Source organism: Nocardioides sp. P5_E3, from assembly GCF_054049275.1.
In genome coordinates this window covers 55,631-111,323 of record NZ_JBFUMR010000014.1, presented here as the reverse complement: position 1 = coordinate 111,323, position 55,693 = coordinate 55,631, and the positions used below count along the sequence as shown (strand labels likewise).

Here is a 55,693-nt window from a genome sequence, read left to right as displayed (position 1 = left end):
GAAGTGGGAGGAGGGCCGCAGGATCGTCGCGGCGGAGTTGGCGAGGTGGGTGACGTCCGGGTCGAGCCCGGCCGTCTCGGCCAGGGCGAGCGCCTCGCGGAAGGCCTCCTCCTGGGCGTCGTTGGCCGGGTGGGCCGGCTCGTCGCTGGCGGCGAAGTGGGACCAGATCCCGGTGACGGTGATCCGCCCCTGCCGCTCGAGGTCGCTCGCCACGGCGAAGAGGCGCTGCCACTCCGAGCGGGGCGATCCGCCGCGCGAGAGGCCGGTGTCGACCTTGAGCTGCACCCGGGCGGAGCCCACCGCCGCGATCTCCTCGAGCTCGGTGACCGAGTAGGCGGTGACCTCGATCCCGGCCGCGACCGCGGCGGCGAAGTCGTCGCCGGGAGCGCTGAGCCAGCACAGCAGCGGGCCGTGGTCGCCGGCGGCCCGCAGTGCGAGCGCCTCCTCGATGGTTGCCACCCCGAGCCAGTCGGCGCCGGCGTCGCGGGCGGCGGCCGCGACCTCGACCATGCCGTGGCCGTAGCCGTCGGCCTTGACGACCGCCATCAGCTGCACGGGGCCGTCGACGCTCACCAGGTCCTTGAGGATGCGCACGTTGTGCCGGACGGCGGCGAGGTCCACCACGATCTCGGCGCGATGCGGCACGCGATCGGTCATGCCCTCGATCATCCCAAACCGTCGAGGACGTCGCGCACCAGCCGCGGGATCTGGACCGCGACGCGGCTCGCCGTCAGCGGTCCGCCGGCGGCTGCCTGGGTCGCGGCGGCTCCGTGCAGCCACGAACCGACGGACGCGGCGTCGTACGGCTCCAGTCCCGCCGCGAGGAGCGCACCGACGAGCCCGGCGAGCACGTCGCCGGCGCCGGCGGTGGCGAGCCACGGCACCCCGGTGGTGGTCACCCGGACCCGCCCGGCGGGGCTGGCGACGAGCGTGTGGTGCCCCTTGAGCAGGACCACGCAGTCGAAGCGGGCCGCCGCGGCGCGCGCGTGCTCCAGCGGCGAGGCCTCCACATCCTGGCGCTCGATGCCGAGCATCGCCGCCAGCTCGCCGGCGTGCGGGGTCAGCACGCAGCCGGGCACCGTCCCGTCCACGTGGCGCAGGGCGTCGGCGTCGACGACCACCGGCACGTCGTCGGCACGGGCCTCGGTGAGCATCGTGCCCGCGTCGTCACCACCGCCGGGGCCCACGACCCAGGCCTGGACGCGGCCGTCGCCGACGACCTCGGGGTGCGCGCTGCGGACGGTGTCGGCGATCGCCGCCGTCCCGACGTAGCGGACCATCCCGACCAGCCCGGAGTTCGCTCCGGACACGGCGAGCAACGCGGCACCCGGGTAGGTGCCCGAGCCCGCGCGCACGCCGACCACGCCGCGGGTGTACTTGTGCGCGACGTCGTCGGGCCGCGGCAGCAGGGCGCGCACGTCGTCGGGCTGGAGCGCCTCGACCACGGGCGGGCCGAGCTCCGGGTCGTCGAGGCCGAGGTCGACGAGGTGGACGGCCCCGCTCGCGAGGCAGGCGGGGTCGACGAGGTGGGCGACCTTGTGGGTGCCGAAGGTGACCGTCAGGTCGGCGCGGACGTGCGGGCCGTCGAGGGTGCCGCCGTCGACGTCGACGCCGGACGGCACGTCGACCGCGACGACGGGCACCGCGGGGAAGCGCTCGAGGGCCGCCACCGCGTCGGGGCGGAGCCCCGGGCGACCGCCGATGCCGACGATGCCGTCCACCAGCACGTCGGGCACTGGGTGGAGGGTGTCGAGGTCCCGGGTCGCCCGGCCGCCGGCGGCACGCAGGGCGGCGAGCCCCGCATCGTGCACGCGGTCGGCGAGGAGGAGCGCCTCCACCGCCGCGCCCCGGGCCGCGAGCCGGGCTCCCGCCCACAGCGCGTCGCCACCGTTGTCCCCGGGGCCGACCAGCAGGAGCACGCGCCGGCCGTAGCCGCCGCCGAGCAGGTCGAGGACCGCGGCGGCCAGGCCCGCGGCGGCGCGCTGCATCAGGGCGCCGTCGGGCAGGCGGGCCATCGCGGCCGCCTCCGCGCGGCGTACGTCCTCGACGAGGTGGGCGCTCAGCACTGTCAGCTCTCCAGCACCACGACGGCCGACGCGATGCCGGCGTCGTGGGACAGCGAGACGTGGACGTGGGCGACGCCCATCGCCTCGGCGCGGGCGGCGACGGTGCCGCGGATCTCGAAGCGCGGCCGCCCGGTCTCCTCCGAGACGATCTCGGCGTCGTGCCACGCCATCCCGACGGGCGCACCGAGCGCCTTGGCGATCGCCTCCTTGGCGGCGAACCGCGCGGCCAGCGACGCGGGCGGCCGCGACGCCTCGGCGTCGGTGAACAGCCGCGACCGCAGCGACGGCGTGCGCTCGAGGGACTGCACGAAGCGGTCGATGTCGACCACGTCGATACCGACGCCGATGACCGGCACGCGCTGCTCCTGGCCCTTACTCGACCGTGACGGACTTGGCGAGGTTGCGGGGCTGGTCGACGTCGTGGCCGAGCTGGGTGGCCAGCTCGCACGCGAACAGCTGCAAAGGCACCACGGCGACGAGCGGCTGCAGCAGCACCGGTACCTGCGGCAGCGTGATCAGCACGTCGGCGTAGGGCGTGATGGTGGTGTCGCCCTCCTCGGCCAGGCAGAGGGTGCGGGCGCCGCGCGCTCGCACCTCCTGGATGCCGCTGATCATCTTGTCGTGCAGCTGGTCGCGGCCGCGGGGCGGCACCACGCACAGGATCGGCAGGCCCTCCTCGACCAGGGCGATCGGGCCGTGCTTGAGCTCGCCGGCTGCGAAGCCCTCGGCGTGGAGGTAGGCGATCTCCTTGAGCTTGAGCGCGCCCTCGAGGGCCACCGGGTAGCCGGCGTGGCGGCCCAGGAAGAGCACCGAGCGGCTCTCGACGTGGTCGCGGGCCAGGCCGTAGACCTGCTCGGACTTGTCGAGCACGGTCTGGATGTGGGCCGGCATCTGGTCGAGCTGGTCCATGACCTGCGAGATCTCGTCGCCGTAGCGGGTGCCCTTGACCTGCGCGAGGTAGAGGGCGAGGAGGTAGCAGGCGACGAGCTGGGTGAGGAAGCCCTTGGTCGACGCGACGCCGATCTCCGGGCCGGCGTGGGTGTAGATGACGCCGTCGGACTCGCGCGGGATGGTCGAGCCGTTGGTGTTGCAGATGGCGAGCACCTTCGAGCGCTGCTCGCGTGCGTGGCGGATCGCCTGGAGCGTGTCGGCGGTCTCACCGGACTGGCTGATCGCGACCACGAGCGTGGAGGAGGTGAGGATCGGGTCGCGGTAGCGGAACTCACTGGCCAGCTCGACCTCGACCGGGATCCGGCACCAGTGCTCGACTGCGTACTTGGCCACCATGCCGGCGTAGAACGACGTACCGGCCGCGATGATGATGATCTTGTCGACGTCGCGCAGGTCCTGGTCGGACAGGCGCATCTCGTCGAGCTGCAGCAGGCCGTCGGTGCCGCGGCGCCCGAGCAGCGAGTCGGCGACCGCGCGCGGCTGCTCGAAGATCTCCTTGCGCATGAACCAGTCGTGGCCGTCCTTCTCGGCGGCCGAGAGGTCCCAGTCGACGTGGTAGCGGCGGCCCTCGGCGGGCGTGCCGTCGAAGCCGGACACGCTGACGCCCTCGCGGGTGATGGTGACGACCTGGTCCTGGTCGAGCTCCATCGCCTCGCGGGTGTGCTCGATGAAGGCAGCGACGTCGGAGCCGAGGAAGTTCTCGCCCTCCCCGATGCCGACCACGAGCGGGCTGTTCCGACGGGCCGCGACGACGCGGTCGGGGTCCTGGGCGTCGACGGCGACGAGCGTGAAGGCGCCCGCGAGGCCGCGGCAGACGTTCTGCATGGCGACCGTCAGGTCGACACCCGTCTCGAGCTGCTCCTCCAGCAGGTGGGCCGCCACCTCGGTGTCGGTGTCGGAGGCCATCTCGACGCCCTCGGACTCGAGGCGCTGGCGCAGCTCGGCGAAGTTCTCGATGATCCCGTTGTGCACGAGCGCGACGCGGCGCTCACGCCCGAGGTGCGGGTGGGCGTTGCGGTCGGTCGGCGGGCCGTGGGTCGCCCAGCGGGTGTGGCCGATGCCGGTGGTCACCTGCGGAAGCGGAGCGTCGGCGATGGCCTTCTCGAGGTTGGCCAGCTTGCCGGCGCGCTTGTCGGAGACGATCGTGCCGCCGTCGACGAGGGCGATCCCCGCGGAGTCGTAGCCCCGGTACTCCAGGCGCCTGAGGCCCTCGATCACGACGCCTTCAGCCGGCTTGGCACCTACGTACCCGACGATTCCGCACATGGCCGGGGAGTCTATCTATAGGCCGCTGCACGGCTGCGCCCCCGTGCGGTGCCACAATCGCACCCATGTCCGAGGTCGCACCGCCCTCCAACGGCACGACCTCCAGCAATGAGACCTCCCCCTACGTGGAGCTCGAGCGCGCGGCGTGGGCGCAGCTGGCCGGAACGGCCGAGACGACGCTGACGCGCGAGGAGGTCGCCCGGCTGCGCGGACTCGGCGACCAGCTCGACCTTCGCGAGATCGAGCAGGTCTACCTCCCGCTGTCGCGCCTGCTGAGCCTCTACGTCGCGGCCAACTCCCGGCTCCACCGCGAGCAGGAGGAGTTCCTGCACCGCGTCACCCCGCCGCGTACGCCATTCGTGATCGGGCTCGCGGGATCCGTGGCGGTCGGCAAGTCGACGACCGCCCGCGTCCTGCAGCAGATGCTCGCCCACTGGCCCGAGCACCCCAACGTCGCGCTGGTGACCACCGACGGCTTCCTGCTGCCCAACGCCGAGCTCGAGCGCCGAGGGATCCTGCACCGCAAGGGCTTCCCGGAGTCCTACGACCGCCGGGCACTGCTGAAGTTCGTCATCGACATCAAGTCCGGCCGCGACGAGGTCGAGGCGCCGATCTACTCCCACCTCGTCTACGACGTCCTCCCCGACGAGAAGGTCGTGGTGAAGCGACCCGACATCGTCATCATCGAGGGCCTCAACGTCCTGCAGCCCGCGCGGGGGCGCGACGACGGCCGCACCGGACTGGCCGTGAGCGACTTCTTCGACTTCTCCGTCTACGTCGATGCCGCGCTGACCGACATCAAGCGCTGGTACGTCGACCGCTTCCTCCGCCTGCGCGAGACCGCCTTCCGCGATCCGGCGTCCTACTTCCGCAAGTACGCCGCGCTCTCCCACGACGAGGCCGTCGACCAGGCCACCCGCATCTGGGACTCGATCAACGAGCCCAACCTGGTCCAGAACGTCTCCCCCACCCGCTCCCGCGCCAACCTCGTCCTCCGCAAGGACGCCGACCACTCCGTCCGCTACGTGCGGCTGCGCAAGCTCTGACGCACGACCTGACGTCATGGCCGCTGGTCGTCCGGACAGCCAGCTTCCATGACGTACGAGGGGTACGTCATGGAGAGCGGTCGCCCGCGTGGCCACCGGCCATGACGTACGCCGACGTCAGGCCGCCCGGCACCACCCTCCGGCCGCCAGGCCGCGCTCGACCTGGTCGAAGAAGTCGTCGGCGGCGACCCGGAGACCGAGGAGCGGGAGTCGCAGGACGGTCGACCTGCTGAGGCTGACCTCGTTCTGGCGAAGCGCGTCCGGGACGACTGACGTGGCCCACGAATGGTGGATGCCATCGATCTCGACCACCAGGCCGAAGTCGTCCCAGCACACGTCGAGGTAGTAGCGCCCGTCGCGGCCCCGGCGAACCTGCTGGCGGTCGGGCTCGGGAATCCCTCGGCGGCGACACTCCCGGGCGAAGTCGAGCTCACCCAGCGACCGCACCCCACCGAGCAGGTCGGTGACGACCGCGTGCATCAGCTCGCGGCGCCGGTCGCGGTGGATGGCGAGCAGTGCCCGTCCGACGAGCTCCGGGGTCGTGAGCCCTTGCTGCACCGGCATCGTCAGCAGGAGCGCCGCCTGCTTGTCGCTCCTCGCCCACATCGCGGCCCTCAATGCTGCGACGGGCACTCGCGTACGGGGTACTCCGGTCGTTACGCAGTCGACCGCGCACCAGCGTCGCGTCCGGCGGATGTCGAGCCCGGTCCCCGTCAGCGGCTTCACACCCCGCGGCACGGACACCCGGAGGACCGACACGTCGTAGTTCGACAGACCGGAGGCGACCAGGCTTGCCTCTCCGTCGAGCATCGCGCGGTCGCCGCCTTCGAAGACGGCCGCCCAGCGGCGGCCCACGGGTGAGACGGGGCCCGTGTGCAGGCAGACGGACCGTGTCCACACTCGCTGCCAACGCTGCGCGCTGATCTGTGCCCGCAGCTCACCGCGGGTGAGCCCGGCTGCGTAGGCCTGGGCTCGGGAGACGACGCCGCCCTGCGTGTCGGCAAGCCCCGACAGCTCCGCGCGGATGTGTCGCCGCTCCCGTGGACCGTGCCTTCTCGCGATTGGCTGCATGCCGTTCAGGGTCGATGCACCGGACAGCCTGGACGAGGCCGCGGCCCTCGCGCCTGTGGACAGGACCCTTGGTGAGCGCCCTGTGGATCGACTGCGGCCCACTCGGTCGCCGAGGTACCGCCAGGACGTCATGGCGCACGGTCCTCCGAGCAGCCACCTTCCATGACGCTGTCGTTGGACGTCATGGCCGGCGGTCGTCAGGACAGCCACCCGCCATGACGTCAGGCGGCGAGTGTCGCCGTTCGACTGACGACGCCCGCTGGTCACAGCTTCTTCTGCAGCTCCAGCAGCGTCTCGATGGTGCGGTAGCCCAGCGCCTCGTTGACGGCGTTCATCCGGGTGTTGACCTCGGCGTTGGAGGTGTCGACCGAGAGCAGCCCGGGCCAGCTCGCAACTGCGAGGTCGTGGGTCGCCGTCTTGAGCACCAGCCCGAGGCGCCTGCCCCGGTGCGCGGGGTCGACGATCGTGATGCCGACCTGGCCGTGGGCCGGGTCGCTGTCGTCGACGCGCAGGTCGGACACGCCTGCCACGGAGCCGTCCGGCGCGATGGCCATCGCCGTCAGCAGGTGCCGCCCCACGGACACCTGCCGCTGCTCGGCCTCGCGGATGCGCTCGGGGGTCCACTCGGACGCCTGGAGGTCGAGCTCGCCGAGCGGCACCTCCGACATCAGCATGCCCACCAGGCGCCCGAACGACGCCAGGTGCTCCTCCGGGCACACGGTGTCGAAGTTGATGAGGCGGTAGCCCGCCGGGACCGGGGCCGACGCGGCCAGCGCGTCGCGGCGAGCCACGAAGTCGGCGAGGGTCAGCTCCTTGATCGACTCCCGGCTGGCAACCTCGTAGCCCATGGCCCGCGCGAAGAGCTCGGGCCCCGTGCCGGACCCGCCCGGCGGGAGGTAGGCCTCGCTCTGGATCGTCGTACGACCGTGGCCCGCGGCGATCACCTCGAGCTCCTCCACCAGCCGGCGGCCGATGCCCTCGCGGGTGCGGTCGGGCCGGACGTAGGCGAAGCCCATGGCGGTGTGCAGGTTCTCCTTCAGCGTGCGGGCGACCAGCCCCGCGCCGACCATCTCGCGGCCGTCGATCGCGGCCACCAGGGTGACGCCGCGCTCGGGGTTCGGGGTGGGCAGCGCGACCCGGCTCTGCTCCCACAGCGGCCACGGCTTGCCGGGCCGGTCGGCGGTGGCGGCGTGCCCGACCTCCCACCACGCGCGCAGGGCCGCCTGGTTGTGCGGGTTGAACTGCTCGATGTCGACGCCCACGCCGTGACGGTAGTGGCCCGGCAGGTCGACCTGCACGTCGATAACAGGGTGCGTAGGACGTCGCTGCTGCGGAAGGGTCGGGGCATGACCACCGGCTCACCGCTCCGCACCCGGCTGCGCGCCGCGCTGCTCGAGGCCCGCAAGGCCAGGGACGCCGAGACCGTGTCGACCCTGCGGACGGCGCTGTCCGCGCTCGAGAACGCCGAGGCGGTGCCGACCGCTGCCCGCGCCGGCGCGATCGAGCAGGCGCCGGTCGGGGCGGGCGCCGCCGAGGCGGAGCGCCGGGTGCTCAGCGACGCCGACGAGCTCGCGCTCCTCGACGAGGAGATCGCCTCGCTGCACGAGGCGGGACGGGTGTTCGCGTCCACAGCGCCCGAGCAGGCGACGGCGGTGCGGCGCGCCGCCGGGGTGCTCGCCGACCTCCGGGAGGCCTAGGAGCGCGAGGTCCGCCGTCGGCGGGCTGCTTCGATCCGGTCGGCCTCGCGGATGGACGCTCTCGCCATCACGCGCCCCCGCCAGCGCACGAGGGCGCCGATCACGAGGACGAAGGCGGGCATGCCGATCCCGAGCCAGAGCCAGGTGGAGAGCGGCGAGCTCGCCTCCACCGACGAGCCGTCCGGCGAGACCCACAGCGTCCACGTGTCACCGACCTCGCGCTCCTTCGGGCCCGATCGACGGAACGTCGCGGTCCGCACGTCGTCGCCCTCGGGCCAGCGCAGCTCGTAGGAGGTCAGGGTCCGGTCGTCATCCCCGGGTCGCGGACCCTCGTGCACGGAGACGACCGTCGTCTCCCGCTGGTCGGTGCCGCCCAACAGGTGGGCGCGCGTGCCGGGCGTCAGGACAGCCAGCACGACGGCGAGCGCCAGCCCGATCCCGATCCCGAAGGCCACGTCGCCGAGCGACAGCCACCCGCGTTGCTCCGGCTCGTGCTCCTCGGGGCCCGGCCGTGGATCGGTGGTCACGGAAGTGAGAGCTGGCGGCGTACGACGTCGGCGAGCCGCGACGCGACGCCCTCGGCCTCGTCCTCGGTGGGCGCCTCGACCATCACGCGCACGATCGGCTCGGTGCCGGACGGGCGCAGCAGGATGCGACCGCGCTCCCCGAGCACGGCCTCCTCCTCCGCGACGGCCGCGGCCAGCACGGCGTCCTCGTCGGCGCGCGACTTGTCGACGCCCGAGACGTTGAGCAGGACCTGCGGTAGCCGGGACATCACCGAGGCGAGGTCGGCCAGCGACCGGCCGGTGGTGGCCATCCGCTCCATGACGTGGAGCGTGGTCAGGATGCCGTCGCCGGTGGTGGCGTGGTCGCTGAGGATGACGTGGCCGGACTGCTCGCCGCCGAGGTTGTAGCCGGAGACCTTCATCGCCTCGAGGACGTAGCGGTCGCCGACCTTGGTCTGGCGCACGCCGACACCACCGGCGCGCATGGCCTGCACGAAGCCGAGGTTGCTCATCACGGTGGCGACGACGGTGTCCTTCGCCAACCGGCCCTGCTCGAGCAGCGAGAGCGACAGGATCGCGAGGAGCTGGTCGCCGTCGACGACGTTGCCGTCGGCGTCGACGGCCAGGCAGCGGTCCGCGTCGCCGTCGAGGGCGAAGCCGGCGTGGGCGCCGTGCTCGACGACGGCCTTCTGCAGGTCACCGAGGTGCGTGGACCCGCAGTCGTCGTTGATGTTGAGGCCGTCGGGGTCGGCGTGGATCGCGATCACGGTCGCGCCGGCGTCCTCGAGCGCACGCGGACCGGCGGCGTGCGCGGCGCCCTCGGCGCAGTCGAGGACGACCTTGAGCCCCACCAGCGGGTGGCTGATCGTGCTCTCGAGGTGGGCGGCGTACTCCTCGACCGCGGTCTCGTAGGTGCGCACCCGGCCGACACTGCCACCGGTGGGCCGCTCCCACGGCTCGCCCATCCGCCGCTCGATCGCGATCTCGATCGCGTCGTCGAGCTTGTGCCCGCCGCGGGCGAGGAACTTGATGCCGTTGTCGGGCATGGGGTTGTGGGACGCCGACAGCATCACGCCGAGGTCGGCGCCCAGCCTGTCGGTCATGTAGGCCACACCGGGCGTCGGCAGCACGCCGAGCAGGAGCACGTCGACACCGGCCGACGCGAGGCCCGCGACGACCGCGGCCTCGAGGAACTGGCCCGAGATGCGGGTGTCGCGGCCCACGACGGCGAGGGGTCGGTGCCCGGCGAACTCGCCGCGATCGGCCAGGACGTGGGCGGCGCAGACCGAGAGGTCGAGGGCGAGCTCCGCCGTCAGGTCGGCGTTGGCCAGGCCCCGGACGCCGTCGGTGCCGAAGAGTCGCGTCATGGCCCGGGAGCCTACGGGTCGCCCGCGTCCGGTGCAGAAACGAGGCTGGACGTGCGACGAGGCCCGCACCGTCGGACGACGGTGCGGGCCTCGAGGTGCAGGCTGGATCAGCGCTTGCTGAACTGCGAGGCCTTGCGGGCCTTCTTGAGCCCGGCCTTCTTGCGCTCCACGACGCGGGCGTCGCGGGTCAGCAGACCGGCCTTCTTGAGCGCCGGGCGGTTGGCGTCGGTGTCGATCCCGTTGAGGGAGCGCGCCACGCCGAGGCGCAGGGCGCCGGCCTGGCCGGCGATGCCGCCGCCGTGGATGCGGGCGATCACGTCGAAGCGACCCTCGAGCTGCAGCTCGACGAACGGCTCGTTGGCGATCTGCTGGTGCAGCTTGTTCGGGAAGTAGCTGTCCATCGAGCGGCCGTTGATGGTCCACTCGCCGGTGCCGGGCACGATGCGCACACGGGCGACGGCCTCCTTGCGACGGCCGGTGGCCGCGCCGGGGGCGATGGTGGCCGGACGGGCCGGGGTGTCGGCGGAGGCGTCGCTCTCGGACGTGTAGCTCACGCCGTCGGCGCCGGTCTCGAAGGTCTCCTCGACCTCGCCCGAGTCCAGGGTGGTGTTCTCAGTCATCTGTGCGTCCTCAGTCACTGGGAGATCTGCGAGATCTCGAAGGGAGTGGCCTGCTGGGCCAGGTGCGGGTGGTCGGGGCCGGAGTAGACCTTGAGCTTCTTCAGCACCTGTCGACCGAGCTTGTTCTTCGGGAGCATGCCCCACACGGCGCCCTCGATGGCCTTGCGGGCGTCCTTCTCGAGGAGCTCACCGAAGGGGGTGGCCGAGAGGCCGCCCGGGAAGCCGGAGTGGCGGTAGGCCATCTTGGTGGTCTTCTTCGTCCCGGAGAGCGACACCTTCGACGCGTTCACGATGATCACGAAGTCGCCCATGTCCATGTGGGGGGCGAAGGTCGGCTTGTGCTTGCCGCGGAGGAGGTTGGCGGTCTGGACGGCGAGGCGGCCCAGGACCACGTCGGTGGCGTCGATGACGTGCCACTCACGCTGGATGTCAGCGGGCTTGGGGCTGTACGTGCGCACGGCGGTATCCCGTTCTGGTTCGTTGGTCCCGGCCCTCGGACGAGGGCCGACTGGTGCTGCTGCGGCTTCTGACGAACACGGCCCGGATCGCTCCCACCCCGAGAACTGGCTCAGCGGAGGGATGACGTCCGGATCTGCACCCGTCCCCGAAGGGAGCAGGCGCGGCAGGAGTCGCGACCAGCAAGACTACGGCTCACGCGCGAGGGGGGTCAAAACGGCGAGGGGCTGCCGGAGCGGGGACGCGCGAGCACAATGGCGGCGTGCGGAACGGCGGCGTGTCCTTCTGGTGGCAGCAGGTCGGGCTGCCCTCCCCCACCGACCGGCTCCAGGGTGACACGTCCTGCGACGTCGCGATCGTGGGCGGGGGGCTCACCGGCCTCTGGACGGCGTACTACCTCGCGGAGGCCGACCCGACCCTCGACGTCCGGGTCGTCGAGGCGGAGTTCGCCGGCTTCGGCGCGTCCGGGCGCAACGGCGGCTGGCTGTCGAGCGAGCTCGCCGGGAGCGCGCGGACGTACGCCGCCGTGGCGGGCGAGGACGGCGTCCGGCGCCTCAGGGACGCGCTGCGCGCCACGGTCGACGAGGTCGTCGGGGTGGCCGCCCGGGAGGGCATCGAGGCCGACATCGTGCGCAGCGGCGTCCTCACCGTCGCCCGCTCGGAGGCCCAGCGGCAGCGGCTCGACGGGGAGCTCACCGCCGGGCAGGTGGCCGACCGGGTCCGGGTGGCCGGAGCCGTGTCCGGGCACTTCGACCCCGACTGCGCCCGCGTGCAGCCGGCCCGGCTGGTGTCGGGCGTCGCCCGCGTCGTGCGGGAGCGCGGCGTACGCATCCACGAGGGCACCCGGGTCACGTCGGTCTCCCCCGGCGCGGTGGTGACGGACCGCGGCACGTTGCGGGCGTCCGTGGTGCTGCGCTGCCTGGAGGGCTTCACCGCCGGGCTCGTCGGGCACCGCCGCGACTGGCTGCCGATGAACTCCGCGATCGTCGTGACCGCTCCGCTCACCGACGCGCAGTGGGGCGAGATCGGGTGGGCCGGCGAGGAGCTGCTCGGCGACGAGGCGCACGCCTACTGCTACGCCCAGCGCACCGCCGACGGCCGCATCGCGATGGGCGGGCGGGGCATCCCCTACCGGTTCGGCTCGCGCACCGACGTCGACGGCCGCACCCAGGACCGGACCGTCGCGTCGCTGCGCTCGACGCTGACGAGCCTGTTCCCGTCGCTGGCCGGCATCGGGCTCGACCACGCCTGGTGCGGCGTGCTGGGCGTGCCGCGCGACTGGAGCGCCAGCGTCTCGTACGACCCCGCAACCGGCCTCGGGCACGCCGGCGGCTACGTCGGCTCGGGGCTCACCGCGACCAACCTGGCCGGCCGCACATTGCGCGACCTGGTGCTCGGCCACGACACCGACCTGACCCGCCTTCCGTGGACCGGTCACCGGGTCCGGAGGTGGGAGCCGGAGCCGTTCCGGTGGGCCGGCGTGCACGCGCTGTACGGCCTCTACCGCGCCGCGGACCGCCGCGAGGACGACGGTCTGCGACGCACCAGCCGCATCGCCCGCGTCGCGCACCGCGTCGCGGGACGCTGACCTCCGGGAGCTCCGGCGCCCGTCCCACTGCTGGACACCTGATTCGCGGTCCTCGCAGACGGCGGACTAGGTTGAGGGGACCCCACAGACGTACAAATACGTATGAACAGGAGCCGACGTGACCGACGTTGCGGCCAAGGATTCCCTGACTGTCACCGACAACCGGACTGGTCAGAAGTACGACATCGCGATCACCGACAACACGATCGCAGCCAAGGATCTCGGGCAGATCCGCCTCGATGAGGAGCAGCCCGGTCTCGCGACCTACGACCCCGGGTTCGTCAACACCGCGTCGTGCCGCTCGGCCGTCACCTTCATCGACGGAGACAAGGGCATCCTCGAGTACCGCGGGTACCCGATCGAGCAGCTCGCGGAGAAGTCCAACTTCCTCGAAGTGGCCTATCTCCTGATCCACGGCGAGCTGCCCACCAAGGAGCAGTACGACGCCTGGGTGCACGAGATCACCTACCACACGTTCGTGCACGAGAACGTGAAGACCTTCATGCAGGGCTTCCGCTACGACGCCCACCCGATGGGCATGCTGATGGCCTCGGTCGGCGCGCTGTCGACGTTCTACCCCGACGCCCGCAACATCAGCGACGCGGACAACCGCCACATGCAGATCGTCCGCATGATCGCGAAGATGCCGACCCTCGGCGCCTGGTCGTTCCGGCACGCGCAGGGCAAGCCCTACGTCTACCCCGACAACGACCTCGGCTACACCGCCAACTTCCTCTCCATGCTGTTCAAGATGAGCGAGTCGAAGTTCGAGGCCGACGAGCGCCTGGTCAAGGCCCTCGACGTGCTCTTCATCCTCCACGCCGACCACGAGCAGAACTGCTCGACCAACGCGGTCCGCTCGGTCGGCTCCTCGCAGGTCGACCCCTACTCGGCCGTCTCGGCCGGCGTCGGCGCGCTCTACGGCCCGCTGCACGGCGGCGCCAACGAGGCCGTGCTGCGGATGCTCAAGCGCATCGGCAGCAAGGAGAACATCCCCGCCTTCATCGACGGCGTGAAGGACGGCAACGAGCGCCTGATGGGCTTCGGCCACCGGGTCTACAAGAACTACGACCCGCGCGCCAAGATCATCAAGAAGTCCGCCGAGGACGTCTTCGAGGTCACCGGCACCAACCCGCTGCTCGACATCGCGCTGGAGCTGGAGAAGATCGCGCTGGAGGACGAGTACTTCGTCAAGCGCAAGCTCTACCCCAACGTGGACTTCTACTCGGGCCTGATCTACGAGGCCTTCCAGTTCCCGCCGGAGATGTTCACCGTGCTGTTCGCCATCGGCCGCACCCCGGGCTGGCTGGCGCAGTGGTCGGAGCTGGTGCAGGACAAGGACCAGAAGATCGCCCGTCCCAAGCAGATCTACACCGGCGACCGCGAGCTCACCTTCACCGCGGCATCCGAGCGCTGGAGCTGAGCCTCAGCGCCAACGGGTGTCACCTTGCCCGGCTGCGCCGTGCTGCGGCGCTCACACCACCGAGGGCCATGCGGCTTCGCCGCATGGCCCTCGCGGCGTTCAGGGCGTTCGTGCGTCCCGACCCGCACCACTCTCGATGCTTCATCCGGAGCCGCGGATGTCACTACACTCCCGAGCACTCGGGGGCGTGGGACGACGGGCGGTCACGGAGGTGACGTGGGGACACGTGGGGACGGCACCCTCGGCTCGGTGCTGCGCGGGCTGCGGGAGGGCGCCGGTCTCTCGCAGGAGGAGCTGGCCGAACGCGCGGGGCTGAGCCCGCACGCGATCAGCGCGCTGGAGCGCGGCACCCGGACCCGGCCCTACCCGCACACGCTGCGCTCGCTGGCGACCGCGCTCGACCTGGGCGAGGACCAGCGCACCGCGCTGCTGGCCGCGGTCCCGCCACGGTCACCGCGCCACGCCGCGCCGACCTCGGCGGCGGACGGCACCTCCGGCAGGCGCGACCTGCCGGTCCCGGCCACGCCGCTCATCGGTCGCGACGACGACGTCGGCCGCGTCGCCGACCTCCTGCGCACGAGCCGCCTCGTCACCCTCAGCGGCCCCGGCGGCGTGGGCAAGACCCGCCTGTCCCTGGCCGCAGCGGCGTCGGTCCGCGACCGCTACGCCGACGGCGTACGCCTGGTCGAGCTCGCGCCGCTCCTCGAGCCGGGCCAGCTGCTCCCGGCGGTCGCCGACGCCGTGGCCGCCACCCGCGACCCCGCGCGGTCCGTCACCGACGACATCGTCGACCGGCTGCGCGGCCAGCACCTGCTCCTCGTGCTGGACAACGTCGAGCACCTCCTCGACGCCGCGCCGGACGTCGCCGCGATCGTCGAGGCCGTGCCCGACCTGTCCGTCCTGGCCACCAGCCGCGCGCCGCTGCGCGTGCGCGGCGAGACGGAGTACGCCGTGGAGCCGCTCGAGGTGGACGACCAACCGGACGGGACGCCCTCCCCGGCGGCACGGCTGCTGCTCGATCGCGCGCAGCGGGTCAACCCCGGCTGGGGCGCCGACCCGGCCGACGCCGCGGCCGTCCGCGCCACCTGCGAGCGTCTCGCCGGGCTGCCCCTCGCCCTCGAGCTCGCTGCCGCCCGGGCTCGGTTGCTCGATCCTGCGTCGCTCCTCCAGCGGCTCGACACGGCGCTGCAGGCCGGTCCGCGCGACCTCCCGCCCCGCCAGCGCACCATGCGCGCCACCCTGGACTGGAGCCAGGGACTGCTCGACGCACCGGCACGCAGGCTGCTGCGGCTCATGGGTGTCTTCGTCGGTGGCACCACCCTTGCCGACCTCGAGGCGATCGCCGCCCGGGTCGGGATCGCCGACGCCGAGGTCGTCACCAGCCTCGAGGAGCTGGTCGAGCACTCCCTGGTCCTCGCCGAGGGGTCGGGCCGGCTGCGGATGCTGGAGCCGGTCGCCCAGTACGCCCGCGACCTGCTGCGCGAGGCGGACGAGTGGGACGACGCCGCGCGGGCCCATGCGGCTCACTACCTCACGGTTGCCGAGACCAACCACTCGAGCTATCGCGACGGCGGCCAGGTCGCGGCGCTCCACCGCATCGATCTCGAGCACGCCAACCTCACCGCGGCCGCCGAGCGCTCGCTGGCGGCCGGTGACATCGAGACCCCGGCCCGGATGGCGTGGGAGCTGTGGCTCTACTGGTGGCTGCGCGGTGACCACGACCATGGCCGGCGGTTCGCGGAGAGCGCCCTCCACCACGCCGCGGACCTGCCCGACGACGTGCATGCCCGCGCCGCACTCGCTGCCGCCACGATGGCCTTCGCCATGGACGACGTCCCCGCGGCCGCCGGATGGTGGGCACGCTCCCACGAGCACGCCGGCGACGACCCGGCGATCCTCTCCAACGCCGTTGCGGGAGAGGGCCTGGTGGCACTCGTCGAGGCGACCTCGCCCTGGCCCGCGACCGTTTCGAGGCGGCCAGGCACCATGCCCGGGTCGGCGGCCCCGAGGTCCAGTGGACCTGGGGACTGGCGCACGTCTGGCTGGGCACCGTGGCCCTCCTCGAGGGAGACGCCGACGAGGCGGTGCGGCTGATCGAGGCCGGCCTGGCCTCGGCGCGGAGCCGAGAGGACCGGTTGTCGTCCTACATCGCTCTCTACAACCTCTTCCAGGTCGAGCTCGGGCGCGGCGACCACGACGCCGCCCGCCGCCACCTCGAGGAGAGCACCCGGCTGTCGCTCGAGACCGGCGACCAGGCCAACCTCGCCTACCTGCTCGACGCGGGAGCGGTCCTCGCCGCGGCCTCCGACCAGCACGCGCGGGTGCCGCTGCTGCTCGGGGCCGCCCAGGCGATCCGCGAGGTCCAAGGAGCGCAGGGCTACGGCTACTACCGGCCTGACCCCGCCGCCATCACCGCCGCCGCCCACTACGCCCGGTCGTACCTCGGCGCCGACCGCTACGACGACGCCCTCGACACCGGGCGCGGGTTCACCGGCGCCCAGGCCGCCGCGATGCTGCACGACCCCGGCGCGGCCGCGGGCTGACCCGGCCGGACCCCGTACACCGCTCGTACACCTGCGGCTGTCCGTGGCCGACGACGTCGTACGGCGCCGAGGGTGGAGGCACGGCACGCACCCGTGCCCACACCCTGAGGAGCCGCAGATGAGCACCACGCTCGACCCGTCCACCGCGTCCGGTCCGCACCGCGACGCCAGCACCGGCGCACCGACCCGGCCACCCGGCCGCGGGTGGGTGCTCGCGGGCCTCGGCGCCGGCCTCGCCGGGATCGCCTCCGTCGTCGCCAGCGGCATGGTCGACGCCGTCTACGACCCGGCCACCAGTGGCGACGCCGAGGCGATCACCGAGGCCACCGCGGAGCTCGTGCCGCAGATCCTGACCTTCCACACCGCGACGATGGTCTCCTGCGCCCTGCTTGTCGTCTTCGCGGCAGGCCTGCACCGCCACCTCCAGCGACGTACGCACGCCGACAGCATCGTGCCGGGAGTGGCGGCGATCGGGCTGGTGATGGTCTGCGTCGCCCAGCTGCTGGGGGCCGGCCTCACCACCGAGTTCGCCTTCGGGCTCGCCGACCCGGACAACGTCCTCGTCCCCGAGACGGTCGTCTTCTTCGGCCACTGGATCGGCACCATCCCGTGGCTCTGGGGCGGCATCGGGCTCACCGCCCTCGCCATGGCCAGCGCAGCGTTCAGGCAGGGCGCCTTCGCCCGCTGGCTCGGCTGGACCAGCCTCGTGCTCGGCGGCATCACCACGCTGTTCCTCGTCAGCCCCGTGCAGTACATGGCGGGCATGACCGGACCGATCTGGCTCGTCATCGTCTCCGTCGCGCTCCTGCGCTCGGCGCGCCGCGCCTGACATGGCGCCCGTCGTGCACGACGAGGTGGGGAACGCGACCGACTTCGCGTCGTACGTCGCCTCGCGACGACCCGCGCTGCTCCGCTGGGCGCGCGCCGTCGCCGGCGACCCGCACAGCGCGGAGGACCTGCTCCAGGACTCCCTGGTCCGGGTCCTCCCCCGCTGGGAGGGCCTGCGCGAGCGGGCCGCCGCCGACGCCTACGTCCGGCGCACCATCACCCGCCAGTACGTCAGCTGGCAGCGCCAGCCGTGGCGACGCAGCGAGGTCGCCTCCGACGACCTCCCGGAGACCGTCCGGGACGTCGGTCCTCGTCCGCCCGCCGACCCGTCGGGACGGCTCTGGGACCTGGTCCTGGCACTCCCGCCCCAGCAGCGCGCCGCCGTCGCCCTGCGCTACTACGAGCAGCTCGACGTCGCCGAGACCGCCGCCGTCCTCGGCTGCTCGACCGGCACAGTGAAGTCCAACACCAGCCGCGGCATCGCGGCGCTCCGCCGGCTCGCCGCCGACCAGGCACCGGCACGATGACCACCCGACGACCACATGAGAGGACACCCCATGTCGACACCTCCCACCAGCACGCCCGCCACACCGGCCGAGTCATGGCTACCCGCCGACTTCCGCCACCCGACCCGGGTCGAGGTCCCGTACGGACACCACCTGCGACCGATCCGCGCCGAGGACACCGACCTCGACATGGTCGCCGTCATGGGCTCGCGCGATCGGCTGTGGAGCATCTACGGCGAGGCGTGGGGGTGGCCACCCGCCGACATGACGCACGAGGCCGACCGTGCCGACCTGGCCCGCCACGCGGCGGAGATGGAGACGCACGAGTCGTTCAACTACGCGCTCCTCGACACCGACGAGACGGCGCTGCTCGGCTGCGTCTACATCGACCCGCCGGAGAAGCCGGGCGCCGACGCGGAGATCTCGTGGTGGGTGGTGGACGAGTGCGTGGGCACCGAGCTCGAGGCGGCGCTCGACGAGCTCGTCCCGCGCTGGATCGCCGCGGACTGGCCGCTCGAGCGCCCGCGCTACGTCGGTCGTGACCTCACGTGGGCCGAGTGGTCGGCGCTGCCTGACCTGCCGCGCTGACCTCAGGTCTCTGCACCTTTACAGGACGTTCTCAGGGCATCCACAGGGTCACGGCGCACTGTCGAAGACATGAGCGACGGACAGACCCCCCAGCACGGCGGCCCCCAGAACCCCCAGCACCCGCGGCCCGCCGACGACAACCCGTACCAGCGTGCCTCCTCCGGGTGGACCGGGGCGGACTCGCACCCCACCCAGCCCGTGCAACCCACCTACCCCGGGCTCCCGCTCCAGCAGCCCACCCACGCGCCGCCCCGCGAGCGCAAGGGCCGGGGCCGGACGGGTCTGGCCGCCGCTGTCGTCGCCACCTCCCTGCTGGTCGGCGGAGGGGCCGGTATCGGTGGTGCCGCCTGGTGGGACGCGACCCAGGACGGCTCGGGCGGCTTGTCCCAGGCGAGCCCGCTGTCGACGTCGCAGGTGTCGTCGCAGTCGCAGGCTCCCGCGGCCGACGGGTCCGTGGAGTCGGTGGCCCAGAAGGTGCTGCCCAGCGTCGTCAAGATCGACGTGACCACGGCCCAGGGGGGCGCGTCGGGCTCCGGCATCATCCTCACCGCCGACGGCACGATCCTGACCAACAACCACGTGGTGGAGGGCGCCGAGGCCGGCAGCCTCACCGTGTCCTTCGACGACGGCACGAGCGCCAAGGCCGAGGTCCTCGGCACCGACCCGCTCACCGACACCGCCGTCATCAAGGCCGAGGGGGTCTCCGACCTCACCCCGGCCACGATCGGCAAGTCCGCCAACCTCGGCGTCGGCGAGGGCGTCGTCGCCATCGGGTCGCCGTTCGGGCTCGACGCGACCGTCACCAGCGGCATCGTCAGTGCCCTCGACCGTCCGGTCAACGTCGGCTCCGACGACCAGGGCAACTCCACGACGTACCCCGCGATCCAGACCGACGCCGCCATCAACCCCGGCAACTCCGGCGGTCCGCTGGTCGACCTGACCGGCGCGGTGATCGGCATCAACTCCTCGATCCGCACCGCGGCGTCGCAGTCCCCCGACGGCGGCCAGTCCGCGTCGGGCTCGATCGGCCTCGGCTTCGCGATCCCCATCGACGAGGTGATGCCGATCGTGGACCAGATGGCCTCGGGCGAGACCCCGACGCACGCGCGGCTCGGCATCCAGGTCGGCGACGCGCAGACGGGCGACGCCGCAGGCGCCGTCGTGCGCGAGGTGACCTCCGGCTCGGCGGCCGACGAGGCGGGCCTGGGCTCGGGCAGCGTGATCACCAAGGTCGACGACCACCGGATCACCGGCGCCGACTCCCTCGTCGCGACCATCCGCTCCTACCGCCCCGGTGACTCGGTGAGCCTCACCTGGACGAGCGGCGGCAAGGAGCAGAGCGCGGACCTCGTGCTGGACTCCGACGCGACACAGGGCTGAGTCCCGCCACCGGGTTGGGCCGGCCGCGCCATGATGGTGCGGCCGGCCCTCTGCCGTGCCCGCCCGGATCCCGACCCGAGGAGTCACATGCAGCTCGAGCTCAGCCCCGCGGACGCGGAGTTCCGGGGAAGGATGCGCGACTTCTTCACGACCAAGGTGTCGCCGGAGATCCGCGACACGGTCCTCGAGGGGCGCCACCTCACCCGCGACCAGATCGTCGAGGCCCAGCGGACCCTCAACGCCGAGGGCCTCGCCGTGCCGCACTGGCCCGTCGAGTGGGGCGGCCAGGACTGGACCGACCTCCAGCGGCACCTGTGGCACGAGGAGATGCAGCGCGCCGGCGTGCCCATCCCGTTGGCCTTCAACGCCTCCATGATCGGGCCCGTCATCGCCCACTTCGGCACGCAGGAGCAGAAGGAACGCTTCCTGCCCGCCACGGCCAACCTCGACATCTGGTGGTCGCAGGGCTTCTCCGAGCCCGATGCCGGCTCCGACCTCGCCTCCCTGCGCACGACTGCGGTGCGCGACGGGGACGACTGGGTGGTCAACGGCCAGAAGACGTGGACCACGCTCGGCCAGCACGGCGACTGGATCTTCACGCTCGTCCGCACCGACCCCGAGGTGAAGAAGCAGGCCGGCATCTCGATGCTCCTCATCGACATGACGACCCCGGGCGTCGAGGTCCGGCCGATCGAGCTGATCGACGGTGGCCACGAGGTCAACGAGGTGTGGTTCACCGACGTGCGCGTGCCGGGTGACCTGCTGGTCGGCGAGCTCAACGGCGGTTGGACCATCGCCAAGTTCCTGCTCGGCAACGAGCGGGTCGGCGTGGCACCCGTCGGCGCGACCAAGCGGGCGCTGGCCGCCCTGAAGGCCAACGCCGGTCCCCTGCTGGACGACCCCCTGGTCCGGGCCCGGGTCGCCGAGCTCGAGAACGAGCTGCTCGCCCTCGAGCTCACCGCCCTGCGCGTCGTGGCGCACTCCTCGGACGGGGCTCCGCACCCGGCCTCGTCGGTCCTCAAGCTGCGCGGCACCGAGCTCCAGCAGGCCGTGAGCGAGCTCGCGCTCGACCTCGCCGGGCCGGCCTCGCTCGCCGCCCGTGCCGGGGACGACTCGCCGCAGGAGGGCTGGGCGCGGCGGTCCGGGCCGACCTACCTGAACCTGCGCAAGGCCTCGATCTACGGCGGGTCCAACGAGATCCAGCGCCAGATCATCAGCCGCACGATCCTGGGACTCTGAGGGGACTTCGACATGGACTTCACCTACGACGACGAGCAGCAAGCCCTGCGCGAGGCGGTCCGCGGCCTGCTCGCGACGGCGTACGCCGACCACGACGCGCGGCGCCGCACGGTGGCCGACGACCCGGGGTTCGACCGTGCCCTGTGGGGCCGGCTGGCCGAGATGGGCGTCCTCGGCCTGCCGTTCAGCGAGGCCGACGGCGGCGTCGGCGCCGGGCCCGTCGAGATCGGGATCGTGTGCCAGGAGCTGGGCCGCGTGCTCGCCCCCGAGCCCTACCTCGCGTCGGTCGTGCACGCCGGCGGCCTCGTCGCCGCCGTCGGGACCGCCGAGCAGAAGGCCGACCTGCTGGGCCGGCTCAGCGCCGGCGAGATCGTGCTGGCTGCGGCCGACACCTCGCCCGGCGGTCGCTGGGCCTCGCGCGCGGACGGCGTACGCGCCTCGGTGTCCGACGGCAGCTGGACGCTCGACGGCGTGGCCGACCCCGTCGTGGGCGGTGCGTGCGCCGACCACCTCGTCGTCACCGCCGCCCTGCCCGACGGCGGCACCGGCGTGTTCGTGGTGGACGCCACCGCCGCGTCGGTCACCGGCTACGTCGCAGCCGACCTCACCCGCGCGGCGAGCGTCCGGTTCGAGGCGAGCGCCGCCACACCGCTCGGCGAGCCCGGCCGCGACCTGTCGCCGAGCATCGCCACCATCAGCGACCTGACCCGCATCATGGGCGCCAACCAGGCGCTCGGGGTGATGCAGAGCCAGGTCCGCGCCACGACCGACTACCTCAAGAGCCGCAAGCAGTTCGGCGTCACGCTCAACACCTTCCAGGCGCTCACCTTCCGCGCCGCCGACATGTACGTCTCGCTCGAGCTCGCGCACAGCACCGTCGAATGGGCGACGATGACGATCGCCGGTGGCGACCGCGAGGTCGTTGCCGACGCCGCCGACCGCGTCGGGCTCCAGGTGTCCCGGGCGGCGCGCCACATAGGGGAGGAGGCCATCCAGCTCCACGGCGGCATCGGGATGACCGCGGAGTACGCCGTCGGGGTCGGCACCGCCCACCTCACCGTGCTGGAGCAGTGGCTCGGCAACGCCGGGCACCACCTCACGCGGCTCGCCGCCCGCGTCACCGAGCACGAGATGGTGGACGCGGTCTGATGGACCTCTCGCTGACCGAGGAGCAGCAGGCCTTCCGCGACCTCGCCCGCGACTTCCTCGAGCGCGAGGCCGTGCCCCACCGGATGCGGTGGGACCACGACGAGGCGGTCGACCTGGCGATCGTGCCGAAGATGGCCGAGCTGGGGTTCTTCGGGCTGACCATCCCCGAGGAGTACGGCGGCGTCGGGGGAGACTACGTCACCTACTCCCTCGCCATGGAGGAGCTCGGCCGGGCCGACTCCGCGCTGCGCGGCATCGTGTCGGTGAGCAGCGGACTGGTCGGCAAGTCGATCCTCGACCACGGGACCGAGGAGCAGAAGCAGGAGTGGCTGCCCCGTCTCGCCTCCGCCACCGCGCTCGGCTGCTTCGGGCTGACCGAGCCCGGCACCGGCTCCGACGCGGGCAACCTCACCTCCCGGGCGGTCCGCGACGGGTCGGACTGGGTGCTCGACGGGCAGAAGCTCTTCATCACCAACGGCACCTGGGCGGACGTGGCCCTGGTCTTCGCCCGCACGAGTGATGACGGCCCGCGCGGCGTGACGGCGTTCCTCGTGCCGACCGACTCCCCCGGCTTCGAGGCCCGCGAGGTCACCCACAAGCTCGGGCTGCGCGGCCAGGCGACCGCCGAGCTGTTCCTGACCGGCGTATGTGTCCCCGACTCGGCACGCCTCGGCGAGGTCGGGCGGGGGTTCAAGATCGCGATGGGCACCCTCGACAAGGGCCGGCTCGCCGTCGCCTCGGGTTGTGTCGGGATCGTGCAGGGCTGCCTCGAGGCGTCGGTGGCGTACGCCCGCGAGCGCACGCAGTTCGGCAAGCCGATCGCGTCGTTCCAGCTCGTGCAGGACCTGATCGCCGGCATCTCGCTCGACGCCGACGCCGCCCGCCTGCTGGCGTGGCGGTGCGCCGACCTCATCGACCGCGGCGAGCCCTTCGGCGTCGCGGCCTCCAAGGCGAAGCTGTTCGCGTCGGAGGCCGCGGTGCGCGCGGCCAACAACGCGATCCAGGTGCACGGCGGGGCAGGCTACGTCGACGACTTCCCCGTCGCGAAGTACCTCCGGGACGCGCGGGTGATGACGCTCTACGAGGGCACGTCGCAGATCCAGAAGCTCATCATCGGCCGCGCGGAGACCGGCATCAGCGCCTTCGGCTGACGTCGTACGCCCCTAGACTCCGGGCGTGCACCCGGCAGCCGCAGTGCCCCCCGTCGTCGGCGCGGTCGTCGCCGGGATCGTCGTCGTCCTCACCGGGCTGGGTGGCAGCCCTGCAGCGGTCGCGACACCCGCCGTGCCGGAGGTGATGGCGGGCTACTCCCACCTCACCGGGTCGGTGTCGTCGTCCCCACCAGGACCGGCCGTCGCGCTCTGGCAGCACGGCTACGGCGTCGAGTTCCTGGACTTCCCGCAGGCGGTCGTGCTCGGCGCCGGTGGCGACAGCTACCGACGCGTCGACGTCGCCGAGGAGCGGGCCGGCTCCGAGACCCAGGGCGACCCGGCGCCGATGCTGCTCTCCCCGGACGGCACCCGGGTGGCGGTCGGCGACCACGACGTCGAGCGACCCGACGTGGTCGTCGTCGACCTGACCACCGGGGCGACCTCGAGGCACGCGCTCCCCGCGGGACGCAGCGTCGTGCCGGTGGCGTGGTCGAGCGACGGCGAGGCGCTCGCGAGCCTGGTGTCCGACGAGGCGACGAACCCCTACTCCGGCGGGCGGATCACCGGCTCGATCGCGCTGCTGGACCTCCCTGACGACTCCGCCGAGGTCCTGGAGCTCGACGGCTCCGCCACCGCGGCCGCGTTCTCCCCCGACGGCTCGGAGCTCGCCGTCGAGCAGTCCGGCGGGATCACGGTGGTGGACCTGCAGGACGGCAACCGGCGCAGCCTCGAGGTCGACGGCGTGCTCGCCGGACCCGCCGCGTGGTCCCCCGACGGCCGGCTGCTCGCCGTCACGACCGTCGAGCCGACCAGTGCGCCGCCCGGCGTCGAAGCTCCCGGTGTCCCGAGCGGGCTGTCGTTCGTCGACGCCGATGGTCGGGGCGCCGCCGTGCCCGACCCGCTGCCGCTCGACCTGTCCGGTCCGGGGCGCGTGCTCGGCTGGGCGGGTGACGCGGAGGTGCTGACGGTGCTCGCGAACGGGGCCGACGACCAGACGCTGTCGGTCGTGCCGCTCGACGGCGCCGACCCGCGCCCGCTCATGCGGATGTCCGACCTCGGGTCCTACGGCGTCGGTCGCTTCCAGCTCGCGTCGTCGGTCGCTGGCTCCCTCGAGGTCGTCGATCCCGACGGCGTGGACCGTGGTCCGTGGCCGTGGGCCCTCCGCGGGGTGCTCACGGTCGCGGCGGGTCTGCTGGCGTGGTTCATCGCCCGACGCTTCCCTCGCGGTCGGGTGCGCACGCGGTAGTCGTCCCCGTAGGGCTCCGCACCCGACATGCCGTCAGGCCGGCCGCGGGCCCGCCCGGACGATCCGACGTACCTCGTCGAGGTCGAGGTCGTACGGTCCGATCCGGGTGAGCACCCACGACGCCCCGCGGTCGACCCACACGTCGGGGTCCTGGTCGGGCTGCAGGTCGACGACCACGTCGTACCCGGGCCCCGGCTCGTGCGCGGCGAGATCAGCGGTGACGGTGTCGAGGTCGGCGGGACCGTCCAGCCCGATGACGAAGAAGCCGTCGTACGACGCCGCGCGCCGCAGCGGGGCCCTGTTGCCGTAGCGGCCGGCCAGCCAGACGGGCACCCGCGGCGCCGGGAGGAACCGGACGTCGCGGGCGGCGTGGTGCTCACCCTCGTGGTCGACGGTCTCGCCGCTCAGCAGGCCGGTCAGGACCGCGAGCCCCTCGTCGAGCATCCGGCCGCGCACCTTGGGGTCCGCCTCGTCGCCGAACGCGCTGAACTCCCCCACCCAGTCGTCGCCGAGCCCGAGGCCCAGCACGAAGCGGCCGCCGGACAGGACCGCCAGGCTCGCGGCCTGCCGGGCCAGCACCTGCGGCCGGCGGCGCGGCAGCGGGGTCACCATCGGCCCGAACAGCAGCCGCTCGGTGCGCATCGCGATCGCCGCGCAGCACGTCCACGGGTCGGCGATCGCGGCCACCCTGTCGCCGTACAGCAGGTGGTCCCAGACGAAGAAGCCGTCCCAGCCGGCCGCCTCCGCCTCGGCGGCGAGGTCGCCGACGAGCCTCGGGTCGGCCAGGGCGTCGAAGGGGGCGACGAAGAGGCCGCGGCGCGTGGTCATGACGCCATTCGAGCACGCGGCTCGATCATGCGCCGGCCCAGCCGCCGAGCCACGACGCGAGGGTGACGTCCTCGGTCCAGGGGTGGAGCGAGGTGGCGAGCGACGGCCCCGCCGGCGCCAGGTCGGGTCGACCCCACCGCGCGGCGCGGCGCAGGAGGCGCAGGTCCTGCAGCTCGGCGCGGCCGTCGCCGATCTCGCGGGATCCCGTGCACCCGTCGAGGCCGTCGACGAGCGCGGCCCAGGCGCCGGCGTCACCGACGAGGCCACCGCGCACGTCGAGGTGCAGCCGCGCCGAAGCGGGCAGGTCCGCGTCGGCGGCGACCACCCGCTGGTCGCCGCCGACCAGGTCACGGTGCCGCTCGGAGAGGCGTACGACGGCTCGCGGCAGCGCCGCCAGCAGCGAGTCGACCGTGACGAGCACCTCGGCGTCGGCCAGGGCCGGAGCGCAGGTGACGACGAGGTCGCCCGGGCCGCGGGCGAGTCCCCGCCACGTCGTCATCGGTCCGGACGTGCGGTCCGCGACGGCCACGGTCTCGGCCAGGAGCGCGGCAGGGTCGCGCTCCCGGGAGCCGGCGTCAGGCCCGTCGTGCCAGGCGACGGCGTCGGGCCGGTGCGCCAGCAGGCCGCCGGCGGTCCATGACCGGTGGGCGAAGTCCCAGTCCTCCCCGCCGTAGGCGCGGAAGGTCTCGTCGAAGCCGCCGACCTCGTCGTACCACCACCGGCTGCAGGCCAGGACCGCGCTGATGACGAAGCGGTGGCTGCTGGCGTCGGCGTCCAGCAGGTCACGGCTGTCGGCGTACGCGTCGCGCAGCCAGGCGGGCTCGGCCAGCTCGAGCGCCGGCGCGACCTGCTCGACCGGTTGCTCCGGCGAGGTGCCCGCCAGGTCGGCGTGCCGGCGGCGCCCCACCACCAGGGCCTCCGGGAGCACCTCGGGGAGCGCGACCATGCGCTCCACGAAGGCCGGCTCGGGAGCGGTGTCGGCGTCGAGCAGGACGAGCAGCTCGCCGGTGCTGGCCTGCACGCCGAGGTTGCGCGCGGCGGCTGCCCGGAAGCCGTCGTCGTGCTGCCGCACGAGCCGCACGCCGGCCGGGACCGTGGGCACCCGGTGGGACCCGTCGTCGGCGACGACGACCTCGTCCGGCGGGCGCGTCTGGCGGCGCAGGGCCGCGAGAGTGCGGTCGAGCTGCTCCTGCTGCTCGAAGTGGGTGACCACCACCGACACCCGCCGGCGCCGGTCGGCGTCGGGCGCGAGGTCCCACCGGTTGCCCGGCACCGAGGTGCCGTGGGGCGGGGCGGTCATCCGACCGTCGCCCACCACGCCCGGTAGGCGGCTGCCGTGTCCTCGAGCCGCGGCCCGAGGTCGGCGTCGGGTGAGGTCCAGGTCGAGGTCGGTCGGCGCAGCGCGGCGTCGAGGCAGGGCACCAGGGTGGCGTCGTCGAAGAGGTCGAGGGTGCCGGGGCGGAGCGCCGCCATCTCCCGGGTGTAGGCACCGTCGCGCGCGAGGGGTCGCCGGCCCGCGGCGATCCACGAGTTGAGGCTGCCGGACGCGGAGACGTTGCGGTGCGCCGTCACGCCGACCGCGACGCCGCGCAGCGCGCTGACCAGGTCGTCCTCCGGCACCCGGCCGGTGACCTCCACCGGCACGCCGCGTTCCCGGCCCGTCCGCACCAGCGCCTCGAGCTCGTCGGCGTGGCCGGGCGCGGCGTCACCGAGGACGCGCACGGACGCCATCGTCCCGGCGCGGCGCAGCGCGGCCGCCGCGCGCACCACCTGCCGGTGGCCCTTGCCGGGATAGACGAAACCGAAGACGCCGACCACCGGCTCCGTCGCGACGGCTCCCACCACCGCGCGACCGGGCCGACCGGGCTGGCCGTCGAGGCCCGCCGGGACCGGAACGGGCAGCGGGATGACGGTCCCGCGGGCGCCGGACGCGCTCCAGCGGTCCACGAGGTCGTGCTCGTGCCACGAGTTGGTCGCCCACGCGTGGCTGGCGCGCACGATCCGGCCGTAGGCCGCGGCGCGGGCCGCGAAGACGGGCCCGTCGGTCGGCTGCGGGACGTCGTGCAGCGTGACCGTCAGGCGTACGCGCCGCGCGAGCTGCTCGACCACGGCCGCCGCGTCGAGAGGGTCGCTGCCCAGGAGCCGGTCCGTCAGGTGCAGGTGGACCGCCGCCCCCGGCACCAGCTGGGCGACGTCGCGGACGACCGGTGCCCGAGCAGCGTCCGCCACCTCGCCGGCGTACCTCGTGACGCCGTGCGTGTCGGGCCCGAGCAGTAGGTGGTGGGGCGCGGCAGGGTCGGCGTCGCGGAGGTGGGAGGCCGGCATGAGCACCCGCCCATCCTGTCGAGGTCGGACAGACCCGACCTCCCCCCAAAGCGTGGGGATCGGCGCTCAGGGCCGGTCGAGCAGCTTCTGGAAGTCCCCCAGCCGAGCGACCGGCCGGAAGCCCAGCGCCTCGTTGACGCCGATCATGTGGCTGTTGACCTCAGCGTTGTAGGTCGTCAGCCGGGTGATGTCGGGGCGCTCGCGCTGCAGCAGCTGCAGGTTGGCGACCTTGACCGCGACGCCGAGCCGGTGGCCGCGGTGCTCGCGGCGCACGAGGGTGCCCCACTGGTAGGCGCGCCCGGGCTCGTGGACCGTCGTCGCGAGGTCGGAGTAGGCCACCACCTCGCCCGTGGACGACAGCGCGACGGCGTCGTACTTCGTCCGCCCCTGCCGGGCGGCGGTGTCCTCGCGCTCGCGGACCGCGTCGGTGCTGGCTGCCTCCGGCTCGAGCTCGAGGTCGCCGGTGGGCGCCTCGGTCGCGAGGATCGAGGTAATCCCGGCCCAGCCCTGCAGCAGGTCGTCGGGCACGGGCCCGCTCCAGGCGCGCAGCGTGTACTCCGGGTGCGAGCGGGCCGCGTCGTCGGCGAGCCCGCCTAGCAGGTCGCCGTCGACCGGCAGCCGGAGCTCGCGCTGCACCTCCGACAGGGCCAGGTCGTAGCCGCGCGCCCGGGCGAACTCGGGCCCCGCGGCACCCTCACCGTCGGTCCCGGCGTCGTACGACCACGACGAGAGACCGGTCAGCACCCGGCGCCCGCGCGAGCGGGCCTCGTCCTCGAGCACGGCCAGCAGCGCCGAGCCGGTGCCGGCGCGGCGGTGCGCGGGGAGGACGTGGACGTCGAGCTCGGCGAGCTCGAGGTTGTCCAGCAGCGGCGTCCGCATCCAACCCGCCCCGACCGTCTTCCCGTCCGCGACGGCCGCCCAGGCGCCCGACCAGCTGTGGCTGCCGACCCCCTGCATCGTCACCCGCAGCTCCGCGAGCTGCCACGGCGTCGCCACCTCGCCCAGCTCGTGCTTCGTCGAGGTGTCGTAGACGTGGTGCCAGGCCGCGAAGGCGGTGTCGTCGGTGGGGTCGACCGGGGAGATGCGCAGGCTCATCGGGCGCGCGACACCCGGCCCTCGTCCCACACCGGGGCGTCGGGCTCGTAGACCTCGCCGTCGGCGCCGTAGACGAGGAAGCGGTCGAAGCCGCGGGCGAACCACCGGTCGTGGGTCACCGCGAGCACCGTGCCGTCGAAGGCCTCGAGCCCGGCCTCCAGCGCCTCGGCGGACTGCACGTCGAGGTTGTCGGTGGGCTCGTCGAGGAGCAGCAGCGTCGCTCCGGACAGCTCGAGCAGCAGGATCTGGAACCGCGCCTGCTGCCCACCGCTGAGGGACTCGAACTTCTGCTCGCCTGCGTGCGCCAGCTCGTAGCGGTCCAGCACCCGGCTGGCGGCCTCGCGGCCCATGCCGTCGCGGTGGTCGTCGCCGCGGTGCAGGATCTCCAGAAGGGTGCGACCGACGAGCTCGGGGTGCTCGTGCGTCTGCACGAACCAGCCCGGCCGGACCCGCGCGCCCAGCTTGGCGCTGCCGGTGTGCGGGACCGGTGCGGGAGGTACGCCGACGGGCTGGTGCTCGACGTCGGGGTCGCTTCCGCCGGCCGCGAGGAGCCGCAGGAAGTGGGACTTGCCGGACCCGTTGGAGCCGAGCACGGCCACCCGTTCGCCGTACCAGACCTCGAGGTCGAACGGCTTCATCAGGTTGGTCAGCTCGAGAGCGGTGCACACGACCGCGCGCTTGCCCGTGCGGCCACCCTTCAGCCGCATCTTCACCTGCTGCTCGCGCGGCTGCTCGGTGGGCGGCCCGGCGTCCTCGAACTTCTTCAGCCGCGTCTGGGCCGCGCGGTACTGCGAGGACATGCCGTCGTTGTACTCCGACTTGATCTTGAGCCGGAGCACGAGCGCCTTGATCTTGGCGTGCTCCTCGTCCCAGCGGCGGCGCATCTCCTCGAAGCGCTCGAAGCGGTCGCTCCGCGCCTCGTGGTAGCTCGCGAAGCCGCCCGGGTGCGTCCAGACCAGGTTGCCGGCGCTGCCGAGCTCGACGGTCACGATGCGGGTCGCGGTGTTGTCCAGCAGCTCGCGGTCGTGGCTGATGAAGAGGATCGTCTTCACCGACTCGCGGATCCGGCCCTCGAGCCAGATCTTTCCGGGTACGTCGAGGTAGTTGTCCGGCTCGTCGAGCAGCAGCACCTCGTCGGGGCCGCGCAGGAGGTACTCGAGCACCAGCCGCTTCTGCTCACCACCCGACAGCGTGCTCAGCAGCCGGTGACGGGCGCGTTCGAAGGGCAGCTCCATGGCTGCCGTGGTGCACACGTCCCACGTCACCTCGGTGTCGTAGCCGCCGGCGTCGGCGTACTCCCCCAGGGCCGTGGCGTACGCCATCTGGGTGCGCTCGTCGTCGACGTCCATCAGCGCGAGCTCGGCGGCGTCGACCGCCTCGGCAGCCGTCCGGACCCGGGGCGGGGCCACCGACAGCAGGAGGTCGTGGACGGTCTCGTCCCCGCCACCGTGACCGACGAACTGGCGCATCACGCCCAGCCCTCCCGAGCGGGTGACCACGCCCGCGTGCGGGGTGAGGTCGCCGGTGACGATCCGCAGCAGGGTGGTCTTGCCGGCACCGTTGGCGCCGACCAGCGCGACCTTCTGCCCGTCGCCGACCCGGAAGCTGACGTCGTCGAGCAGCACCCGCCCGTCCGGCAGCTCGTAGCGCACTCCGGCGACATCCACGTGACCCACGCGAGGATTCTCGCAAGCCACCCGGCCCGCCGTCGCGTGGTTATCGCCACCCGGACGAACTTGACCCTTCCCCAACCCCTGGCCGACAGGCGGGTCAGGGGTGTGAAGCACGTCTTGTCCCGAGTGGCCGCGCAATGTGTCACGCCCTTGGTTGCCGTGCAGCACGTCCGCACCGACGCCGATAGGGGCCGTAAGAGGAACGGTCAGGTCTGGTCCACCTCGTTGCGCTGCATGACGAGCCCGACGACGCCTATCGCATCCACCGCGGGAAGCGTACGGTCAAAGTTGCTCCCGGTCCGTGCGACCGTCGTCGAAAACTCGGCTCTTGATGGCTCGGAGGAGACACCCCTCTCGGGTGTTCACCCCCGCCCGCCATCCACAGAAAGAGCACACCATGGCCAAGTACATGATCAAGGCTTCCTACTCGCCGGACGGCATCAAAGGCGTCATGGCGAAGGGTGGCTCCGCCCGTGCGGACGCGATCGCGAAGCTCGCCACCGGCGTGGGCGGCACCGTCGAGAGCGTCTACTTCTCGTTCGGCTCCGATGACCTGTTCGCCATCGTCGATGCGCCGAGCCACGAGGCGATGGCAGCCATCGCCGGCACGGTCGCGCAGACCGGCGCCGTCAGCAGGTACGAAACCGTCATCCTGTTGACGCCGGCCCAGATCGACGATGCAGCAAACATGACGATCGACTACACGCCGCCGGGAGGCTGACCGCCGGGCGCGCGGGCGGGCGAGTCGGCCCACGATCCAGCGCCCGATCACCTCGACCACAAAGGCCCGCAGGCGAGGCCGAGCCCCCTATCCGTCGATGCCAGGACGGCCGCCGGCGGCGTCGATACTGCTCTCATGACCATCACCCGAGACGATGTGTTGGCCGCGGCGCGCCGCATCGAGGGCCGGGTCAGGCGCACCCCTCTGCTGGCTCCCACCTCACAGGACGCGGTGTGGCTCAAGTGCGAGTTCCTCCAGCACTGCGGAGTCTTCAAGACGCGCGGGGCCTTCAACCGTCAGCTCGCGGCGTCGGAGACCGGCGAGCTCAGCGCGGCCGGGATCGTCGTTGCCTCGGGCGGCAACGCCGGTCTCGCGCAGGCGTACGCAGCCAGTCAGCTGGGCATCAAGGCCACGGTCTTCGTTCCCGAGGCGGCACCGCAGGTCAAGGTGGATCGGATCGAGCGCTACGGAGCCGAGGTCGTCCGGATCGGTGTGGAGTACGCCGAGGCTTTCGAGGCGGCTGCCGCGTTCGCCGACTCCACGGGGGCCACGTTCGCCCATGCCTACGACCAACCCGAGGTCGCCGCGGGTGCAGGCACGATCGCCGAGGAGATCCTCGAGGACGAGCCCTCCATCGACACCATCGTCGTCGCCGTCGGAGGTGGCGGCCTGTATGCCGGGGTGGCAGCGTCGGCGTCGGGGCGGGCTCGTGTGGTCGCCGTCGAGCCCGAGACCATCCCCACCTTGCGTCAGGCCATGGCCGCCGACAGGCCCGTCGACGTCAGCGTGTCCGGGGTCGCGGCCGATGCCCTCGGAGCTCGACGGATCGGCTCACTGGCGTTCGCTGCCCAGAAGGCCGAGAGGCCGGTGTCGGTGCTGGTCACCGACGAGCAGATCGTCGTGGCTCGTCAGAGGTTGTGGCACGACTACCGCATCGCGTCCGAGTTCGGCGCTGCTACGGCGTACGCCGCAATGCTGTCCGGTCGGTACGTCCCGAGCGACGGCGAACGCGTCGCAGTGATCGTGTGTGGCGCCAACACCGACCCGACGACGCTGTAGGAGAGCCCCGATCCCGAGACGAGCGGCTGCCGAGGTCGGCGCAGACCACTGGTCCAGACCAGTACTAAGGTGCTGCTCATGGCTGACACCACCACAGGCTCGACCGAGCAGTCCACCGCCCCTCGATGGAAGATCGTCGGCCCCGGCCTGGTGGTCGCCGCCACGGGCGTCGGCGCCGCCGACCTGGTGGCGACCCTCATCGCGGGGCAGAAGTTCGGCTACACCCTGCTGTGGTGCGTGGTCGTCGGCTGCGTCATGAAGATCGTGCTCGTGGAGGGTGCCGGGCGATACTCGCTCGCCACCGGCCGGACGATCTTCGAGGGCTGGCGCACGCTGGGCGCCTGGACCACCTGGTACTTCGCGCCCTACATCGTCGTCTGGGGCTTCGTCTACGGCGCCGCCGCCATGGCCGGCACGGGCCTCGCGCTGCAAGGTCTGGTGGGCGGGCTCTCCACCACGTGGTGGGGCATCCTGTCCGGCGTCCTCGGCCTGGTGCTGGTGTGGAGCGGTCGCTACGGCGTCTTCGAGAAGGTCCTCGCCGCACTCGTCGGCATCATGTTCGTGACGATGGTCGGCGCTGCCCTGCTGACGCTGCCGAACCTCGGCGAGCTGATGACCGGTCTGGCCCCGCGCATCCCCGACGGCGGCCTGGTCAACACCCTCGCGCTCGCCGGCGGCGTGGGCGGCACGATCACCCTCGCGGCGTACGGCTACTGGCTGCGCGAGAAGGGCTGGGACACCCCGCGCTACATGCGCGTCATGCGCATCGACAACACCGTCGCCTACGTCGTCACCGGCCTCTTCGTGCTGGCCACCCTCGTCGTGGGCGCCGAGCTGCTCTACTCCACCAGCGTCGCGATCGAGAGCGGCGACCAGGGCCTGCTCGACCTCGGCGTCGTGCTGCAGGACCGCTACGGCGCGTGGGCCGGGAAGCTCTTCCTGCTGGGCTTCTGGGCCGCGGCCATGTCGTCGTTGGTCGGGGTCTGGAACGGCGTCAGCCTGATGTTCGCCGACTTCATGACCCACGTGACCAACGGCGAGGCGGCCGATGCCCGCGCCGGCGGCAAGTGGTACCGCGTCTACATCCTGTGGCTCACCTTCCCGCCGATGGTGATGCTGTTCCTCGGCAAGCCGGTGTGGCTGATCCTCGCGTACGGCGTGCTCGGCGCGTTCTTCATGCCGTTCCTCGCGGTCACGCTGCTGTGGCTGCTCAACACCGACCGCACGCCGGCGGAGTGGCGCAACAAGCTCCACTCCAACGTGCTGATGGTCATCATCGCGCTGGCCTTCGTCGCACTGTGCGTCAACGAGGTCCGCAAGGCGATCGACGGAGCCTGACCCTCACACGCCGGTGGGGTGCCTGACCCAGACGTTGGGCTCGACGTAGGTCGCCGTGCCGTGCTCGGCGTCGCACATCACCGGCGCCAGGGCACCGGGCACGACGACGGGACCGGTCGTGTCGAACGGCAGCCCGGTCCACTCCCGCCACTCCTCGACGGTGCCGGGGATGACCATCGAGCGCGGCGCCACCCGGTCGATCCGGCCGCCGGCCCGGACGTGGACGCGCAGCCACGGGTCGACGGGCAGCCCGTCGTCGCGGGTGCGGGCGGCGTAGTCCGCCATCGGCTCGTGCACGTCGGTCTTGCCGTTGGGCCGCACCGGCGCCAGGAGCTCGGAGAAGCCGAGCCGACCGGCGTTGTCGCGCAGCGCGGCGACGATCCGCCCCGACAGGCCGGATCCCTGCAGGCCCGGCTCGATCGCGATCTCGACCGCGGTGACGGCGTCGGGCTCCTCGCCCCACAGCTCGGTCAGCAGGCCGCTGCGGATGGCGAAGTCCCAGCCGGCGTCGGGCAGCTCGCCCTCGGGGAGCTGGAACGGCACCGAGTGCGCCTTGGCGACCATCCGGCCCGACTCGTCGAGGCAGACCAGCACGAACTCGCGGAAGTGGTCGAGCGAGGCGTAGTAGCCGTTGCCGATGGGGTCGTGCTTCATGAACTCCGGCCACGACGTCTCCATGTCCCAGAAGGTGTCCATGAGGTCGGGACGCTCGGCGAGGGTGAACAGCTCGAGGTGCATGACCTCATCCTGACCGAGCCGGACCGCGGGCGCCCTCCGTTTTCAAGGGCGGTGTTGCGACGTGACGCAGCACCGCCCCCGGCGGGCGGGCCGGGGGCGGTGCGTCCTGCGAACGGTGGTGCGGCCGGGTTGACTAGCTGCCCGAGATGATGCCCGGGAGGGCGGCGTCGAACATCTCGATCACGGTCGCTGCCGGGAGCACGGCGCTGCGCGGCCGGGCGGCGGCGGCCAGGTCGGCGCCCCAGTCCGCCGCACGCTCGCGCTGCAGCGGGGTCCCGTGGTGGCCGGGGCTGGCGAACGAGCAGTCGCCGACCGTGTAGAAGCTCAGCAGGGCGTCGGCCACCCGCTTGCGGTTGAGCGCGAGCCCCTTCTTGTGGGTGGCGAAGTACGACGCCATGGCGTCGGCCATCAGCTCGGTGCGGCGCGTCGCCGCGGCCGGGTCGGACGGGCCCCCGTCGAACGTGCCGAGCTCGTACTGGACGTGGTGGGCGAACTCGTGCGCCATGATCACCCGCGGACCGACGTCGCCGAGGCCGATGGCGTCGTACGCCGCCAGGATGCCGTCACCCATGATGAGCTTGTCGGGCAGTCCGGCGATGAACGGGTCCGTCTCGTCCTCGCCGGAGAAGGCGAAGGCGTTGAACGTCCAGAGCGGGTTGTCCCGGAACGCCGCGTCCTGCGCCTGCAAGTACGTGGCCACCGTCTGCGCCTCGGCCGCGATCGCTGCGTCGGTCATGGGAGGCAGCTCACCGGTGTCGACCATCGCTTCGAGGGTCCGCGCGATCCGAGTGGCGTCGAGGAGCGAGTCGCTGTGCATCGCCATCAGCTGGATGTCGTCGGACTCGATGTCCCAGAACCGCTGCAGGTCGCGGTAGGTGTGGCTCAGCTGGGCGGCGTGGGAGTCGAGGGCGTAGTCGGGGTCTCCCGCCGTGCCGAAGAACAGGGCGTCGTAGGTCGGCACGTTCAGCAGGACGTCCTGGTGCTGGACGAGGAAGGCAAACTGCGCGTCGGTCATGTCGTCGAACAGGCCGTCGACGTAGTCATCGAGCAGGGTGGTGCTGCACTCGCTGGGGGTGACGGCGTCGCGCAGCGCAGCCTGGGCGGGGATCTCGACCAGGGTCTGCCGGGACTGGGTCGGCGCTGCGGAGGGCGCGGTGGCCGCGGTCGCTGTGGCGACCGGAGCCAGGGCTCCGAGCGGGAGGAGGACCGCGGCGCCCAGCGCCACGGACCAGCTGATTCGTCTGCTCACAAGGTTCTCCTCGGTGCGGTGGGGGGATGTCTCCGTCCGGTGGGGCGGCGCTCCAACGTAAGCCGGGACCGCCCGCCCGACACCACCCCTGGGAGGCGCTCGTCAGAGCCGCTCGGCCACCCGTCGCGCCGCGATCTGCAGCACCTCCCAGGTGGTCGCGAACGGCGGGGCGTAGGACAGGTCCATCCAGGCGAGGTCGTCGACCGAGCCGCCCGCCCACAGCACGGCGGCCGCGGTGTCGATCCGCTTGCCGGCGCCGTGCCCGCCGACGACCTGCACGCCGAGGAGCCGTCGCGTCCCGCGGTCGGCCATCACCCAGATGGCGATCGGCTCGGCCTCGGGCATGTAGCCGGCGGCGGTCGTGCCGTCGGTGACCAGGGCCACCGGGTCGAGCCCGGCGGCCTCCGCGTCGGCGCGGGACAGGCCCGTGCGCGCGATCTCGAGGTGGACCCCACCCGAGGCGAAGCGGGTGATCGACGTGTCGACCATCCCGTCGAACGACAGGTCGCCGCCGGCCAGGCTGTCGCCGAGCGCCCGGCCGTGCTTGGCGGCGTGGGTGCCGAGGGGGCGGAACACCCACTGGTCGTCGATCCGGCGGCGCACCTCGCAGCAGTCCCCCGCGGCCCACACGTGGTCGGCCACCCGTCCGTGCGGGTCGGGCCGCAGTGCGCCGTCGTCGGTCATCTCCAGGCCGCTGCCCACGAGGAAGTCGGTGGCCGGCCGCACGCCGATCGCCACCACGACCAGGTCGGCCTCCCGCGAGCCGCCCTCCCAGTGCACGCCGGTCACCCGGTCGCCGTCGAGCTCGAGCCCCGTGACCTCGGCCCCGAGCACCAGCTCGACACCGGCATCGACGAGGCCGGCGTTGACCCGCTCGGACATCTCGTCCTCGAGCATCCCCATGCCGCGCGTGCGGGTCAGGACGGTGACACCGAAGCCCTGGTCGAGCGCCGCCTCGGCGACCTCGACACCGACGTAGCCGGCGCCCACGACCACCACGTGCGCGCCCGGTCCGACGCGGGCGAAGCTGCGCACCCACGCGGCCCCGTCGTCGAGCGTCTTGACCACGCCCACCCCGTCGTACGACGTCCCGTCGGGGCGAAGCGCCCAGTCGGGCACCACTGCGGGGGCGCCGGTCGCGACCACCAGGTCGTCGTACTCCAGCACGTCGCCCGCAGCCGTCGTCACCGTGCGGGCCACGAGGTCCGCCGCGACGACCTCGGTGTGGAGCCGCAGGTCGATCCCGGCCTTCCGGTGCTCCTCGGCCGTGCGGGCCACGAGGTCGTCGCCGCTGCCCACGTCGCCGGCCATCCAGTACGGGATCCCGCAGGCACTGTAGGACGTGTGGCCGCTCGCCTCGAGGGCCGTGACGGACAGCGCCTCGCCCCTGCGCGCGGCCGTGCGGAGCGCCTGGTGGGCCGCCCCCATGCCGGCGGCGTCCGCGCCGACGACGACGACGCGGCGCCCGGGACTCATGTGCGCGCTCGCTCCGCTGCGTGCGTCCACGAGCGCACTCGTTCGCTCCGCGTGCTCACGCCTCGGTCTGCTTCGCCCAGAGGTTCACGCCCGAGTCCACGGCGAAGCGGTCGATCTCGGCGAGCTCGGCCTCGGTCAGCGCCGGCGCCTCGAGCGCGTCGAGGTTGGTGTCGAGCTGCTCGACGCTGGAGGCACCGATCACCGCACTCGTCACCCGGTCGTCGCGGAGCACCCACTGCAGCGCCAGCTGGGCGAGCTTCTGGCCGCGCCCCTCGGCGATGGCGTTGAGGGACCGGACGCGCTCGATCGTCTCGTCGTCGAACCCCGCGATCGTCGAGTCGTCGCGGGCCGCGCGCGAGTCGGCCGGGACGCCGTCGAGGTAGCGGTCGGTGAGGAGTCCCTGGGCCAGCGCGGTGAACACGATGCAGCCCATCCCCTGCTCCTCGAGCTCGTCGAGCAGCCCGCCCTCGATCCAGCGGTTGAGCATCGAGTAGGACGGCTGGTGGATCAGCAGCGGCGTGCCGAGCTCGCGCGCGATCGTGGCCGCCTCGTGCGTCCGCTCCGGGGAGTAGGAGGAGATGCCGGCGTAGAGCGCGCGCCCCGAGCGCACCGCCGTGTCGAGCGCCGTCATCGTCTCCTCGACGGGCGTCTCGGGGTCGAAGCGGTGGCTGTAGAAGATGTCGACGTAGTCGAGCCCCATCCGCGCGAGCGACTGGTCGAGAGAGGCCAGCACGTACTTCCGGGAGCCGCCGCCCTGCCCGTAGGGACCCGGCCACATGTCGTAGCCCGCCTTGGTGGAGATCACCAGCTCGTCGCGGTAGGGAGCGAAGTCGTCGGCGAGGTACCGGCCGATGTTCTCCTCCGCGCGACCGTAGGGCGGGCCGTAGTTGTTGGCGAGGTCGAAGTGGGTGACCCCGCGGTCGAAGGCCCGACGCAGGATCGCGCGCTGGGTCTCCTCGGGCCGGTCGGTGCCGAAGTTCTGCCACAGTCCGAGGGAGAGCGCCGGCAGCCTCAGGCCGCTGCGGCCGGTCCTCCGGTAGTGCATCCCGGTGGTGTCGTCGTACCTGTCGGGGGCTGCGTCGTAGGCCATGCCGCACATCCTGCCCGACGGGTTTCAGGGACTCCCCCGGGCTGGACCGGGGTGATACCCCATGGCCGGAAGGCGCGAGCCCGGGTGTACTGGTCACATGGCATCCGCTCGCACGTCGTGGGACTCCCGGGTACGCGGCACCGCTTTCAAGCTCGCGCTGTCGACCGCGCGACGGGTGCCGTACGTGCGTCGGGTGCCCGCGAGCATCCGTTTCCCGCTCCAGCGCGACGGGGTCGACCCGGTCGCCAGGCTGGCGACGACGCGCGAACGGGGCGAGGTGGTGCGCTTCGCGAGCCTCTTGGGCACCCGCGTCTGGCTGGTCACGGGGTACGACGCCGCGCGGGCCGTGCTGGCCGACTCCGCGTCGTACGCCAACGACGTGCGCGACATCATCGGCCGCCAGGACCGGGCCCCCGCCGAGCGGATCGGCGGGCTCGGCATGACCGACCAGCCCGACCACGGGCGCCTGCGCGGTGTGCTCACGCCCTGGTTCACCCGCCGTCGGTTGGCCGACCTCCAGGACGACATCGACCGCGTCGTCGACGCCGCGCTCGACGACATGGCCGCCCACGGGCCGGTGGTCGACCTCGTCGAGCGGTTCGGCTTCCAGGTCCCCTTCGGGGTGATCTGCGACCTGCTCGGCATGCCCGAGGTCGACCGCGCGGAGTTCCGGCAGCACGGCGCCGCCCGCTTCGACCTGCGCGACGCGGGCGTCGGAATCTTCGACACCGCTGCCGGCACGCGGCAGTTCCTCATCGACCTGGTCGCGTCCGAGCGCCGCTCCCCGCACCTGCCCGACGGGCTGATCGCCCGGATGGTCGCCGACCACGGCGCCGACTTCGACGACGTCGAACTGGGCGGCCTGGCCGACGGGGTCTTCCTCGGCGGCTACGAGACCAGCGCCAGCATGCTCTCGCTCGGCACCTGGGTCCTGCTCCAGCACCCCGAGTCGTGGGACGCGCTGCGTCGCGGCGAGCCCGCAGACGTCGACCGGGTGGTCGAGGAGCTGCTGCGCTTCGTGTGCCCCGTGCAGATGGCGTTCCCCCGGATCGCGCGCCACCAGGTCACGGTCGGCGCCCAGGTCGTCCAGCAGGGCGACATCGTCCTCGTCTCGCTGACCGGGGCCGAGCGCGACCCTGCCCACCGCATCGACCCCGAGCAGTTCGACCCGACCTCCGCCGTCGCGGGCACCCTCGCCTTCGGCCACGGGCTGCACCGCTGCGTCGGTGCGGAGCTGGCCCGCATGGAGCTGCGCACCGCGCTCGTCACGCTCGCCCGCCGCTTCCCGGACCTGGCGCTCGCCTGCGACCCCGCCGACCTTCGGTTCACCGAGCTCGCCGTCGTCCACGGCGTGGAGGCGCTGCCGGTCCGGCTCGGCTGACACCCACCCTGAGACCCACCACGCGCTGCGTACGGTGGAACGGTGTCAGGACGAGCGGTCGCCCTCCTCGCCGCGGCCGTGGTCGCGGTGGTCTCCGGCTGCTCGGGCGAGGGCACCCAGCGATCCGGCGAGGGCACCCAGCGATCCGGCGAGGGCTCGACCGAGGCACCGCGCGAGCGTCGTACGACGAGCGTGCCCGCCGAGGGCACCAGTCCGCCCAGCCCGACTCCGTCCGACTCGCCCACCGAGACCCCCACCGAGGAGCCGTCCGAGGAGCCGGCTGAGGAGCCGGAGGCGGTCCCCGAGCCGCGTCGCTCGTTCGTCACCATCCCGGCGATCGGCCTGCGGGACTTCCCGGTCGTGCGCTACCGCGGGACACCTGACGACGCACCCGGGACCGTGCTGCAGAACGCCGGCGAGATGGCCTCGCCGCGCGGACCGCGGGGCGGCACCCGGCCCGGCGAGGTCGGCAACTACATCGTGACCGGGCACCGGCTGACCGGGACCGCTCCCCTGCGCTACTCGCCGTCGCTGTCGAAGGGCGACCGGATCCAGGTGCGCACGGGCGACACCGTTTTCGTCTACGAGGTGCGCCGCACCCGCTGGACGTCGTTCCGGCAGCCGGCCTCGCTCCGCGCGCAGCGGGCCGAGGTTCCTGGGCGACCGGGCGAACCAGCTGTGCAGCCGATGATCACCCTCTCCACCTGCGCGACGCTCGAGGACCACGCCAACGGCAACTACTGGTCCGACGAGTTCGACAACCCCGAGCACCGCATCGACAAGATCGGCGTCCTGGTCGCGACCCGCCCCGCCTGACGAAACCCCGTTGCCCGCAGCGACCGGCCCGGGGTTGGATGCGCGTCATGACCGACCCGTCCGAGCTCACCGCCAGGTGGCGCGACCCCGCCTTCCTCGAGGCCGCCGGGGCATGGATCGCAGACCGGCTCGCCGAGCAGGGCCGCTCCGTGGCCGGCCCGGTCGAGCAGCCGCACGTGACCGACTGGTCGACCGTCCTGCGGGTGCCGACGGACGGCGGACCGGTCTGGTTCAAGGCCAACGACGAGGCGATGCGTCACGAGGCGGCCGTCACCGCACTGGTCGCGCCGCGCTCCGACGGACGAGTGCCCATGCCGCTCGCCAGCGACCCGGACACCGGATGGCTCTTGCTGGCGGACGCCGGGCCGCGCCTGCGCGACGTGATCGTCGAGGAGCGCAGCCTGGAGCGCTGGCTCGACGTGCTGGAGGCGTACGCCCGGGTCCAGCTCGCGTGCGAGGACGAGGTCGACGCGTTGCTCGCCGCCGGGCTGCCCGACCGTCGGCTGCCGACGCTGCCCGGGGCGTACGACGCCCTCCTCGCGCAGCTCGACGACGTCGACCCGCGGCTGCCGGGTGCTGACGCGATCGCCGACCTGTGTGACCGGCTGGGCGCCTTCGGCATCCGCGAGACCGTCCAGCACGACGACCTCCACGACGGGCAGGTCTTCCTCGGCGCGGGCGTGCACCAGGTGCTCGACTGGGGCGACGCCTGCGTCTCCCACCCCTTCTTCACCCTCGCGGTGACGCTGGAGGGCGTCATCGCGTGGGGTGTCGACGACGTGGAGGACTCCGAGGACCTCCGCCCGCACCTCGCGGCCTACCTCGGGCCGTACGCCGCCCACTACGGCACCACCGTCGCCCACCTGCGCGAGGCGGCCGCGATCGCGATGCGCCTCGGCTGGGTGTGCCGCGCGATCAACGGCGCCCTCCCCCAGGACCCGGGCCAGACGCAGACCCGACTGAAGATGTTCCTCGACGGGAAGCCCTAGCGGACGCAGCGTCACATCTGGAGCCGCGGGTCGTCGCTCGGGTCGTCGTACGGTGGCGGACAGCCCTGCTCGACGGCGTCGGGGTCCAGCTCGAAGTGCCACGGCTCGTTGTCGTACACCTGGCACAGGCCGTAGCCGACGCCGTGCTGCGCCAGCCAGTCGACGGCACTGCTCGGCCCCAGGTCGACCGCCGCGCCCGACTCGTGCACGGACGTGCCGGGTCGGGCGACCCACGCCGCGGCCTCCGAGCCGTGCTCGGCGACTGCCTCCTCGTACAGCAGCGACTGGTACGCCTTCGACCGCCACCCGCTGTTGACGACGATCCCGATGCCCTGGGCGGACGCGTCCGCCGTGGCGGCGCGGAGCTCCTCGAGGAGCCGACTGTCCAGACCGACCACCCCGGGGTGGTCGTCGTACACCGTCGCGCCGGCCGGCAGCATGCCGTCCGCGAAGCCGCGCGACGCACCGGACGGCGTCCGGGGCGGACCTTCGGGGACCGGGGCCGGCAGCGCGACGGACGACGACGGGTCCTGGGTCGCGGCGCAACCGAGGGCGAGCATCGCGACGAGGGCAAGGGCGAGCGCGGAAGGAAGACGTCGTGGCATGCGACCAGTGAAGGGAGCGCGACGTTGCCGGAGCGTATGCCGATTTCGATACGCCGACGAAACACGGCGCTCTCTACCATCGGGGCATGCGCGTGCTGATCGTCGAGGACGAGCCCCTGATGGCGGGCGCCATCCGCGACGGCCTGCGGCTCGAGGCGATCGCGGCCGACGTCGCCGGTGACGGCGACGCCGCACTCGAGCTGCTCGGGGTGAACTCCTACGACATCGCCGTCCTTGATCGCGACATCCCGGGGCCATCCGGCGACGAGGTCGCCGCGCAGATCGTCGCGTCCGGCTCGGGCCTGCCGATTCTCATGCTGACTGCCGCCGACCGGCTCGACGACAAGGCGTCCGGCTTCGAGCTCGGCGCCGACGACTACCTCACCAAGCCGTTCGAGCTGCAGGAGCTGGTCCTCCGACTGCGCGCCCTGGACCGCAGGCGCGGTCACCACCGGCCACCGGTGCGTGAGCTCGCCGGGCTGCGCGTCGATCCGTTCCGGCGCGAGGTGCACCGCAACGGGCGCTACGTCGCCCTCACCCGCAAGCAGTTCGCCGTCCTCGAGGTCCTCGTCGCAGCGGAGGGCGGGGTGGTGAGCGCCGAGGAGCTGCTGGAGCGGGCCTGGGACGAGCACGCCGACCCGTTCACCAACGCCGTACGCATCACGGTGTCCGCGCTGCGCAAGCGCCTCGGCGAGCCCTGGGTGATCGCCACCGTGCCCGGGGTGGGCTACCGCATCGACGTGTCGGACGCCGACCGTCGTGGCTAGGCCGCGCGGCCCCAGCGTCCGGCTGCGGCTGACCCTCAGCTATGCGGGCTTCGTGCTGGTCGCGGGCACTGGGCTGCTGGCCGTGGTGTGGGTCTTCCTGCTGCGCTACGTGCCCGACGAGGCCGGGTCGACCAGTGGACTCGGCGCGCCGGACGGCGCCTTCGGCAGCACGTTCATGCCGGGCCGCTCCGACCTCTGGAACGCCTTCGCACCCAAGGCCGCGCTGATGATGGGCCTGCTCCTGGTCGTCGGGCTGGCCGGCGGCTGGGTCCTCGCGGGCAGGATGCTCGCGCCGCTCGACCGCATCACCGCGGCCACCCGCGCCGCAGGCAGCGGCGCGCTCGACCACCGCATCCGGCTGCCCGGCCGCGACGACGAGTTCCGCGAGCTGGCCGACGCCTTCGACGCCATGCTCGAGCGCCTCGAGCGCCATGTCGCCGAGCAGCAGCGATTCGCGGCCAACGCCTCGCACGAGCTGCGTACGCCGCTCGCGATCACCCAGACGTTGCTCGACGTGGCCGCGAAGGACCCCGACCCGGACGTCGACCTGCTCGTCGAGCGGCTGCGCACGGTCAACACCCGGGCCATCGACCTCACCGAAGCGCTGCTGGTGTTGAGCCGGGCCGACCAGCGCAGCTTCGAGCGAGAGCCCGTCGACCTGTCGCTCCTCGCGGAGGAGGCGGCCGAGGTGCTGCTCCCGCTCGCCGAGGAGCGCGGCGTCACGATCACGACTGCGGGCGAGGCGGCCGCGACGTCGGCCTCCCGCGCGCTCCTGCTCCAGCTGACCACGAACCTGCTGCACAACGCGATCGTGCACAACGTGCCGTCCGGCGGCGGCGCGTGGGTCACCACCCTGACCACCTCGTCGGGGGTCGCCCTCGTCGTCGAGAACACCGGCGACCGCCTCGATCGGCTCCTCGTCGCGACGCTGGCCGAGCCGTTCCGACGCGGCTCCGGACGGCTGCACGACGACCACGGGGGCGTCGGCCTCGGCCTGGCGATCGTCCAGCGGATCGCCGCGGCGCACGACGGGACGCTCGCGCTCGACCCGCGCCCGGGCGGGGGGTTGGTCGCGACCTTGAACCTGCCGCGACACTGACCGTCTCGCGCAACGGGGCACCGTGGCGACGCAACATCGCGGAAGACCCGGACGTTGAGCACGTGGCGTGTCCTCCGCCCGAGGACGGGTCGTATCGGCGGCTGCCGCGATCGGTCGGCCCGCGAGCTACCTGCGTCCCGCGTGCTTGTCGTAGATCGCAACAGCCTTGCGGACGACCGCTTCCGGGTCGTCGCGCAGCTTGGCCGCGACACCGTACCCGGCGGCCACGTCGCGTGCGTCGCCGTACTTCGCAAACCACAGGGGTGCCGTGATCGCCGAGCGCCGGCGGAGCCAGTCATCGCTCGCCGCCAGGTCGTGCAGCACGTCGTAGGGTCCTCCCGCAGTGACGCTGCCGACCACCCAGGGAGCGGCACGGTCGACCATGTCCCATGTGGTGATGGCGTCATGGTGATCGAGGTAGGTCCGTCGAAGGGCGACGTCCGGCTTCCGTCGGGCGCGAAAGTCGAGGACGCAGAAGGCGGCCATCCGCGGCTCGAACGCATCCTCCGCGAAGAGCTCGCCTAGCTCACCCTCCGGCAGTCCGACAGCAGCCTTGGCGGTCTCGAACAGGTCGCGCATCCTGACACCGAAGGCCTGCTCACCGGTGGGCAGCCTCTTCGAGAGCTTGGCGAGCTCAGGGCCGGAGGCGAGGTTGCGCAGCCGGTCCACGACCCCGGCGGCGGTGCGGAGTTCCTCTGCCACGTGTTCAGCCTAGGCATTTGCTCGCGTCTCCAGCACGCGGAAGCCCTTGTGGCTGGCCAGGCGCGCCGTGGGCCAGCCCTGCTCGGTCAGCCACCGCTGCAGCGAGTCGCCACCGAGGTTCTTGCCGACGACCATGACCATCCGCCCGCCCGGCGCGAGGCGCGGCAGCCACGTCAGCAGCAGCTCGTGCAGCGCCTCCTTGCCGATGCGGATGGGCGGGTTGGACCAGATCTCGTCGAAGACCTGGTTGCCCGGCACCTGCTCGGGCAGGCAGGCGACGAAGCGCGAGTCGAGGCCGGCGGCGCGGGCGTTGTCGTTGGCCAGCAGCAGCGCGCGCTCGTTGACGTCGACGCCGGTGACGTTGGCCAGCGGCACGGCCTTGGCGATCGCCAACCCGATGACCCCGTAGCCGCAGCCGAGGTCGAGGAACTGGCCCTGCACGGGCGGCTCGAGCTCCTTGAACAGCACCGCCGTCGCGTGGTCGAGGTGTCCGCGGCTGAACACCCCCGAGCCGGTGTCGATGGTCAGCGTGCTGCCCCACAGCTCGGCGGTGAAGCTCTCCCGCTCGAAGGGCACGCCGGGGTCGGCGGAGAAGTAGTGCTCAGTCATGGATCGCCTCTCGTCTGGCTCGGGCGCGCTCGGCCTGGGCGGCGAGCTCGTCGTCGTCGGGGTAGCCGACCTCCTCCAGCGTGAGGCCGTGGGCGTGCACCACGCGCACGCCCTGGTCGCGCCGGCGGCCGGCCATCACCTCTGCCGGCCACCCGGCGGACTGCCGGCCCTCGCCGACCGCGAGGAGGCAGCCGACCAGGGCGCGCACCATGTTGTGGCAGAAGGCGTCGGCACGCACCGAGCCGACGACGAGTCCGGCGTCGTCACGCCGCCAGTCGAGGTCGAGCAGCGTGCGGACGGTGGTCGCCCCCTCCCGCTGCTTGCAGAAGGAGGCGAAGTCGCGCAGGCCGACCAGCGGCGCGGACGCCTCGTTCATCGCGTCGAGGTCGAGCGGGCGCCCCCAGGTCAGCACGTGGCCCCGCACGAGCGGGTCGGCGAGCTCCTGGGCGTCGGCGACGCGGTAGGCGTAGCGCCGCCAGACCGCGGAGAAGCGGGCGTCGAACCCCTCGGGCGCCTCGACCACGCGTCGTACGCGCAGGTCGGGCGGCAGGATCCCGTCCACGCGCCGGGCGAGGGCCTGCAGCGGCGGCTCGGTCGATCGGCCCGCGGAGGCGGCGACCACCCCGGGATCGACGTCGACGTGCGCCACCTGGCCGCGCGCGTGCACGCCGGCGTCGGTGCGGCCGGCCACGGTCACCCTCACCTCGGGCATCCGCAGCGCGGTGGCCAGCGCCGCCTCGAGCGTCCCCTGGACCGTACGACGCCCGGGCTGGGTGGCCCAGCCGGAGAACTCGGCGCCGTCGTAGGCACAGTCGATCCGCAGGCGCACGCAGCGATCCTAGGACGCAGCCGCCCGGGCCACGCCGCCGCCCGACTTTGTTCAACCAGATGGTTGACAAGTCTCGCCTCGTCGGCCTACCGTCTATTCAACCATTCAGTTGAAGAAGGTGCTCCGTGACCGACCAGCTCTCCCGAGTCTTCGCCGCACTGGCCGACCCGACCCGTCGGGACATGGTGGCCCGCCTCACCGAGGGCGACCACACGGTCAACGACCTGGCCGCGCCCTACGACGTGAGCCTGCAGGCCGTCTCCAAGCACCTCAAGGTGCTCGAGGACGCGGGCCTGGTGACGCGGACCCGGGAGGCGCAGCGACGCCCCGTGCACCTGGAAGCCGAGGTGTTCGACCTCATGACGAAGTGGATCGAGCGCTACCGCCGGCAGGCCGAGGAGCGCTTCTCGCGCCTCGACGCCGTGCTCGCGCGACTGCAGGACGACGACAACCCGAGCTCCACCCAACCGCAGGAAGGAACGGCATCATGACCACCGTGCAGACCAACGACGCCGCCACGCGCTACCCCGAGGCCGCCATCGAGGCCGACAGCGACGTGCCCGCCATCCACATCTGGCGCGACTTCGCGGCCACCCCGGCGCAGCTGTTCCGGGCGCACACCGACCCGGAGCTCTACGCGCAGTGGATCGGCCCCGACGGCGTCGGCGCCGACATCACCCACTGGGAGGCCCGCGACGGCGGCAGCTGGAGCTACACCGCGCGCGGCAGCGACGGACGCGAGGACTTCGAGACCTCCTTCCGCGGGTGCTTCCACACGGTGCGCGAGGACCGCATCGTTCAGACGTTCACCTGGGAGGGCATGCCCGACGGCGTCTCGCTGGAGACCCTGACCTTCGAGGACCTCGGCGACGGCCGCACCCGGCTCCACGCGGTGAGCCTCTGCGACTCCTTCGAGGGCCGCGACGCCTGGTTGCGCAGCGGGATGGAGGTCGGCGTCAACGACGGCTACGCCTCCATCGACCGCCTCCTCGCCGAGGGCGCGCTCTGATGGCACTCCCCGACGCCCCGGCCGGCCGCCACGCGGCGGTCGCCGGGGGCTTCGGCCGCCTGGTGGCGCAGACCCCCGACTGGTCGGCCCCGGCCCCCGTCGACGGGTGGACCGCGCGCGACGTGGTGGGCCACCTCGTCGGCTGGTTCCCCCCCTTCCTCGCCAGCGGCGGGGTCGACCTGCCCGCCGGCCCCTCGGTGGACGACGACCCGCTCGCGGCGTGGCAGCACCACTCCGACTCCGTCCAGGGGCTGCTCGAGCAGCGCGGCGACGAGAGCTTCACCCACCCCCGCGCCGGCACCCACCGGCTCGCCGACGCGGTCGACCAGTTCTACACCGCCGACGTCTTCATGCACTCGTGGGACCTCGCCCGCGCCGGCGGCCAGGACGCCGGGCTCGACGAGGACTTCGCCACCCAGCTCCTGGAGGGGATGCGCCCGATCGAGCAGATGCTGCGCGACTCCGGGCAGTACGGCCCGGCGGTCCCCGTTCCGGACGACGCGCCCGTCGTCGACCGGCTGATGGGCTTCGTCGGTCGCGATCCCGCGTGGAGCGCCCGCGACGGAGGCACGCCGTGAGCACCGTGGTGATGAACAACGTCGTCTCGCTCGACGGGTTCATCGCCGACCTGCACGACGATCCGGGCCCCCTGTTCGAGTGGTACTTCAACGGGGACCGCACCCTGGCCGCACAGGACATGGACGACCCGTCGCCCGGAGGGCTCCGGGTGTCGCAGACGTCGTACGACTACGTCCGACCCGTGTGGGACTCCATCGGCTGCATGGTGATCGGCCGTCACCTGTTCGACATCACCAACGGGTGGGAGGGGCGTCCCCCGACGGGCGACCACGTGGTCGTGGTGTCGCACCGACCCAGGCCGGAGGGCTGGCACCCGGAGGCGTCGTACCACTTCGTCGACGACGTGACCGCAGCGATCGCCACCGCACGGGAGCTGGCCGGCGACCGGACGGTGTCCGTCGCGGCGGGCGACGTGGGCGGACAGGCCCTCGCCCTCGGTCTCGTCGACGAGGTGGCCATGGACGTCGTGCCGGTGGTCTTCGGCACCGGCAAGCGCTACTTCGGCTCCGTCGAGACCCAGCACCTGCTCGACGACCCGGACGTCGTCGTCCAGGGCGACCGCGTGCTGCACCTGCGCTTCACGGTGCGCGGCCCTCGCGCCTGACAGGGACCGCCTTCCTCGTAGGGTCGACGACATGAAGTACGTCGTGTACGGCGCCGGGGCCGTCGGTGGAGTCATCGGCGGCCACCTCCACCTCGCCGGGCTGCCGGTCACCCTCGTCGCGCGCGGTGCCCACCTCGAGGCGATCCGGTCCGGAGGGCTGGTGCTCGACGCCGGTGACGGCCGGCACCGCATCGAGGCCCCCGCCACCGACACGGCAGCGGAGGTCGACTGGACCGACGACACCGTCGTGCTGCTGGCGGTGAAGTCGCACCAGGCAGCCGTCGCGCTCGCCGACCTCCGCGCCCATGCCCCCGCCGACGTACGCGTCGTCTGCGCCACCAACGGGATCGCGACCGAGTCCGCCGCGCTGCGGCTGTTCGAGCGGACGTACGCCGTCTGCGTCATGCTCCCGGCGACCCACCTCGAGCCCGGCGTGGTGGTGGCGGGATGCCACCCGACGCCGGCCATCCTCGACATCGGCCGCTTCCCCGGCGGCACCGACGAGACCACCGCGGCCGTGGCCGCCGACCTCCGCGCCGCGGGGATCGAGTCGGAGGAGCGCGACGACGTCATGGCGATGAAGCGGCGCAAGCTCGTGATGAACCTCGGCAACGGCGTCGACGCGTCCTTCGCCCAGGGCGACGCGGCCGACGAGCTCGCCGAGCGGGCGCAGGCCGAGGGCGAACGGGTGCTGGCCGCGGCCGGCCTCACCGTCGTCCCCGCCGAGGAGGACCGCGAGCGGCGCGGCTCGATCCTGCAGCGCCGCCCCGACCTCGAGCGTCGCGGCGGCTCCACCTGGCAGAGCCTCACCCGCGGCACCGGCGACTCCGAGATCGACTACCTCGCCGGCGAGGTCGTGCTCCAGGGCCGCCTGCACGGCGTCCCCACGCCCGTCAACGACGCCGTGGTCGCCGCGACCCGCCACCTCGCCGCCACCGGCGGCGCTGCCCGCAGCCTCGACGCCACCGAGGTCCTCGCCCGGGTCTGAGCCTCGGGCGGCGAGTGAGACAGCTTCTCGGTCGGTGGAACCTGCACCACTCACCGTTCCCCGCCAGCGGTGCCCGGACGCACGAAGGCCCGCCACCCCAGGGGATGGCGGGCCTGCGTTGCGGACCTGGGATCAGGCCTTGGAGTCGTCCGACTCCTCGGCAGCCTCGGCGGCAGCCTGGTGCTCCTCGGCAGCAGCCTCGTGCGCCTCGGCGGCGGCCTCGTGCTCCTCGGCGGCAGCCTCGTGCTCGGCGGCAGCAGCCTCGTGCTCCTCGGCAGCGGTCTCGGCCGTGGTGTCCTCGACCGGCTCGTCGGACGCGGTCGCGGGCGCCGGAGCGGCAGCGGCCTGGGTCTTCTTGGTCGAGGGAGCCTTCGGGCTGTAGGCCTCGGTCACCAGCTCGATGACCGCCATGGGGGCGTTGTCGCCCTTGCGGGGGCCGATCTTGGTGATGCGGGTGTAGCCACCGGGACGCTCCGCGAAGGTCGGCGCGATCTCGGTGAACAGCGTGTGGACGACCGACTTGTCGCGGACGGTCTTGAGGACCTCACGACGGTTGTGCAGGTCGCCGCGCTTGGCCTTGGTGATCAGCTTCTCCGCGACCGGGCGCAGCAGGCGCGCACGGGTCTCGGTGGTGGTGATCCGGCCGTGCTCGAACAGGGCGGTGGCCAGGTTCGAGAGCATCAGGCGCTGGTGGGCGGGGCTACCGCCGAGGCGGGGACCCTTCTTGGGCTTGGGCATGTGGTGCCTTCCTTCTCTCGGGCCGTGTCAGGTACCCGGGTAGACGACCGGCTCAGACGTTCGACTGAGCCCGGTCGGTTTGGTGGTACGACCCTCGTGGCGAGGGTCGGGAGATCAGAGCTGCTCGTCCTCGATGAACGCGTCGTCGTCGTCGTCGCCGTAGGCGGCGAGGGCGGCGTGCGGGTCGAAGCCGGGCGCGCTGTCCTTGAGCGAGAGGCCCATCTCGACGAGCTTGGCCTTCACCTCGTCGATGGACTTGGCACCGAAGTTGCGGATGTCGAGCAGGTCCTGCTCCGAGCGTGAGATGAGCTCGCCCACGGTGTGGATGCCCTCGCGCTTGAGGCAGTTGTAGCTGCGGACCGTAAGCTGCAGGTCCTCGACCGGCAGGGCCAGGTCGGCGGCGAGCTGCTCGTCGACGGGCGACGGGCCGATGTCGATGCCCTCGGCCTCGACGTTGAGCTCACGGGCCAGGCCGAAGAGCTCGACGAGGGTCTTGCCGGCCGAGGCGATCGCGTCGCGGGGACGGATCGACTGCTTGGTCTCGACGTCGATGACGAGCTTGTCGAAGTCGGTGCGCTGCTCGACACGGGTGGCCTCGACCTTGTAGGTCACCTTCATGACCGGGCTGTAGATCGAGTCGACCGGCATGCGGCCGATCTCGTTGTCGGCGCCCTTGTTCTGCACGGACGAGACGTAGCCGCGGCCACGCTCGACGACGAGCTCCATCTCCAGCTTGCCCTTGTCGGACAGCGTGGCGATCTTGAGCTCGGGGTTGTGCACCTCGACGCCGGCGGGCGGGGTGATGTCGGCGGCGGTGACGTCACCGGCACCGGACTTCCGCAGGTACATCACGACGGGCTCGTCGTGCTCGGAGGAGACGACGATGCCCTTGAGGTTGAGGATGATCTCGGTCATGTCCTCGGTGACGCCCTCGATCGTCGAGAACTCGTGGAGGACGGAGTCGACCTTGATGCTGGTGACCGAGGCACCCGGGATGGAGCTGAGGAGCGTACGGCGCAGCGAGTTGCCGAGCGTGTAGCCGAAGCCGGGCTCGAGGGGCTCGATGACGAACCGCGAGCGGAACTCGTCGACGGTCTCTTCCGTGAGGGTGGGGCGCTGAGCGATGAGCACGGAGTTTTTCCTTTCCGGATCCACCCGCTATTTGACGGATCCGAACATGGTGAGGAGTGGCGTGGAAGAGGGGGATCGGTGGCCGCCCGCAGCACGGGCGACCACCGACTGGAGATCACTTCTTGGAGTAGTACTCCACGATGAGCTGCTCCTGGACCGGGACGTCGATCTGCGCCCGGACCGGGACCTGGTGGACGAGGACGCGCATCCGCGACGGGATGACCTCCATCCACGCGGGGGTGACGCGCTCGCCGTGGGTCTCGCGAGCCACGATCAGCGGGGTCAGCTCGAGCGACTTCTCGCGCACGTCGATGATGTCGTGGTCGGTGACCTGGAAGGACGGGATGTCGACCTTCTTGCCGTTGACCAGGAAGTGGCCGTGCGTGACGAGCTGGCGGGCCTGGCGGCGCGTCCGGGCGAAGCCGGCGCGGTAGACCACGTTGTCGAGGCGGCACTCGAGGAGCTGCAGGAGGTTGTCGCCGGTCTTGCCCTGGCGACGGCTGGCCTCCTTGTAGTAGCGGACGAACTGCTTCTCCATCACGCCGTAGGTGAAGCGAGCCTTCTGCTTCTCGCGGAGCTGCAGCAGGTACTCGGACTCCTTGATGCGACCGCGGCCGTGCTGGCCGGGGGCATAGGGACGCTTCTCGAAGGCAGCGTCGCCGCCGACGAGGTCGACACCGAGACGGCGCGACTTGCGGGTCATGGGACCGGTGTAGCGGGCCATGTCAGTCTCTCTTTCTCAGTCTCGGGTCAGACGCGGCGGCGCTTGGGAGGCCGGCATCCGTTGTGGGGGGTGGGCGTGACGTCCTGGATCTGGCCGACCTCGAGGCCGAGGGCCCCGAGCGAACGGATCGCGGTCTCGCGGCCCGAACCCGGACCCTTGACGAAGACGTCGATCTTCTTCATGCCGTGGTCCATGGCGCGACGGCCAGCGGCCTCGGCGGCCATCTGCGCGGCGAAGGGGGTCGACTTGCGCGAGCCCTTGAAGCCGACGGTGCCGGCGGAGGCCCACGAGATCACGGCGCCGGTCGGGTCGGTGATGGTGACGATGGTGTTGTTGAACGTGCTCTTGATGTGGGCTTCGCCCTGAGCGATGTTCTTCTTCTCCTTGCGGCGGACCTTGGTCGCGCGGCTCTTGGGAGGCATGCATTAACTCCTGGTGAGGTCTGGTCTGGAAGCTTCGGGGACGAGGATCAGCGCAGGGCGCCGATCACTTCGCCTTCTTCTTGCCGGCGACGGTGCGCTTCGGGCCCTTGCGGGTGCGCGCGTTGGTCTTGGTGCGCTGACCGCGGACCGGAAGGCCCATGCGGTGGCGGCGACCCTGGTAGCTGCCGATCTCGATCTTGCGGCGGATGTCCGCCTGGACCTCACGTCGGAGGTCACCCTCGATCTTGAAGTTGGCTTCGATCTCGTCGCGAAGCTTGACCAGCTCCTCGTCACCGAGCGTGTGGACCCGAGCGTTCGGGTCGACACCGGTGGCAGCCAGGAGCTGCTGGGAGCGGGTACGGCCGATGCCGTAGATGTAGGTGAGAGCGACCTCGATGCGCTTGTCGCGCGGGAGGTCAACACCAACGAGGCGTGCCATGTGGCGGTTCCTTGTCTGTCTCGCATCGGTTTCGGTTCGTGTCGCGTCCCAACCCGCCTCGGGTGGGCTCCGGCCGGTGCTCCGGAGGTGATTTCGGACAGGGGCTGCCTGGCCTAGCGATCACGTTGTGTGGTGTTTCAGTTGTGTCGTGCTGGTCCTGCAGATCGTGCTCGGCCGGCGGAGCCGGGCGAGGACGATCAGCCTTGCCGCTGCTTGTGGCGCGGGTTCTCGCAGATGACCATGACCCGGCCGTGACGGCGGATGACCTTGCACTTGTCACAGATGGGCTTGACGCTCGGGTTGACCTTCATGTCAACGAATCCTTGCTACTCGGCTGGCAATGTCACTTGTAGCGATAGACGATCCGACCCCGGGTGAGGTCGTACGGCGAGAGCTCCACCACGACCCGGTCCTCGGGGAGGATCCGGATGTAGTGCTGTCGCATCTTGCCGCTGATGTGCGCGAGTACCTTGTGCCCGTTGGACAGCTCCACGCGGAACATCGCATTGGGAAGGGCCTCCACGACGGTGCCCTCGATCTCGATCACGCCTTCTTTCTTCGGCATGTCCTCCACAATCTGTTGTCTCGTTGTCTACCGTGGCCCGGGAACCGCCCGGCACCTGCAAGCAGGGGGCCGGTGGACCTCGTGAGGCGGTCCGGGGAGCCTCTTCCCGGCACGCGCGCAAACGTCTGGGACGATCACACGAGTTTCCCGGGCAGCCGCGAGGCGCCACGAAACACAGCCCACGTTGGGCCGACGCACCAGTTTAGTCAGGCGTACGTCGAGAACGCCAATCAGCGAGCCCGCGCAGCCGTCGCGCCCCCGCCGGGACACGCCCGGGCGCGGGGGTCGGCTCCGCGTCGTCGGTGGCGGGCTGCCGATCGGCGTCGCGCGCCGACCGGGACGTCGTGCGCCGCAGCGAGCGGAGGCTGGTCGCGGCCCGGAAGCGCTGCCAGCGGCCGACCTCCTGCGACATCGCCCGCCGCTCGGCGTCGACCGAGTCCCAGTAGGTCGCGGCCGCGGCCACCTCGGGCGTGCTCGGGCCGAAGACGAAGCTGTCGGCACGGCGGGCCAGCGTGCCGGCCTCGCCGGACACGATGCCGGCCGACTGCTCGCGCCGGGTGACCGTCGGCCCGAGCGGCACCGGCTGGCCGAGGTCGCGCGCGTGGTCGACGAGCTCGCGCCAGGCGCCCACGAAACGGGCGGAGGCCGAGGCCGCGCTGCGGCGGCGGTGCCGACGCCATGCCTTGAGGCCGACCACGGCGGCCAGCAGCAGGGCGGCGGCGAGCAGCGGGAGACCGATGTAGGTCACCACCGTGCCGACCCACGACGGAAGGCCCGGGATGATGCCGTCCTCGTCCTCCTCGGCCTTCTTCTTGCGGGTGGCCTTGCGTTCCTTGAGGTCGGCGTCGCTCTGCTCCCCCGCGTCGGACGGCGGCGGGATCGGGTTGGGCGGCGGGATGACCGTCCCGGACATCGGGGTGTTGGTCTCGGGCACCTGGTCGGCCGGAGGCGTGTCCGACATGAAGGCCTCGGTCGGCAGCGTCTTCCACGACCCGTCGGCGGCGCGGAGCTCCACCCACGCCGACACGTCCTTGCCGGTGACCCGACCGCCCTCCGGGACGACCGCGCCGAGCACGACGCGGGCGGGCACACCGATGTCGTTGGCGATCAGCGCCATGGTCGCGGCGTACTGCTCGTCGTTGCCCACGATCTGCGGCGCGTTGACGAACTCGTCGGACAGCCGCCACGCGCTGTGGCCGGCGACGTAGATGCGCTCGGTGCGGCCGATGCCGTCGGAGTACTTGCCCTCCGAGCGCAGGTGCTCGGCGGCTGCCAGCACACGGTCCATCGGGTCGGTGCTGGCGTCCTCGGTCCACTTCTCGGTCGGGCCCTGGATGAACGCCGCACCTGCCGGCAGGGGCGTCAGGTCGGCCGACCCGACGGTCTCCTCGCTGAGCTCGTCGTCGGGCTGGACGGCCGTGAACGAGTAGCTGTCGCCGCGCTGCATCCCTGTGGGGACGACAGCGGTGGAGGTGGCGAGGTTGTAGCGGAACACCTCGGCCTTGGCGCGTGCGTCACCGGTCTGGAAGTCCATGGACCGGAGGGCGCCGACTGTGGGCAGCCACACCCCGCTCCAACCCTCGCCGAGGGTGACGGTCGCGTCGACCTCCTTGCCCTCGACCGGGTTGTCGATGGTGGACGACACGCGCTGGAAGGAGTCGTCGGCCGGGCCGGGCAGCGCGTCGTCGGTGGCGCCCCAGACCATCCCGTCGTAGCGGTCCATGGCGGCGAAGCGCACCCGGGAGCCGGCGGGCACCCCGTCGATGTCGAGCAGCGTCTTGTCGTAGACGTTGGCCGGGTTGGGCTCGCCCTTGAGGTCGACGTACTTGCGGAAGCCGGCGAGCGGCGAGGGGTAGCGGCCGATGTCGAAGGGCGGCTCGACCCAGTTGCGGGCCACCGCGCGCTCCGAGTCGTCGCTGACGAAGAGGGCGCTGGCGGGATGGGCGAGCAGCGCCGCGAGACCGAGCATGACCACGGCGCCCACACCGCGGACGTACGACGTGGTGCCGCCGTGCACGGCGGCACTGGCCCGGCGGGCCCGGATCGCCAGCCAGGCCAGGGCGAGCACGGTGAAGGCCGCGCCCTGCACGACCAGCGACTCGGGGTGGCGGACCCCCAGCAGGATCGCTCCGGAGAGGACAGCTGTCATCCCGGCCACGGGCAGCAGGGCGGCCAGCCACGCGCGGCGGACCGGGAGGTGGGCCAGCGTGCTGCCGACGAGCCCCGCGACCATCCCTGACAGCCACGGCAGCACCAGCAGCGGCCCGTCACCGTCGACGGGGGGCAGCGTGGTCAGCAGGTCCTTCCAGCCGAAGACCGCCTGGTCCGCGACCCGGGCGAGGGTGCCGGAGCCGGGCAGCGTGTAGGTGTCGCCCAGCGAGCGCAGGCAGAGCGGTCCGCCGAGCAGGAAGAAGAGGA

The 55,693-nt window shown here is 72.5% G+C and carries 58 protein-coding genes and 1 pseudogene (2 of these 59 cut by a window edge); 27 read left to right on the top strand and 32 right to left on the bottom strand.

Annotated features, from left to right (window positions below; genetic code table 11):
• The 4 genes in view from alr to glmS are tightly spaced (at most 16 nt apart) and all read right to left on the bottom strand, a layout consistent with a single transcriptional unit that may run on beyond the window.
• Positions 1–657, bottom strand: partial view of an alanine racemase gene (gene alr, locus ACXJKB_RS11170; RefSeq protein ID WP_457188296.1) — the 5' portion only. 543 nt of this gene lie to the left of the window's left edge; only the first 657 of its 1,200 coding nucleotides appear in the window; the start codon lies at positions 655–657; its stop codon lies beyond the left edge, outside the window.
• A gap of 8 nt (positions 658–665) precedes the next feature.
• Positions 666–2,066 (bottom strand): NAD(P)H-hydrate dehydratase, encoded by a 1,401-nt coding sequence (locus tag ACXJKB_RS11165; RefSeq protein ID WP_457188294.1) that lies wholly within the window; start codon positions 2,064–2,066, stop codon positions 666–668.
• A 2-nt stretch (positions 2,067–2,068) separates the two neighbouring features.
• Complete coding sequence (locus tag ACXJKB_RS11160) at positions 2,069–2,422, bottom strand: holo-ACP synthase (protein ID WP_457188292.1); 354 nt, start codon at positions 2,420–2,422, stop codon at positions 2,069–2,071.
• Positions 2,423–2,438: 16 nt separating this feature from the next.
• Entirely contained in the window at positions 2,439–4,283 is a 1,845-nt protein-coding gene (gene glmS, locus ACXJKB_RS11155) for a glutamine--fructose-6-phosphate transaminase (isomerizing) (RefSeq protein ID WP_457188290.1), read from the bottom strand.
• 65 nt (positions 4,284–4,348) lie between these two features.
• Between glmS and coaA the strand changes: the two genes are divergently transcribed.
• Positions 4,349–5,329 carry a type I pantothenate kinase gene (coaA, locus tag ACXJKB_RS11150; protein ID WP_457188288.1) on the top strand — a complete coding sequence of 327 codons (981 nt, stop codon included), beginning with the start codon at positions 4,349–4,351 and terminating at the stop codon, positions 5,327–5,329.
• 117 nt (positions 5,330–5,446) lie between these two features.
• On the opposite strand, the gene ACXJKB_RS11145 is transcribed toward coaA, so the two are convergent.
• Together ACXJKB_RS11145 and ACXJKB_RS11140 are read right to left on the bottom strand one after the other, a co-directional pair.
• Positions 5,447–5,935 carry a hypothetical protein gene (locus ACXJKB_RS11145; RefSeq protein WP_457188275.1) on the bottom strand — a complete coding sequence of 163 codons (489 nt, stop codon included), beginning with the start codon at positions 5,933–5,935 and terminating at the stop codon, positions 5,447–5,449.
• A gap of 728 nt (positions 5,936–6,663) precedes the next feature.
• The gene (locus ACXJKB_RS11140) at positions 6,664–7,662 is read right to left on the bottom strand and encodes a GNAT family N-acetyltransferase (protein WP_457188273.1); all 999 of its coding nucleotides are present in this window, start codon (positions 7,660–7,662) and stop codon (positions 6,664–6,666) included.
• Positions 7,663–7,746: 84 nt separating this feature from the next.
• Between ACXJKB_RS11140 and ACXJKB_RS11135 the strand changes: the two genes are divergently transcribed.
• Positions 7,747–8,097 (top strand): hypothetical protein, encoded by a 351-nt coding sequence (locus ACXJKB_RS11135; protein WP_457188271.1) that lies wholly within the window; start codon positions 7,747–7,749, stop codon positions 8,095–8,097.
• On the opposite strand, the gene ACXJKB_RS11130 is transcribed toward ACXJKB_RS11135, so the two are convergent.
• From ACXJKB_RS11130 to rplM, 4 genes are all read right to left on the bottom strand, one after another.
• Complete coding sequence (locus ACXJKB_RS11130; protein ID WP_457188269.1) at positions 8,094–8,624, bottom strand: hypothetical protein; 531 nt, start codon at positions 8,622–8,624, stop codon at positions 8,094–8,096. The two genes, ACXJKB_RS11135 and ACXJKB_RS11130, sit on opposite strands and share 4 nt — an antisense overlap.
• Positions 8,621–9,970: a phosphoglucosamine mutase gene (gene glmM / locus ACXJKB_RS11125; RefSeq protein WP_457188267.1), complete on the bottom strand. Its 1,350-nt coding sequence runs from the start codon at positions 9,968–9,970 to the stop codon at positions 8,621–8,623. Before glmM ends, ACXJKB_RS11130 begins: the two co-directional genes overlap by 4 nt.
• 107 nt (positions 9,971–10,077) lie before the next feature.
• A complete protein-coding gene (rpsI, locus tag ACXJKB_RS11120; RefSeq protein ID WP_191194681.1) occupies positions 10,078–10,590 on the bottom strand; it encodes a 30S ribosomal protein S9 in 513 nt (170 codons plus the stop codon).
• Positions 10,591–10,604: 14 nt separating this feature from the next.
• Positions 10,605–11,048 (bottom strand): 50S ribosomal protein L13, encoded by a 444-nt coding sequence (gene rplM / locus ACXJKB_RS11115; RefSeq protein WP_191194680.1) that lies wholly within the window; start codon positions 11,046–11,048, stop codon positions 10,605–10,607.
• A 260-nt stretch (positions 11,049–11,308) separates the two neighbouring features.
• Here rplM and ACXJKB_RS11110 point away from each other — a divergent pair, with 260 nt between their 5' ends.
• The 12 genes from ACXJKB_RS11110 to ACXJKB_RS11055 all read left to right on the top strand — a co-directional run bounded on the left by ACXJKB_RS11110 (position 11,309) and on the right by ACXJKB_RS11055 (position 24,687).
• Positions 11,309–12,634, top strand: coding sequence for an NAD(P)/FAD-dependent oxidoreductase (locus ACXJKB_RS11110; protein ID WP_457188265.1), 1,326 nt, complete (start codon positions 11,309–11,311; stop codon positions 12,632–12,634).
• Between the two features lie 118 nt (positions 12,635–12,752).
• Complete coding sequence (locus tag ACXJKB_RS11105; RefSeq protein ID WP_457188263.1) at positions 12,753–14,057, top strand: citrate synthase; 1,305 nt, start codon at positions 12,753–12,755, stop codon at positions 14,055–14,057.
• A 216-nt stretch (positions 14,058–14,273) separates the two neighbouring features.
• Positions 14,274–16,151 (top strand): ATP-binding protein, encoded by a 1,878-nt coding sequence (locus ACXJKB_RS11100; RefSeq protein WP_457188261.1) that lies wholly within the window; start codon positions 14,274–14,276, stop codon positions 16,149–16,151.
• On the top strand, positions 16,109–16,600 hold the full coding sequence (locus tag ACXJKB_RS11095; protein WP_457188259.1) for a hypothetical protein: 492 nt from the start codon (positions 16,109–16,111) through the stop codon (positions 16,598–16,600). Before ACXJKB_RS11100 ends, ACXJKB_RS11095 begins: the two co-directional genes overlap by 43 nt.
• Positions 16,601–16,718: 118 nt before the next feature.
• Positions 16,719–17,429, top strand: a complete 711-nt coding sequence (locus ACXJKB_RS11090) for a hypothetical protein (RefSeq protein WP_457188257.1) — start codon at positions 16,719–16,721, stop codon at positions 17,427–17,429.
• A gap of 13 nt (positions 17,430–17,442) precedes the next feature.
• Positions 17,443–17,955, top strand: coding sequence for a SigE family RNA polymerase sigma factor (locus tag ACXJKB_RS11085; protein ID WP_457188255.1), 513 nt, complete (start codon positions 17,443–17,445; stop codon positions 17,953–17,955).
• 30 nt (positions 17,956–17,985) lie between these two features.
• Positions 17,986–18,522 carry a GNAT family N-acetyltransferase gene (locus ACXJKB_RS11080; RefSeq protein WP_457188253.1) on the top strand — a complete coding sequence of 179 codons (537 nt, stop codon included), beginning with the start codon at positions 17,986–17,988 and terminating at the stop codon, positions 18,520–18,522.
• A 69-nt stretch (positions 18,523–18,591) separates the two neighbouring features.
• Positions 18,592–19,902, top strand: a complete 1,311-nt coding sequence (locus ACXJKB_RS11075; protein ID WP_457188251.1) for a S1C family serine protease — start codon at positions 18,592–18,594, stop codon at positions 19,900–19,902.
• An 87-nt stretch (positions 19,903–19,989) separates the two neighbouring features.
• On the top strand, positions 19,990–21,141 hold the full coding sequence (locus tag ACXJKB_RS11070) for an acyl-CoA dehydrogenase family protein (protein ID WP_457188249.1): 1,152 nt from the start codon (positions 19,990–19,992) through the stop codon (positions 21,139–21,141).
• A gap of 12 nt (positions 21,142–21,153) precedes the next feature.
• Complete coding sequence (locus ACXJKB_RS11065) at positions 21,154–22,290, top strand: acyl-CoA dehydrogenase family protein (protein ID WP_457188247.1); 1,137 nt, start codon at positions 21,154–21,156, stop codon at positions 22,288–22,290.
• The gene (locus ACXJKB_RS11060) at positions 22,290–23,441 is read left to right on the top strand and encodes an acyl-CoA dehydrogenase family protein (RefSeq protein ID WP_457188245.1); all 1,152 of its coding nucleotides are present in this window, start codon (positions 22,290–22,292) and stop codon (positions 23,439–23,441) included. Before ACXJKB_RS11065 ends, ACXJKB_RS11060 begins: the two co-directional genes overlap by 1 nt.
• Before the next feature lie 25 nt (positions 23,442–23,466).
• Positions 23,467–24,687, top strand: coding sequence for a WD40 repeat domain-containing protein (locus ACXJKB_RS11055; protein WP_457188243.1), 1,221 nt, complete (start codon positions 23,467–23,469; stop codon positions 24,685–24,687).
• A 33-nt stretch (positions 24,688–24,720) separates the two neighbouring features.
• Here ACXJKB_RS11055 and ACXJKB_RS11050 read toward each other — a convergent pair whose 3' ends face one another.
• From ACXJKB_RS11050 to ACXJKB_RS11025, 6 genes and pseudogenes are all read right to left on the bottom strand, one after another.
• Positions 24,721–25,515 carry an LLM class flavin-dependent oxidoreductase gene (locus ACXJKB_RS11050; RefSeq protein ID WP_457188241.1) on the bottom strand — a complete coding sequence of 265 codons (795 nt, stop codon included), beginning with the start codon at positions 25,513–25,515 and terminating at the stop codon, positions 24,721–24,723.
• Positions 25,516–25,540: 25 nt separating this feature from the next.
• Positions 25,541–26,815, bottom strand: a complete 1,275-nt coding sequence (locus ACXJKB_RS11045) for a glycosyltransferase (protein ID WP_457188239.1) — start codon at positions 26,813–26,815, stop codon at positions 25,541–25,543.
• Positions 26,812–27,846 (bottom strand): hypothetical protein, encoded by a 1,035-nt coding sequence (locus tag ACXJKB_RS11040; protein ID WP_457188237.1) that lies wholly within the window; start codon positions 27,844–27,846, stop codon positions 26,812–26,814. Before ACXJKB_RS11040 ends, ACXJKB_RS11045 begins: the two co-directional genes overlap by 4 nt.
• A 60-nt stretch (positions 27,847–27,906) precedes the next feature.
• Positions 27,907–28,935 (bottom strand): GNAT family N-acetyltransferase, encoded by a 1,029-nt coding sequence (locus ACXJKB_RS11035; protein ID WP_457188235.1) that lies wholly within the window; start codon positions 28,933–28,935, stop codon positions 27,907–27,909.
• Complete coding sequence (locus tag ACXJKB_RS11030) at positions 28,932–30,611, bottom strand: ABC-F family ATP-binding cassette domain-containing protein (RefSeq protein WP_457188233.1); 1,680 nt, start codon at positions 30,609–30,611, stop codon at positions 28,932–28,934. Before ACXJKB_RS11030 ends, ACXJKB_RS11035 begins: the two co-directional genes overlap by 4 nt.
• A gap of 114 nt (positions 30,612–30,725) precedes the next feature.
• Positions 30,726–30,794: pseudogene (locus ACXJKB_RS11025) on the bottom strand (hypothetical protein); the annotation flags it as partial.
• Positions 30,795–31,005: 211 nt separating this feature from the next.
• On the opposite strand from ACXJKB_RS11025, the gene ACXJKB_RS11020 reads away from it, so the two are divergent.
• The 3 genes from ACXJKB_RS11020 (at position 31,006) to ACXJKB_RS11010 (ending at position 33,726) form a co-directional block, all read left to right on the top strand.
• Complete coding sequence (locus ACXJKB_RS11020; RefSeq protein WP_457188231.1) at positions 31,006–31,329, top strand: GYD domain-containing protein; 324 nt, start codon at positions 31,006–31,008, stop codon at positions 31,327–31,329.
• A 135-nt stretch (positions 31,330–31,464) separates the two neighbouring features.
• Positions 31,465–32,388, top strand: a complete 924-nt coding sequence (locus ACXJKB_RS11015) for a threonine/serine dehydratase (protein WP_457188229.1) — start codon at positions 31,465–31,467, stop codon at positions 32,386–32,388.
• Positions 32,389–32,466: 78 nt separating this feature from the next.
• Complete coding sequence (locus ACXJKB_RS11010; protein WP_457188227.1) at positions 32,467–33,726, top strand: Nramp family divalent metal transporter; 1,260 nt, start codon at positions 32,467–32,469, stop codon at positions 33,724–33,726.
• A 3-nt stretch (positions 33,727–33,729) separates the two neighbouring features.
• On the opposite strand, the gene ACXJKB_RS11005 is transcribed toward ACXJKB_RS11010, so the two are convergent.
• From ACXJKB_RS11005 to mgrA, 4 genes are all read right to left on the bottom strand, one after another.
• A complete protein-coding gene (locus ACXJKB_RS11005; protein WP_457188225.1) occupies positions 33,730–34,464 on the bottom strand; it encodes an N-acetyltransferase in 735 nt (244 codons plus the stop codon).
• A 133-nt stretch (positions 34,465–34,597) separates the two neighbouring features.
• On the bottom strand, positions 34,598–35,713 hold the full coding sequence (locus ACXJKB_RS11000; protein WP_457188223.1) for a hypothetical protein: 1,116 nt from the start codon (positions 35,711–35,713) through the stop codon (positions 34,598–34,600).
• A 102-nt stretch (positions 35,714–35,815) separates the two neighbouring features.
• Positions 35,816–37,219, bottom strand: a complete 1,404-nt coding sequence (locus ACXJKB_RS10995) for an FAD-dependent oxidoreductase (protein WP_457188221.1) — start codon at positions 37,217–37,219, stop codon at positions 35,816–35,818.
• Between the two features lie 25 nt (positions 37,220–37,244).
• Entirely contained in the window at positions 37,245–38,279 is a 1,035-nt protein-coding gene (mgrA, locus tag ACXJKB_RS10990) for an L-glyceraldehyde 3-phosphate reductase (RefSeq protein ID WP_457188219.1), read from the bottom strand.
• 97 nt (positions 38,280–38,376) lie between these two features.
• Between mgrA and ACXJKB_RS10985 the strand changes: the two genes are divergently transcribed.
• From ACXJKB_RS10985 to ACXJKB_RS10975, 3 genes are read left to right on the top strand one after another with little or no spacing between them, the layout of a single operon-like run.
• On the top strand, positions 38,377–39,660 hold the full coding sequence (locus ACXJKB_RS10985) for a cytochrome P450 (protein ID WP_457188217.1): 1,284 nt from the start codon (positions 38,377–38,379) through the stop codon (positions 39,658–39,660).
• A gap of 42 nt (positions 39,661–39,702) precedes the next feature.
• Complete coding sequence (locus ACXJKB_RS10980; protein WP_457188215.1) at positions 39,703–40,476, top strand: class E sortase; 774 nt, start codon at positions 39,703–39,705, stop codon at positions 40,474–40,476.
• Between the two features lie 47 nt (positions 40,477–40,523).
• On the top strand, positions 40,524–41,465 hold the full coding sequence (locus ACXJKB_RS10975; RefSeq protein ID WP_457188213.1) for a phosphotransferase: 942 nt from the start codon (positions 40,524–40,526) through the stop codon (positions 41,463–41,465).
• Positions 41,466–41,476: 11 nt separating this feature from the next.
• On the opposite strand, the gene ACXJKB_RS10970 is transcribed toward ACXJKB_RS10975, so the two are convergent.
• On the bottom strand, positions 41,477–42,070 hold the full coding sequence (locus tag ACXJKB_RS10970; RefSeq protein ID WP_457188211.1) for a D-alanyl-D-alanine carboxypeptidase family protein: 594 nt from the start codon (positions 42,068–42,070) through the stop codon (positions 41,477–41,479).
• 86 nt (positions 42,071–42,156) lie between these two features.
• Between ACXJKB_RS10970 and ACXJKB_RS10965 the strand changes: the two genes are divergently transcribed.
• Together ACXJKB_RS10965 and ACXJKB_RS10960 are read left to right on the top strand one after the other, a co-directional pair.
• Complete coding sequence (locus tag ACXJKB_RS10965; protein WP_457188209.1) at positions 42,157–42,837, top strand: response regulator transcription factor; 681 nt, start codon at positions 42,157–42,159, stop codon at positions 42,835–42,837.
• Complete coding sequence (locus ACXJKB_RS10960; protein WP_457188207.1) at positions 42,830–43,936, top strand: sensor histidine kinase; 1,107 nt, start codon at positions 42,830–42,832, stop codon at positions 43,934–43,936. Before ACXJKB_RS10965 ends, ACXJKB_RS10960 begins: the two co-directional genes overlap by 8 nt.
• Before the next feature lie 126 nt (positions 43,937–44,062).
• On the opposite strand, the gene ACXJKB_RS10955 is transcribed toward ACXJKB_RS10960, so the two are convergent.
• Genes ACXJKB_RS10955 through truA form a run of 3 tightly spaced genes read right to left on the bottom strand, consistent with a single transcriptional unit; the run spans position 44,063 to position 46,076 of the window.
• The gene (locus ACXJKB_RS10955) at positions 44,063–44,638 is read right to left on the bottom strand and encodes a DNA alkylation repair protein (protein ID WP_457188205.1); all 576 of its coding nucleotides are present in this window, start codon (positions 44,636–44,638) and stop codon (positions 44,063–44,065) included.
• A gap of 9 nt (positions 44,639–44,647) precedes the next feature.
• Positions 44,648–45,247, bottom strand: a complete 600-nt coding sequence (locus ACXJKB_RS10950) for a class I SAM-dependent methyltransferase (protein ID WP_457188203.1) — start codon at positions 45,245–45,247, stop codon at positions 44,648–44,650.
• Positions 45,240–46,076 (bottom strand): tRNA pseudouridine(38-40) synthase TruA, encoded by an 837-nt coding sequence (gene truA / locus ACXJKB_RS10945; RefSeq protein ID WP_457188201.1) that lies wholly within the window; start codon positions 46,074–46,076, stop codon positions 45,240–45,242. Before truA ends, ACXJKB_RS10950 begins: the two co-directional genes overlap by 8 nt.
• 125 nt (positions 46,077–46,201) lie before the next feature.
• Between truA and ACXJKB_RS10940 the strand changes: the two genes are divergently transcribed.
• From ACXJKB_RS10940 to ACXJKB_RS10920, 5 genes are read left to right on the top strand one after another with little or no spacing between them, the layout of a single operon-like run.
• Positions 46,202–46,567, top strand: a complete 366-nt coding sequence (locus ACXJKB_RS10940) for an ArsR/SmtB family transcription factor (protein ID WP_300049900.1) — start codon at positions 46,202–46,204, stop codon at positions 46,565–46,567.
• The gene (locus ACXJKB_RS10935) at positions 46,564–47,085 is read left to right on the top strand and encodes an SRPBCC family protein (protein WP_457188199.1); all 522 of its coding nucleotides are present in this window, start codon (positions 46,564–46,566) and stop codon (positions 47,083–47,085) included. Before ACXJKB_RS10940 ends, ACXJKB_RS10935 begins: the two co-directional genes overlap by 4 nt.
• On the top strand, positions 47,085–47,663 hold the full coding sequence (locus tag ACXJKB_RS10930; RefSeq protein WP_457188197.1) for a TIGR03086 family metal-binding protein: 579 nt from the start codon (positions 47,085–47,087) through the stop codon (positions 47,661–47,663). Before ACXJKB_RS10935 ends, ACXJKB_RS10930 begins: the two co-directional genes overlap by 1 nt.
• Positions 47,660–48,268: a dihydrofolate reductase family protein gene (locus tag ACXJKB_RS10925; protein ID WP_457188195.1), complete on the top strand. Its 609-nt coding sequence runs from the start codon at positions 47,660–47,662 to the stop codon at positions 48,266–48,268. Before ACXJKB_RS10930 ends, ACXJKB_RS10925 begins: the two co-directional genes overlap by 4 nt.
• Positions 48,269–48,299: 31 nt before the next feature.
• The gene (locus ACXJKB_RS10920) at positions 48,300–49,256 is read left to right on the top strand and encodes a ketopantoate reductase family protein (RefSeq protein ID WP_457188193.1); all 957 of its coding nucleotides are present in this window, start codon (positions 48,300–48,302) and stop codon (positions 49,254–49,256) included.
• Between the two features lie 132 nt (positions 49,257–49,388).
• On the opposite strand, the gene rplQ is transcribed toward ACXJKB_RS10920, so the two are convergent.
• From rplQ to ACXJKB_RS10880, 8 genes are all read right to left on the bottom strand, one after another.
• On the bottom strand, positions 49,389–49,994 hold the full coding sequence (rplQ, locus tag ACXJKB_RS10915; RefSeq protein ID WP_457188191.1) for a 50S ribosomal protein L17: 606 nt from the start codon (positions 49,992–49,994) through the stop codon (positions 49,389–49,391).
• A gap of 114 nt (positions 49,995–50,108) precedes the next feature.
• Positions 50,109–51,125 carry a DNA-directed RNA polymerase subunit alpha gene (locus ACXJKB_RS10910; protein ID WP_129474471.1) on the bottom strand — a complete coding sequence of 339 codons (1,017 nt, stop codon included), beginning with the start codon at positions 51,123–51,125 and terminating at the stop codon, positions 50,109–50,111.
• 115 nt (positions 51,126–51,240) lie between these two features.
• Complete coding sequence (gene rpsD / locus ACXJKB_RS10905; RefSeq protein WP_191194645.1) at positions 51,241–51,849, bottom strand: 30S ribosomal protein S4; 609 nt, start codon at positions 51,847–51,849, stop codon at positions 51,241–51,243.
• Between the two features lie 26 nt (positions 51,850–51,875).
• Positions 51,876–52,271 (bottom strand): 30S ribosomal protein S11, encoded by a 396-nt coding sequence (gene rpsK, locus ACXJKB_RS10900; protein WP_300049882.1) that lies wholly within the window; start codon positions 52,269–52,271, stop codon positions 51,876–51,878.
• Positions 52,272–52,335: 64 nt separating this feature from the next.
• A complete protein-coding gene (gene rpsM, locus ACXJKB_RS10895; RefSeq protein WP_090969288.1) occupies positions 52,336–52,710 on the bottom strand; it encodes a 30S ribosomal protein S13 in 375 nt (124 codons plus the stop codon).
• Between the two features lie 197 nt (positions 52,711–52,907).
• A complete protein-coding gene (gene rpmJ / locus ACXJKB_RS10890) occupies positions 52,908–53,021 on the bottom strand; it encodes a 50S ribosomal protein L36 (protein ID WP_004008316.1) in 114 nt (37 codons plus the stop codon).
• A 32-nt stretch (positions 53,022–53,053) separates the two neighbouring features.
• Positions 53,054–53,275, bottom strand: a complete 222-nt coding sequence (gene infA / locus ACXJKB_RS10885; protein ID WP_011757309.1) for a translation initiation factor IF-1 — start codon at positions 53,273–53,275, stop codon at positions 53,054–53,056.
• A 202-nt stretch (positions 53,276–53,477) separates the two neighbouring features.
• A protein-coding gene (locus ACXJKB_RS10880) for a transglutaminase-like domain-containing protein (RefSeq protein ID WP_457188187.1) crosses the window boundary here: on the bottom strand, positions 53,478–55,693 show its 3' portion. The gene runs 241 nt beyond the window's last position; only the last 2,216 of its 2,457 coding nucleotides appear in the window; its start codon lies beyond the right edge, outside the window — the gene reads right to left on this strand; it ends in the stop codon at positions 53,478–53,480.

Coding starts and splice junctions, on each gene's coding strand:
- ACXJKB_RS10970 (WP_457188211.1), bottom strand. CDS start 42,070: ATGCCACGACGTCTTCCTTCCGCGCTCGCCCTTGCCCTCGTCGCGATG.
- ACXJKB_RS11090 (WP_457188257.1), top strand. CDS start 16,719: ATGAGCACCACGCTCGACCCGTCCACCGCGTCCGGTCCGCACCGCGAC.
- glmM (WP_457188267.1), bottom strand. CDS start 9,970: ATGACGCGACTCTTCGGCACCGACGGCGTCCGGGGCCTGGCCAACGCC.
- ACXJKB_RS10975 (WP_457188213.1), top strand. CDS start 40,524: ATGACCGACCCGTCCGAGCTCACCGCCAGGTGGCGCGACCCCGCCTTC.
- rpsK (WP_300049882.1), bottom strand. CDS start 52,271: ATGCCTCCCAAGAGCCGCGCGACCAAGGTCCGCCGCAAGGAGAAGAAG.
- ACXJKB_RS11005 (WP_457188225.1), bottom strand. CDS start 34,464: ATGCACCTCGAGCTGTTCACCCTCGCCGAGCGTCCCGACCTCATGGAC.
- ACXJKB_RS11045 (WP_457188239.1), bottom strand. CDS start 26,815: ATGACCGCCCCGCCCCACGGCACCTCGGTGCCGGGCAACCGGTGGGAC.
- rpsI (WP_191194681.1), bottom strand. CDS start 10,590: ATGACTGAGAACACCACCCTGGACTCGGGCGAGGTCGAGGAGACCTTC.
- ACXJKB_RS11070 (WP_457188249.1), top strand. CDS start 19,990: ATGCAGCTCGAGCTCAGCCCCGCGGACGCGGAGTTCCGGGGAAGGATG.
- ACXJKB_RS11080 (WP_457188253.1), top strand. CDS start 17,986: ATGTCGACACCTCCCACCAGCACGCCCGCCACACCGGCCGAGTCATGG.
- ACXJKB_RS10985 (WP_457188217.1), top strand. CDS start 38,377: ATGGCATCCGCTCGCACGTCGTGGGACTCCCGGGTACGCGGCACCGCT.
- ACXJKB_RS11065 (WP_457188247.1), top strand. CDS start 21,154: ATGGACTTCACCTACGACGACGAGCAGCAAGCCCTGCGCGAGGCGGTC.
- ACXJKB_RS11135 (WP_457188271.1), top strand. CDS start 7,747: ATGACCACCGGCTCACCGCTCCGCACCCGGCTGCGCGCCGCGCTGCTC.
- coaA (WP_457188288.1), top strand. CDS start 4,349: ATGTCCGAGGTCGCACCGCCCTCCAACGGCACGACCTCCAGCAATGAG.
- ACXJKB_RS11050 (WP_457188241.1), bottom strand. CDS start 25,515: ATGACCACGCGCCGCGGCCTCTTCGTCGCCCCCTTCGACGCCCTGGCC.
- ACXJKB_RS10950 (WP_457188203.1), bottom strand. CDS start 45,247: ATGACTGAGCACTACTTCTCCGCCGACCCCGGCGTGCCCTTCGAGCGG.
- mgrA (WP_457188219.1), bottom strand. CDS start 38,279: ATGGCCTACGACGCAGCCCCCGACAGGTACGACGACACCACCGGGATG.
- ACXJKB_RS11060 (WP_457188245.1), top strand. CDS start 22,290: ATGGACCTCTCGCTGACCGAGGAGCAGCAGGCCTTCCGCGACCTCGCC.
- ACXJKB_RS11145 (WP_457188275.1), bottom strand. CDS start 5,935: ATGTGGGCGAGGAGCGACAAGCAGGCGGCGCTCCTGCTGACGATGCCG.
- glmS (WP_457188290.1), bottom strand. CDS start 4,283: ATGTGCGGAATCGTCGGGTACGTAGGTGCCAAGCCGGCTGAAGGCGTC.
- ACXJKB_RS11010 (WP_457188227.1), top strand. CDS start 32,467: ATGGCTGACACCACCACAGGCTCGACCGAGCAGTCCACCGCCCCTCGA.
- ACXJKB_RS10965 (WP_457188209.1), top strand. CDS start 42,157: ATGCGCGTGCTGATCGTCGAGGACGAGCCCCTGATGGCGGGCGCCATC.
- ACXJKB_RS11035 (WP_457188235.1), bottom strand. CDS start 28,935: ATGAGCCTGCGCATCTCCCCGGTCGACCCCACCGACGACACCGCCTTC.
- ACXJKB_RS10935 (WP_457188199.1), top strand. CDS start 46,564: ATGACCACCGTGCAGACCAACGACGCCGCCACGCGCTACCCCGAGGCC.
- rpmJ (WP_004008316.1), bottom strand. CDS start 53,021: ATGAAGGTCAACCCGAGCGTCAAGCCCATCTGTGACAAGTGCAAGGTC.
- ACXJKB_RS11015 (WP_457188229.1), top strand. CDS start 31,465: ATGACCATCACCCGAGACGATGTGTTGGCCGCGGCGCGCCGCATCGAG.
- ACXJKB_RS10930 (WP_457188197.1), top strand. CDS start 47,085: ATGGCACTCCCCGACGCCCCGGCCGGCCGCCACGCGGCGGTCGCCGGG.
- infA (WP_011757309.1), bottom strand. CDS start 53,275: ATGCCGAAGAAAGAAGGCGTGATCGAGATCGAGGGCACCGTCGTGGAG.
- ACXJKB_RS11075 (WP_457188251.1), top strand. CDS start 18,592: ATGAGCGACGGACAGACCCCCCAGCACGGCGGCCCCCAGAACCCCCAG.
- rpsM (WP_090969288.1), bottom strand. CDS start 52,710: ATGGCACGCCTCGTTGGTGTTGACCTCCCGCGCGACAAGCGCATCGAG.
- rpsD (WP_191194645.1), bottom strand. CDS start 51,849: ATGGCCCGCTACACCGGTCCCATGACCCGCAAGTCGCGCCGTCTCGGT.
- ACXJKB_RS11020 (WP_457188231.1), top strand. CDS start 31,006: ATGGCCAAGTACATGATCAAGGCTTCCTACTCGCCGGACGGCATCAAA.
- ACXJKB_RS10920 (WP_457188193.1), top strand. CDS start 48,300: ATGAAGTACGTCGTGTACGGCGCCGGGGCCGTCGGTGGAGTCATCGGC.
- rplQ (WP_457188191.1), bottom strand. CDS start 49,994: ATGCCCAAGCCCAAGAAGGGTCCCCGCCTCGGCGGTAGCCCCGCCCAC.